Origin of the sequence: Serratia sp. NPDC087055 (genome assembly GCF_044900985.1) — a bacterium.
GTDB lineage: Bacteria > Pseudomonadota > Gammaproteobacteria > Enterobacterales > Enterobacteriaceae > Serratia.
In genome coordinates this window covers 518413-574082 of sequence record NZ_JBJDOG010000001.1, presented here as the reverse complement: position 1 = coordinate 574082, position 55670 = coordinate 518413, and the positions used below count along the sequence as shown (strand labels likewise).

The 55670-nt window shown below is 55.3% G+C and carries 60 protein-coding genes; 23 read left to right on the top strand and 37 right to left on the bottom strand.

The genetic code is table 11. The features are described from left to right. The first annotated feature begins 393 nt into the window (after window positions 1-393). The 14 genes from fliF (at window position 394) to sra (ending at window position 11792) form a co-directional block, all read left to right on the top strand. Window positions 394-2085: a flagellar basal-body MS-ring/collar protein FliF gene (gene fliF, locus ACI2J2_RS02705; RefSeq protein WP_404759357.1), complete on the top strand. Its 1692-nt coding sequence runs from the start codon at window positions 394-396 to the stop codon at window positions 2083-2085. Beyond that, window positions 2082-3074 carry a flagellar motor switch protein FliG gene (fliG, locus tag ACI2J2_RS02700; protein ID WP_037419039.1) on the top strand — a complete coding sequence of 331 codons (993 nt, stop codon included), beginning with the start codon at window positions 2082-2084 and terminating at the stop codon, window positions 3072-3074. The genes fliF and fliG overlap by 4 nt, the downstream gene beginning before the upstream one ends. Next, complete coding sequence (fliH, locus tag ACI2J2_RS02695; protein WP_209635548.1) at window positions 3067-3765, top strand: flagellar assembly protein FliH; 699 nt, start codon at window positions 3067-3069, stop codon at window positions 3763-3765. Before fliG ends, fliH begins: the two co-directional genes overlap by 8 nt. Further along, window positions 3765-5126, top strand: coding sequence for a flagellar protein export ATPase FliI (gene fliI, locus ACI2J2_RS02690; RefSeq protein WP_209635550.1), 1362 nt, complete (start codon window positions 3765-3767; stop codon window positions 5124-5126). Before fliH ends, fliI begins: the two co-directional genes overlap by 1 nt. A 22-nt stretch (window positions 5127-5148) precedes the next feature. Further along, window positions 5149-5595 (top strand): flagellar export protein FliJ, encoded by a 447-nt coding sequence (gene fliJ / locus ACI2J2_RS02685; RefSeq protein WP_209635552.1) that lies wholly within the window; start codon window positions 5149-5151, stop codon window positions 5593-5595. Further along, entirely contained in the window at window positions 5592-6809 is a 1218-nt protein-coding gene (locus ACI2J2_RS02680) for a flagellar hook-length control protein FliK (protein ID WP_404759356.1), read from the top strand. Before fliJ ends, ACI2J2_RS02680 begins: the two co-directional genes overlap by 4 nt. 306 nt (window positions 6810-7115) lie before the next feature. Then, window positions 7116-7598, top strand: coding sequence for a flagellar basal body-associated protein FliL (gene fliL, locus ACI2J2_RS02675; RefSeq protein WP_209635555.1), 483 nt, complete (start codon window positions 7116-7118; stop codon window positions 7596-7598). Window positions 7599-7603: 5 nt separating this feature from the next. After that, window positions 7604-8605 (top strand): flagellar motor switch protein FliM, encoded by a 1002-nt coding sequence (gene fliM, locus ACI2J2_RS02670; RefSeq protein ID WP_037419020.1) that lies wholly within the window; start codon window positions 7604-7606, stop codon window positions 8603-8605. After that, entirely contained in the window at window positions 8602-9015 is a 414-nt protein-coding gene (fliN, locus tag ACI2J2_RS02665) for a flagellar motor switch protein FliN (protein ID WP_037419017.1), read from the top strand. The genes fliM and fliN overlap by 4 nt, the downstream gene beginning before the upstream one ends. Then, window positions 9015-9419 (top strand): flagellar biosynthetic protein FliO, encoded by a 405-nt coding sequence (gene fliO, locus ACI2J2_RS02660; RefSeq protein WP_404759355.1) that lies wholly within the window; start codon window positions 9015-9017, stop codon window positions 9417-9419. Before fliN ends, fliO begins: the two co-directional genes overlap by 1 nt. After that, window positions 9416-10192 (top strand): flagellar type III secretion system pore protein FliP, encoded by a 777-nt coding sequence (fliP, locus tag ACI2J2_RS02655; RefSeq protein WP_245209862.1) that lies wholly within the window; start codon window positions 9416-9418, stop codon window positions 10190-10192. The genes fliO and fliP overlap by 4 nt, the downstream gene beginning before the upstream one ends. Before the next feature lie 33 nt (window positions 10193-10225). Beyond that, window positions 10226-10495, top strand: a complete 270-nt coding sequence (gene fliQ, locus ACI2J2_RS02650; protein WP_037419012.1) for a flagellar biosynthesis protein FliQ — start codon at window positions 10226-10228, stop codon at window positions 10493-10495. Window positions 10496-10497: 2 nt separating this feature from the next. After that, window positions 10498-11280 (top strand): flagellar biosynthetic protein FliR, encoded by a 783-nt coding sequence (gene fliR / locus ACI2J2_RS02645; RefSeq protein WP_404759354.1) that lies wholly within the window; start codon window positions 10498-10500, stop codon window positions 11278-11280. 380 nt (window positions 11281-11660) lie between these two features. Beyond that, a complete protein-coding gene (sra, locus tag ACI2J2_RS02640; RefSeq protein ID WP_265553871.1) occupies window positions 11661-11792 on the top strand; it encodes a stationary-phase-induced ribosome-associated protein in 132 nt (43 codons plus the stop codon). Between the two features lie 431 nt (window positions 11793-12223). Here sra and flgL read toward each other — a convergent pair whose 3' ends face one another. The 11 genes from flgL to flgB all read right to left on the bottom strand — a co-directional run bounded on the left by flgL (window position 12224) and on the right by flgB (window position 22621). After that, the gene (flgL, locus tag ACI2J2_RS02635) at window positions 12224-13183 is read right to left on the bottom strand and encodes a flagellar hook-associated protein FlgL (RefSeq protein WP_209635564.1); all 960 of its coding nucleotides are present in this window, start codon (window positions 13181-13183) and stop codon (window positions 12224-12226) included. A 56-nt stretch (window positions 13184-13239) separates the two neighbouring features. Next, window positions 13240-14886, bottom strand: coding sequence for a flagellar hook-associated protein FlgK (flgK, locus tag ACI2J2_RS02630; RefSeq protein ID WP_209635566.1), 1647 nt, complete (start codon window positions 14884-14886; stop codon window positions 13240-13242). A 294-nt stretch (window positions 14887-15180) separates the two neighbouring features. Then, on the bottom strand, window positions 15181-16122 hold the full coding sequence (gene flgJ / locus ACI2J2_RS02625; RefSeq protein WP_209635568.1) for a flagellar assembly peptidoglycan hydrolase FlgJ: 942 nt from the start codon (window positions 16120-16122) through the stop codon (window positions 15181-15183). Beyond that, window positions 16122-17222, bottom strand: coding sequence for a flagellar basal body P-ring protein FlgI (locus tag ACI2J2_RS02620; RefSeq protein ID WP_209635570.1), 1101 nt, complete (start codon window positions 17220-17222; stop codon window positions 16122-16124). Before ACI2J2_RS02620 ends, flgJ begins: the two co-directional genes overlap by 1 nt. A gap of 145 nt (window positions 17223-17367) precedes the next feature. Beyond that, window positions 17368-18066 (bottom strand): flagellar basal body L-ring protein FlgH, encoded by a 699-nt coding sequence (gene flgH / locus ACI2J2_RS02615; RefSeq protein ID WP_209636127.1) that lies wholly within the window; start codon window positions 18064-18066, stop codon window positions 17368-17370. Window positions 18067-18138: 72 nt separating this feature from the next. Continuing rightward, a complete protein-coding gene (flgG, locus tag ACI2J2_RS02610) occupies window positions 18139-18921 on the bottom strand; it encodes a flagellar basal-body rod protein FlgG (protein ID WP_020827517.1) in 783 nt (260 codons plus the stop codon). 18 nt (window positions 18922-18939) lie between these two features. Then, window positions 18940-19695, bottom strand: a complete 756-nt coding sequence (locus ACI2J2_RS02605) for a flagellar basal body rod protein FlgF (RefSeq protein WP_209635572.1) — start codon at window positions 19693-19695, stop codon at window positions 18940-18942. Between the two features lie 12 nt (window positions 19696-19707). Then, window positions 19708-20931, bottom strand: coding sequence for a flagellar hook protein FlgE (flgE, locus tag ACI2J2_RS02600; RefSeq protein WP_209635574.1), 1224 nt, complete (start codon window positions 20929-20931; stop codon window positions 19708-19710). A gap of 176 nt (window positions 20932-21107) precedes the next feature. After that, a complete protein-coding gene (flgD, locus tag ACI2J2_RS02595) occupies window positions 21108-21785 on the bottom strand; it encodes a flagellar hook assembly protein FlgD (protein ID WP_209635576.1) in 678 nt (225 codons plus the stop codon). Window positions 21786-21797: 12 nt separating this feature from the next. Then, complete coding sequence (gene flgC / locus ACI2J2_RS02590; protein ID WP_037418983.1) at window positions 21798-22202, bottom strand: flagellar basal body rod protein FlgC; 405 nt, start codon at window positions 22200-22202, stop codon at window positions 21798-21800. An 11-nt stretch (window positions 22203-22213) separates the two neighbouring features. Next, on the bottom strand, window positions 22214-22621 hold the full coding sequence (gene flgB, locus ACI2J2_RS02585; RefSeq protein WP_209635578.1) for a flagellar basal body rod protein FlgB: 408 nt from the start codon (window positions 22619-22621) through the stop codon (window positions 22214-22216). Between the two features lie 160 nt (window positions 22622-22781). On the opposite strand from flgB, the gene flgA reads away from it, so the two are divergent. The 5 genes from flgA to ACI2J2_RS02560 all read left to right on the top strand — a co-directional run bounded on the left by flgA (window position 22782) and on the right by ACI2J2_RS02560 (window position 25341). Further along, window positions 22782-23435, top strand: a complete 654-nt coding sequence (flgA, locus tag ACI2J2_RS02580) for a flagellar basal body P-ring formation chaperone FlgA (RefSeq protein WP_209635581.1) — start codon at window positions 22782-22784, stop codon at window positions 23433-23435. Window positions 23436-23625: 190 nt separating this feature from the next. Further along, window positions 23626-23952, top strand: a complete 327-nt coding sequence (gene flgM / locus ACI2J2_RS02575; RefSeq protein WP_265553887.1) for a flagellar biosynthesis anti-sigma factor FlgM — start codon at window positions 23626-23628, stop codon at window positions 23950-23952. A 56-nt stretch (window positions 23953-24008) separates the two neighbouring features. Next, window positions 24009-24443, top strand: a complete 435-nt coding sequence (locus ACI2J2_RS02570; RefSeq protein ID WP_209635585.1) for a flagella synthesis protein FlgN — start codon at window positions 24009-24011, stop codon at window positions 24441-24443. Between the two features lie 227 nt (window positions 24444-24670). Further along, window positions 24671-24916 carry a type II toxin-antitoxin system RelE/ParE family toxin gene (locus ACI2J2_RS02565; RefSeq protein WP_404759353.1) on the top strand — a complete coding sequence of 82 codons (246 nt, stop codon included), beginning with the start codon at window positions 24671-24673 and terminating at the stop codon, window positions 24914-24916. Between the two features lie 122 nt (window positions 24917-25038). Further along, a complete protein-coding gene (locus ACI2J2_RS02560) occupies window positions 25039-25341 on the top strand; it encodes a helix-turn-helix domain-containing protein (RefSeq protein WP_404759352.1) in 303 nt (100 codons plus the stop codon). Window positions 25342-25345: 4 nt separating this feature from the next. On the opposite strand, the gene ACI2J2_RS02555 is transcribed toward ACI2J2_RS02560, so the two are convergent. The 15 genes from ACI2J2_RS02555 to flhD form a co-directional block, all read right to left on the bottom strand. Beyond that, window positions 25346-25750 (bottom strand): flagellar protein FlhE, encoded by a 405-nt coding sequence (locus ACI2J2_RS02555; protein ID WP_209635589.1) that lies wholly within the window; start codon window positions 25748-25750, stop codon window positions 25346-25348. Beyond that, entirely contained in the window at window positions 25750-27828 is a 2079-nt protein-coding gene (gene flhA / locus ACI2J2_RS02550) for a flagellar biosynthesis protein FlhA (RefSeq protein WP_265553892.1), read from the bottom strand. The genes ACI2J2_RS02555 and flhA overlap by 1 nt, the downstream gene beginning before the upstream one ends. Next, complete coding sequence (gene flhB / locus ACI2J2_RS02545; RefSeq protein ID WP_209635593.1) at window positions 27821-28972, bottom strand: flagellar biosynthesis protein FlhB; 1152 nt, start codon at window positions 28970-28972, stop codon at window positions 27821-27823. Before flhB ends, flhA begins: the two co-directional genes overlap by 8 nt. Window positions 28973-29146: 174 nt before the next feature. Beyond that, window positions 29147-29791: a protein phosphatase CheZ gene (gene cheZ / locus ACI2J2_RS02540; RefSeq protein WP_037418947.1), complete on the bottom strand. Its 645-nt coding sequence runs from the start codon at window positions 29789-29791 to the stop codon at window positions 29147-29149. A gap of 10 nt (window positions 29792-29801) precedes the next feature. Continuing rightward, window positions 29802-30191 carry a chemotaxis response regulator CheY gene (gene cheY / locus ACI2J2_RS02535; RefSeq protein WP_012145701.1) on the bottom strand — a complete coding sequence of 130 codons (390 nt, stop codon included), beginning with the start codon at window positions 30189-30191 and terminating at the stop codon, window positions 29802-29804. Between the two features lie 86 nt (window positions 30192-30277). Continuing rightward, entirely contained in the window at window positions 30278-31327 is a 1050-nt protein-coding gene (locus ACI2J2_RS02530; RefSeq protein WP_209635595.1) for a chemotaxis response regulator protein-glutamate methylesterase, read from the bottom strand. After that, window positions 31327-32199, bottom strand: coding sequence for a protein-glutamate O-methyltransferase CheR (gene cheR, locus ACI2J2_RS02525; RefSeq protein ID WP_037418939.1), 873 nt, complete (start codon window positions 32197-32199; stop codon window positions 31327-31329). Before cheR ends, ACI2J2_RS02530 begins: the two co-directional genes overlap by 1 nt. A 28-nt stretch (window positions 32200-32227) precedes the next feature. Beyond that, window positions 32228-33853 carry a methyl-accepting chemotaxis protein gene (locus tag ACI2J2_RS02520; protein WP_209635597.1) on the bottom strand — a complete coding sequence of 542 codons (1626 nt, stop codon included), beginning with the start codon at window positions 33851-33853 and terminating at the stop codon, window positions 32228-32230. Window positions 33854-33938: 85 nt separating this feature from the next. After that, on the bottom strand, window positions 33939-35609 hold the full coding sequence (locus ACI2J2_RS02515; RefSeq protein WP_209635599.1) for a methyl-accepting chemotaxis protein: 1671 nt from the start codon (window positions 35607-35609) through the stop codon (window positions 33939-33941). Between the two features lie 211 nt (window positions 35610-35820). Beyond that, on the bottom strand, window positions 35821-36321 hold the full coding sequence (gene cheW, locus ACI2J2_RS02510) for a chemotaxis protein CheW (RefSeq protein ID WP_012145706.1): 501 nt from the start codon (window positions 36319-36321) through the stop codon (window positions 35821-35823). A gap of 31 nt (window positions 36322-36352) precedes the next feature. Continuing rightward, window positions 36353-38335 (bottom strand): chemotaxis protein CheA, encoded by a 1983-nt coding sequence (gene cheA / locus ACI2J2_RS02505; RefSeq protein ID WP_404759351.1) that lies wholly within the window; start codon window positions 38333-38335, stop codon window positions 36353-36355. A gap of 4 nt (window positions 38336-38339) precedes the next feature. Then, window positions 38340-39305, bottom strand: coding sequence for a flagellar motor protein MotB (gene motB, locus ACI2J2_RS02500; protein ID WP_209635603.1), 966 nt, complete (start codon window positions 39303-39305; stop codon window positions 38340-38342). Next, entirely contained in the window at window positions 39302-40192 is an 891-nt protein-coding gene (gene motA, locus ACI2J2_RS02495; RefSeq protein WP_037418923.1) for a flagellar motor stator protein MotA, read from the bottom strand. The genes motB and motA overlap by 4 nt, the downstream gene beginning before the upstream one ends. A 216-nt stretch (window positions 40193-40408) precedes the next feature. Then, complete coding sequence (gene flhC / locus ACI2J2_RS02490; protein WP_209635605.1) at window positions 40409-40993, bottom strand: flagellar transcriptional regulator FlhC; 585 nt, start codon at window positions 40991-40993, stop codon at window positions 40409-40411. Beyond that, window positions 40993-41343, bottom strand: a complete 351-nt coding sequence (flhD, locus tag ACI2J2_RS02485) for a flagellar transcriptional regulator FlhD (RefSeq protein WP_209635607.1) — start codon at window positions 41341-41343, stop codon at window positions 40993-40995. The genes flhC and flhD overlap by 1 nt, the downstream gene beginning before the upstream one ends. Before the next feature lie 1462 nt (window positions 41344-42805). Between flhD and ydgT the strand changes: the two genes are divergently transcribed. The 3 genes from ydgT to ACI2J2_RS02470 all read left to right on the top strand — a co-directional run bounded on the left by ydgT (window position 42806) and on the right by ACI2J2_RS02470 (window position 44703). Continuing rightward, on the top strand, window positions 42806-43021 hold the full coding sequence (gene ydgT / locus ACI2J2_RS02480; protein WP_012145712.1) for a transcription modulator YdgT: 216 nt from the start codon (window positions 42806-42808) through the stop codon (window positions 43019-43021). 150 nt (window positions 43022-43171) lie between these two features. Further along, window positions 43172-43591 carry a universal stress protein UspC gene (gene uspC, locus ACI2J2_RS02475; protein WP_404759350.1) on the top strand — a complete coding sequence of 140 codons (420 nt, stop codon included), beginning with the start codon at window positions 43172-43174 and terminating at the stop codon, window positions 43589-43591. Window positions 43592-43668: 77 nt separating this feature from the next. After that, window positions 43669-44703 (top strand): NADP-dependent oxidoreductase, encoded by a 1035-nt coding sequence (locus ACI2J2_RS02470; protein ID WP_209635611.1) that lies wholly within the window; start codon window positions 43669-43671, stop codon window positions 44701-44703. 42 nt (window positions 44704-44745) lie between these two features. On the opposite strand, the gene pcp is transcribed toward ACI2J2_RS02470, so the two are convergent. After that, window positions 44746-45393, bottom strand: a complete 648-nt coding sequence (pcp, locus tag ACI2J2_RS02465; RefSeq protein ID WP_209635613.1) for a pyroglutamyl-peptidase I — start codon at window positions 45391-45393, stop codon at window positions 44746-44748. A gap of 98 nt (window positions 45394-45491) precedes the next feature. Here pcp and ACI2J2_RS02460 point away from each other — a divergent pair, with 98 nt between their 5' ends. After that, the gene (locus ACI2J2_RS02460) at window positions 45492-46424 is read left to right on the top strand and encodes a LysR family transcriptional regulator (protein WP_209635615.1); all 933 of its coding nucleotides are present in this window, start codon (window positions 45492-45494) and stop codon (window positions 46422-46424) included. A gap of 23 nt (window positions 46425-46447) precedes the next feature. Here ACI2J2_RS02460 and sbmC read toward each other — a convergent pair whose 3' ends face one another. The 10 genes from sbmC to ACI2J2_RS02410 form a co-directional block, all read right to left on the bottom strand. Beyond that, on the bottom strand, window positions 46448-46918 hold the full coding sequence (sbmC, locus tag ACI2J2_RS02455) for a DNA gyrase inhibitor SbmC (RefSeq protein ID WP_404759349.1): 471 nt from the start codon (window positions 46916-46918) through the stop codon (window positions 46448-46450). A gap of 31 nt (window positions 46919-46949) precedes the next feature. Next, window positions 46950-47792, bottom strand: coding sequence for a tryptophan 2,3-dioxygenase (gene kynA, locus ACI2J2_RS02450; protein ID WP_209635619.1), 843 nt, complete (start codon window positions 47790-47792; stop codon window positions 46950-46952). Between the two features lie 238 nt (window positions 47793-48030). After that, complete coding sequence (locus ACI2J2_RS02445) at window positions 48031-48540, bottom strand: MaoC family dehydratase (protein WP_404759348.1); 510 nt, start codon at window positions 48538-48540, stop codon at window positions 48031-48033. Next, a complete protein-coding gene (locus tag ACI2J2_RS02440; RefSeq protein ID WP_404760267.1) occupies window positions 48534-49484 on the bottom strand; it encodes an ornithine cyclodeaminase family protein in 951 nt (316 codons plus the stop codon). The genes ACI2J2_RS02445 and ACI2J2_RS02440 overlap by 7 nt, the downstream gene beginning before the upstream one ends. 2 nt (window positions 49485-49486) lie before the next feature. Further along, the gene (gene dmpG, locus ACI2J2_RS02435) at window positions 49487-50488 is read right to left on the bottom strand and encodes a 4-hydroxy-2-oxovalerate aldolase (RefSeq protein ID WP_209635625.1); all 1002 of its coding nucleotides are present in this window, start codon (window positions 50486-50488) and stop codon (window positions 49487-49489) included. Next, window positions 50472-51359: an acetylating acetaldehyde dehydrogenase gene (locus ACI2J2_RS02430; protein WP_265553926.1), complete on the bottom strand. Its 888-nt coding sequence runs from the start codon at window positions 51357-51359 to the stop codon at window positions 50472-50474. The genes dmpG and ACI2J2_RS02430 overlap by 17 nt, the downstream gene beginning before the upstream one ends. Further along, entirely contained in the window at window positions 51356-52219 is an 864-nt protein-coding gene (locus tag ACI2J2_RS02425; protein WP_209635629.1) for a CoA ester lyase, read from the bottom strand. Before ACI2J2_RS02425 ends, ACI2J2_RS02430 begins: the two co-directional genes overlap by 4 nt. Further along, window positions 52216-53439 carry an aminotransferase class I/II-fold pyridoxal phosphate-dependent enzyme gene (locus tag ACI2J2_RS02420; protein ID WP_209635631.1) on the bottom strand — a complete coding sequence of 408 codons (1224 nt, stop codon included), beginning with the start codon at window positions 53437-53439 and terminating at the stop codon, window positions 52216-52218. The genes ACI2J2_RS02425 and ACI2J2_RS02420 overlap by 4 nt, the downstream gene beginning before the upstream one ends. Then, window positions 53436-54293 carry a cupin-like domain-containing protein gene (locus tag ACI2J2_RS02415; protein ID WP_265553928.1) on the bottom strand — a complete coding sequence of 286 codons (858 nt, stop codon included), beginning with the start codon at window positions 54291-54293 and terminating at the stop codon, window positions 53436-53438. Before ACI2J2_RS02415 ends, ACI2J2_RS02420 begins: the two co-directional genes overlap by 4 nt. A 42-nt stretch (window positions 54294-54335) precedes the next feature. Continuing rightward, the gene (locus ACI2J2_RS02410; protein ID WP_404759347.1) at window positions 54336-55562 is read right to left on the bottom strand and encodes an MFS transporter; all 1227 of its coding nucleotides are present in this window, start codon (window positions 55560-55562) and stop codon (window positions 54336-54338) included. Between the last annotated feature and the right edge of the window lie 108 nt (window positions 55563-55670).

Sequence of the window (55670 nt, the reverse complement as noted above, 5' to 3'; positions counted from 1 at the left end):
GCCGTTAATTAACTGCAAAAAACCCGGCTTATCGGGCCATCGAAATTCCCCTCAAGAGGAAATAATGGCATGCCCAGAAATGGGAGCGCCGCTATATCCGTCGTCTTTCAAGTTGCAGCGTTGTTATCTGCACGCGCTCACCTCAATGGCTGCTGTAGAGGGCAAATGAATTCGCCCCGATTAACTCAGGTGCAGCATGCTGCGCCCCTACAACACCAGGGAATGAGCGAGCCGGCAGCCTAGCTGTAACTTGAAAGGCATAGGGTATATTTATATGTGTATCAGGGAGTCTGTTTTGTCACACAACGCTAACCACATCGTTCATCAGCCTGGCAGGGAGCTACGCCGTGGCCTGCACCGGATCCTGAGCGTCATTGAAGGACACTGGCTAAAATGAGTGCTTCAATTACCGCCACCGAAAGCCGCGATAATGGCCTGCAAGCCATGTGGAATCGTCTGCGCGCCAACCCAAAAATCCCACTGCTGATCGCCGCTTCCGCTGCCATCGCCATTGTGGTTGCGCTGCTGTTATGGGTGAAAAGCCCAGACTACCGCGTTCTGTACAGCAACATTAACGATCGCGACGGCGGGGCCATCGTGACTCAGCTCACGCAGATGAATATCCCTTACCGCTTCGCCGAGAACGGCGCGGCGCTGCTGATCCCCGCAGAGAAAGTGCATGAAACCCGTTTACGCTTGGCGCAATTGGGCCTGCCTAAAGGGGGAGCCGTCGGCTTCGAACTGCTGGATCAGGAAAAATTCGGCATCAGTCAATTCAGTGAGCAAATCAACTACCAGCGTGCGCTGGAAGGTGAACTGTCACGCACCATCGAATCACTGGGGCCGGTACAAAACGCCCGGGTGCATCTGGCACTGCCAAAGCCTTCCCTGTTCGTTCGCGAGCAAAAATCCCCATCTGCCTCGGTGACACTGACGCTCCAACCCGGTCGCGCATTGGATGACGGCCAGATCAACGCCATCGTTTATATGATCTCAAGCAGCGTGGCCGGTTTGCCGCCAGGCAACGTTACGGTGGTCGATCAATCAGGTCGGCTGCTTACCCAGTCTGACGGCGCAGGTCGCGATCTGAACGCAGCACAGCTGAAATACGCCAACGAAGTGGAAAGCCGCTACCAACGCCGGATAGAAGCCATTTTGGCACCGATGGTCGGCAGCGCCAACGTGCGTGCTCAGGTCACTGCACAGATCGATTTTGCGACCCGCGAGCAAACCGACGAAGAATATCAACCCAACCAGCAGCCGAACAAAGCTGCCGTGCGCTCAAAGCAAATGAGCCAAAGCGATCAAATTGGTGGGCCACAGGTCGGCGGTGTACCGGGCGCGTTGTCAAATCAGCCTAGCACCCCTGCTACCGCACCGATTGAAACTGCCAAACCGGCTGCCGCAAGCAATAACACCAACATGGCCAATACGGCCGCTGCCTCTACCGCGCCGCGCAGCACTGGGCCGCAGAACAGCCGTCACGATGAAACCACCAACTACGAGGTCGATCGCACCATTCGCCATACCCAGCAAAAAGCCGGGACAGTGCAGCGGTTGTCGGTTGCGGTGGTGGTCAACTACAGCGGCACGGATAAAAGCGGCAAGCCATTGCCGATGAGCAAAGAGCAGTTGGCACAGATTGAATCCCTGGTACGTGAATCCATGGGCTTCTCCAGTGCCCGTGGCGATACCCTTAATGTGGTCAACGCACCGTTTACTGATAACGACGTCACGGGTGCCGAGTTGCCGTTCTGGCAAAGCCAGGCCTTTATCGATCGTCTGTTCGACGCAGGTCGTTATCTGCTGGTCCTGCTGGTCGCTTGGCTACTCTGGCGCAAGCTGGTACGCCCGCAACTGCAAAACCGTCAGGCCGTGCAAAAAGCCGCGCTCGCCGCTGCCAATGCGCCAATGGCTAAACCGGCCGACAGCACTAAACCGAGTAATGAGGAGCTGGCGCAGCACCGTAAATCGCAGCAGCGCGTCAGTGCAGAAGTCCAGAGCCAGCGGATCCGCGATCTGGCTGATAAAGACCCGCGTGTGGTCGCTCTGGTAATCCGCCAATGGATGAGTAACGAACTATGAGTCTGACCGGAACCGAAAAAAGCGCCATCCTGCTGATGACGCTAGGTGAAGATCGCGCTGCCGAGGTGTTTAAACACCTCTCCTCGCGTGAAGTCCAGCAGTTGAGTGGCACCATGGCCAGCATGAGCCAGGTGTCCCACAAACAGCTGCACGAAATACTGCGCGAGTTTGAAGACGACGCCGAACAATATGCAGCGCTGAGCGTCAACGCGAGCGACTATCTGCGTTCTGTGTTGGTCAAGGCATTGGGCGAAGAACGTGCCTCTAGCCTGTTGGAGGATATTCTCGAATCGCGCGAAACCACCACCGGCATGGAAACACTGAACTTTATGGAGCCGATGAGCGCCGCCGATCTGATCCGCGACGAGCATCCACAAATCATCGCGACCATTTTGGTCCACCTGAAACGGGGTCAGGCGGCAGATATTCTGGCGCTGTTCGACGAACGCCTGCGCAACGACGTGATGTTGCGTATCGCGACCTTCGGCGGCGTGCAACCGGCCGCGCTGGCAGAACTGACCGAAGTTCTGAACAACCTGCTCGATGGCCAAAACCTCAAGCGCAGCAAAATGGGTGGGGTGCGCACCGCAGCCGAGATCATCAACCTGATGAAAACGCAGCAGGAAGAAGCCGTTATCGACGCCATGCGCGAGTACGATGGCGAACTGGCGCAGAAAATCATCGACGAGATGTTCCTGTTCGAAAATCTGGTGGAAGTCGACGATCGCAGCATCCAACGCCTGTTGCAGGAAGTGGAAGGCGAATCCTTGCTGGTCGCGCTCAAAGGTGCGGAACAGCCGCTGCGCGAGAAGTTCCTCAAGAACATGTCGCAACGCGCCGCCGACATTCTGCGCGACGACCTGGCCAACCGTGGCCCGGTACGTATGTCGCAGGTAGAGAACGAACAGAAAGCCATCCTGTTGGTGGTCCGTCGTTTGGCAGAAACCGGCGAAATGATTATCGGCGGTGGCGAGGACACCTATGTCTGATCGCATCAACACCCTGCCCTGGCAGCCATGGTCGCTTAACGATCTGACCGAACCCAAGCCAGAGATTGCCCCTCTGCCGGTGGCAGAGACTTACGGCATCCCGGTGGACGACACTGTCGTCCAGGAGCAGCAATTGGCCCAGTTGCGCCTGCAGGCCGAGCAACAGGGCCAGCAGATGGGCTATGCGGACGGTCAGCAAAAGGGCTACGACGCAGGATTTCAGGCCGGCATGGAGGACGGTCGCCAGCAGGGCTTGCTGGAGGCGCAACAGCAGCAACAGCCTCTGACTGCCCACTGGCAACAGTTGGTGACCGAATTCCAGCACACGCTGGATGCGCTCGACAGCGTAATAGCCTCGCGCCTTATGCAACTCGCCTTAACCGCCGCCAAGCAAGTGCTCGGCCAGCCCCCGGTGTGTGACGGAACCGCTCTGCTGGCCCAAATCCAGCAGTTGATCCAACAAGAGCCTATGTTCAGCGGCAAACCGCAGCTGCGCGTTCATCCGGATGACTATCAGCGGATAGAGCAGCAATTAGGTGCAACCCTCAGCCTGCACGGCTGGCGGTTGCTGGCGGATGGCCAATTGCACCCGGGAGGCTGCAAGGTCAGTGCCGATGAAGGCGATCTCGACGCCAGCCTGGCAACACGCTGGCACGAACTCTGCCGCCTTGCCGCGCCGGGGGACGTGTAATGACCCTGCGCCTCGGTCGCTGGCTGACGTCCCTGGACCAGCTGGAAAAACGCATTGCCCACACCCCGACGGTACGCCGCTATGGCCGTCTGACACGCGCCACCGGGCTGGTGCTCGAAGCCACCGGGCTACAATTGCCGATTGGCGCCACCTGCCTGATCGAACGTCACGACGCCAGTGAAGTGCAGGAAGTGGAAAGCGAAGTGGTCGGTTTTAACGGTCAGCGGCTGTTTCTGATGCCTCTGGAAGAAGTGGAAGGCATTGTCCCCGGCGCCCGGGTTTACGCCCGCATCTCGCCCGAAGGGCAAAGTGCCGGCAAGCAATTGCCACTTGGCCCGGCATTGCTGGGACGCGTGCTCGACGGCAGTGCCAAACCGCTCGACGGCCTGCCTGCACCGGAAACCGGCTACCGTGCACCTTTGATCACGGCCCCGTTCAACCCACTGCAACGCACGCCGATCGAACAGGTGCTGGACGTCGGCGTACGCACCATCAATGGCCTGCTGACCGTCGGGCGCGGGCAGCGTATGGGCCTGTTTGCCGGTTCTGGCGTGGGGAAAAGCGTCCTGCTGGGCATGATGGCGCGTTATACCCAGGCCGATGTGATTGTCGTCGGCCTCATCGGTGAACGCGGCCGCGAGGTCAAAGACTTTATCGAGAACATCCTTGGCCCTGAAGGCCGGGCACGTTCGGTGGTCATTGCCGCACCGGCAGACGTTTCCCCCTTACTGCGTATGCAAGGGGCCGCCTACGCCACCCGTATCGCCGAGGACTTCCGCGATCGTGGTCAACACGTGCTGCTGATTATGGATTCGCTAACCCGTTATGCCATGGCGCAGCGTGAGATCGCCCTGGCTATTGGCGAACCCCCGGCAACCAAAGGCTACCCACCTTCCGTCTTTGCCAAACTGCCGGCGCTGGTAGAACGTGCCGGTAATGGCATCAGCGGCGGTGGTTCCATTACCGCCTTTTATACCGTCCTGACGGAAGGCGATGACCAGCAGGATCCGATTGCCGACTCGGCGCGCGCCATTCTCGACGGTCACGTCGTGCTATCGCGACGGCTTGCCGAAGCCGGTCACTACCCGGCTATCGACATCGAAGCGTCGATCAGCCGCGCCATGACGTCACTGATTGACGACGAGCATTACCGCCGGGTACGCAACTTCAAACAGATGCTGGCCAGCTATCAACGTAACCGTGACCTGATCAGCGTCGGTGCCTACGTCGCCGGCAGCGATCCACTGCTGGACAAAGCCATGACGCTGTATCCGCAGATGGAGGCCTATCTGCAACAGGGTATTTTCGAGCGCAGCGGTTACGACGACGCCTGCCAACAGCTACAACAGTTGATCGTTTAACGTCACTAAAGGCGCAAATCCGATGAAACCACAGTCACCCCTCATTACCCTGCGCGATCTGGCGCAGGATGCGGTGGAACAGGCAACGCAGCAATTGGGTCAGGTACGCAAGGCACAACAAGCCGCTGAGCAGCAGCTTTCCATGTTGCTCAATTATCAGGATGAGTACCGCCAGAAGCTGAATAACCAACTGAGTGGCGGCATGGAGTCGTCAAATTGGCAGAACTACCAGCAGTTTATCGGCACGCTGGAACAGGCCATTACCCAACATCGCCAACAGCTGACGCAGTGGGGGCAGAAGGTCGACCACGCCATGAAGCACTGGCAAGACAAGCAGCAACGGCTGAATGCCTTCGAAACCCTGCACTCCCGTGCCCAGAGCGCGGAGCAGCAGTTGGAGAACAAACGGGATCAAAAACTGATGGATGAGTTCGCTCAACGCAGTGCACAAAGGAATCTACAACAATGAATCTCAACGCTTTGCCGGGCATATCGTCTCAGAGCGAGACCGGTTTACTGCCGGACGCACAGGCGCCGCTGGACGCGTCAGCGCTCTCCTCCGCCTTTGCCCAACTGCTCGGTGCACGCGTGCTACCTGCCGACAAGTCCGCAGGAAAACTGTCACCGATGGCGCTGGATGCAGAAGGTGAATCAAGCCCGCTCAGCCACAACCAACTGACGCAGCTTCTGGCCGCCTTCGGCGAGCGCGATGGGCTTATTGCGCCCTCGTTATTACGTGGTAATCAGCCGTTAGCCAGCGACGCCGACGAAGAGCTGCCCTCAGATCAGCAGCCTCAAGACGTTGCGCTGCGGCCTGCCGGTGAGATCGACGCAGCCACACTGCAAGCCCTGTTCGCGATGCTGCCCATCGCCACTCCCCCTTCTGTACCAGGCACCGCCAAACTTACCGTTGAAGGTGATCAGGATGCCACTCAACCTGCCGCCCTGCTGACCGCCGCACTGGGTAAACAACCGGACGCCAAGGGCAGCCCGATAGCCGACGTACAGAAAACCCCGGCAACGCTGACCAAAGATCCGTTCAACGTTGAAAGCCGCGCGGACAGCCCGCAACAGACAGCCACAACGCACGACAAGATGGATACCGCCGCGTTGAAATTCAGCGCGGATGCGCAACCCCAGGCAGCGGTTAATCCTCACATGGCTCCACCGGTGTCCAGCCCGATAGCCGCATCGGCACCCGCGACCTCGCTGGTCACTGCGCCGCCAACTCCCCAGTTGAACGCCCAACTTGGCAGCCCAGAATGGCAGCAGGCATTGAACCAACAGGTCCTGATGTTCCATCGCAACGGCCAGCAAAGTGCCGAGCTGCGGTTGCATCCGCAAGAACTGGGGGCGCTGCAAATCACCCTCAAGCTGGATGACAATCAGGCCCACCTGCACATTGCCTCTGCACAGGGCCAGGTACGTGCTGCCGTCGAAGCCGCCATGCCGCAACTGCGTCATGCATTGGCAGAGAGCGGCATCAATCTGGGGCAAAGCAGCGTCGGGGGGGAATCCACACCCCAGTGGCAACAGGCACAGCAACAAAACACTGAGCAGCAGGGCCGACCGGATTACCGCGATCGCCACGGTGACAGCAATCTGACCGGTGAGGCTCTCAGCGCGCCGCTGGAATTGCAGGCGATGGCCCGCGCCGTCAGCGGCGTTGATATTTTCGCCTGAGCCACCGCAAACGTCCAAGCTGGCACGCTTTTCTCTGTCTATTCTGGCTATTGCACGCCGGAATAGACGCGATAATACCGCTACCCGTCATAGTTGAAGCTGCATCATTGTTGGCTGCGTTTGCGCACCCCGGTCACATAGTTATCTATGCGCTTGGGGACTGACAACCAGGCCGTCGCGACGCAACTCCAATTATTTTGGATAAATTATGTCATGCGTGCGGCTTTTACACGCGCTATATACCCGCGAGATCTTAGGTTGCAGCTTGAAAGACGACGGGTATAACAACAGGAATTTGATTTAGCTATGTCTCAAAATACCCTACCGGCAGCCCCTAAACGCTCCCTTCTGGTCATTCTGCTGGTGTTGATCGCCGTCATCGCCAGCGGCGCGGCCGGTTACAGCTGGTGGCAGCTCAAGCAACATCAGAGCGGCGCGCAACCTGCCGCCAAACCACAACCGCCGGCCGCACCGGTATTCATGCCGCTGGACACCTTCACCGTCAATCTGATGACGCCCGATAACAACCCGGATCGCGTGTTGTATATCGGCCTGACATTACGCTTGCCGGACGAAAACACCCGCCGCCAATTGAACGATTTCCTGCCGGAAGTGCGCAGCCGTCTGCTGATGCTGCTGTCACGTCAGGAAGCGGGTCAACTGAGCAGCGAACAAGGGAAGCAGCAACTGGTGGCGCAAATTAAGGACGTGCTTAGCCCACCGCTGGTTAAGGGACAACCGAAGCAGGTGGTCAGCGATGTGCTGTTCACTGCCTTCATATTGCGGTAATCACTATGGGCGACAGCATTCTTTCACAGGCAGAGATCGACGCCTTGCTCAATGGAGACAGCGCGGGTGATGAACCCGAAGCCGTCACCAGCAACGAGAGCGAGGTCAAGCCGTACGATCCGACCACCCAGCGCCGCGTGGTACGCGAGCGTCTGCACGCGCTGGAAATCATCAATGAACGTTTTGCCCGGCAGTTCCGCATGGGATTGTTCAACCTGCTGCGTCGTAGCCCGGACATTACCGTCGGCCCGATCAAGATCCAGCCGTATCACGAATTTGCCCGTAATCTGCCGGTGCCAACCAACCTCAACCTGGTGCACCTGAATCCGCTGCGTGGCACCGCGTTATTCGTGTTCGCACCGAGCCTGGTATTTATCGCCGTCGATAACCTGTTCGGCGGCGACGGCCGCTTTCCAACGAAAGTGGAAGGCCGTGAGTTTACCCCCACTGAGCAGCGGGTGATTAAACGCATGTTACGCCTGGCGCTGGACGCCTACGGCGATGCCTGGAGCGCGATTTACAAGATCAATGTGGAATACGTGCGCGCAGAAATGCAGGTGAAATTCACCAATATCACCACCTCACCGAACGACATTGTGGTGACTACGCCGTTCCAGGTGGAGATCGGTGCGCTGAGCGGTGAATTCAATATCTGTATTCCGTTTGCGATGATTGAGCCGTTACGCGAGCTGCTGACCAACCCGCCGTTGGAAAACTCACGGCAGGAAGACAGCCATTGGCGTGAAACCTTAGTGAAGCAGGTGCAACATTCCGAGCTGGAACTGATTGCCAACTTCGTCGATATCCCAATGCGGCTGTCAAAGATCCTGAAGTTGCAGCCAGGGGACGTATTACCGATTGATAAGCCGGATCGCCTGATTGCCCACGTGGACGGCGTACCCGTTCTGACCAGCCAATACGGCACGTTAAACGGGCAATATGCCCTGCGTGTTGAACATTTGATTAACCCTATTTTGAATGCTCTGAGTGAGGAACAGCCCAAATGAGTGATCCTAAGCAACCGTCTGGCGAAGGAAAGGAATCCGTGGACGATCTGTGGGCTGATGCGTTTAACGAACAGCAAGCTACTGAAAAAACGTCTGCAAGTGACGCCGTGTTCAAATCGCTGGAACCGCAAGATGCAAGCGGCAGCCTGCAAGATATCGATCTGATCCTGGACATCCCGGTCAAATTAACCGTCGAACTGGGCCGTACCAAAATGACCATCAAGGAGCTGTTGCGTCTGTCGCAGGGATCTGTCGTGGCGTTGGACGGGCTGGCGGGTGAACCGCTGGACATCATGATCAACGGTTATCTGATCGCCCAAGGCGAAGTCGTGGTGGTGGCCGACAAGTTTGGCGTGCGCATTACCGACATCATCACCCCTTCCGAGCGCATGCGCCGCCTGAGCCGCTGATGAATCCAAGCACGACCACGCCTAACGCAGGCACTTTGCAATCCTCCGCGCCGGCGCTGCCGGCCGGTTCGGTGCTGACGCAAGTCAGCACCGCGCTTGGCGGTATCCTGCTCTTGATCCTGCTGGCAGGTTGGCTTTTCCGTCGTCTGGGATTTGCCCCACAGGCACGCAACAGCAAACTGCTTAACCTGCGTGCCAGCTGTCAGGTGGGACAACGTGAGCGCGTGGTGGTGATCGAGGTGGAGAACACCTTATTGGTGCTCGGCGTCACTGCACAGCAAATCACGCCGTTACATACCCTGCCCGCACCACCGAAAGACAGCACGGTAGCCGACACGGCGCCGCCGGCAGATTTTCGCCAACTGATGCAAAAAGTTCTGAAACGCCCGGAAAAATCGGCATGAAATTCCTCGTTCCTTATATCGCCTCATTTGCGCGGGGCAAGCAATGCCTTTGCGGTATCACCGCAGCCTTGCTGTTAGTCAGCCCGGCGGCTTTCGCACAGCTGCCTGGGCTGATCAGCCAACCGCTGGCTAACGGCGGCCAAAGTTGGTCATTGCCGGTGCAAACGCTGGTGTTGCTGACGTCGCTCAGTTTCCTGCCCGCCATGTTGCTGATGATGACCAGTTTCACCCGCATCATCATTGTCCTTGGGCTGTTACGCAATGCGCTGGGAACCCCGTCAGCGCCGCCGAACCAGGTGATGCTTGGACTGGCACTTTTCCTGACCTTTTTCATCATGTCACCGGTGTTCGACAAGGTTTATCAGGACGCTTATCTGCCGTTTAGCCAGGATAAAATCAGCCTGGATGTGGCGTTGGATAAAGGCGCGCAACCACTACGCGAGTTTATGCTGCGCCAAACGCGTGAAACCGATCTGGCGCTGTACGCCAAACTCGCTAACCAACCCCCGCTGGCGGGGCCGGAAGCGGTGCCTATGCGCATTCTGTTGCCTGCCTACGTCACCAGCGAGCTAAAAACGGCGTTCCAGATTGGTTTCACCGTGTTTATTCCTTTCCTGATTATCGACCTGGTGGTCGCCAGCGTTTTGATGGCGTTGGGGATGATGATGGTACCGCCGGCGACCATCTCGCTACCGTTCAAACTGATGTTGTTCGTACTGGTAGATGGTTGGCAGTTACTGCTCGGCTCACTGGCGCAGAGTTTTTACTCGTAACCCGGCGCTCACGCCACCTCTGAAGGAAGCATAATGACACCCGAATCGGTCATGGCACTGGGCACCGAAGCGATGAAAGTGGCGCTGGCGCTGGCAGCCCCCATGCTGCTCGCCGCGCTGGTCAGCGGCCTGGTGGTCAGCCTGCTGCAGGCCGCCACCCAGATCAACGAAATGACGCTGTCGTTCATTCCAAAAATTCTGGCGGTGGTCGCCACCATCGTGATCGCCGGGCCATGGATGTTGAACCTGCTGCTGGATTACATGCGTACGCTGTTCACTAATCTGCCAAATCTGATTGGTTAATCATGCTCACATTTGATAGCGCGCAGTTCGGCGTCTGGCTGAGTCAATACTTCTGGCCATTGCTACGCATTCTGGCGCTCATCAGTACTGCTCCGGTCTTCAGCGAAAAGCAAATCAGCAAGAAGGTGAAAATTGGCCTCGGCGGGCTGATCGTGATACTGATTGCGCCCGGATTGCCAATCAGTACTGTCCCCATTTTTTCCGCAGCCGGGTTGTGGCTGGCGGCTCAGCAAATACTGATCGGTGTGGCGCTGGGCCTGACGATGCAATTTGCCTTTGCGGCGATACGCTTGGCTGGCGAAGTGATCGGCATGCAGATGGGCTTGTCATTCGCCACCTTCTTTGACCCCAGTGGCGGGCCGAATACGCCGGTATTGGCACGGCTACTCAATTTGCTGGCCATGCTGCTGTTCCTCAGCTTCAACGGCCACCTGTGGCTGATTTCACTGTTGGTGGACAGTTTCCATACCCTGCCTATCCAGGCAGAACCCTTGAATGGCAATGGTTTTCTGGCGCTCACCCAAGCAGGCTCGTTGATCTTTATCATCGGCATGATGTTGGCGTTACCGCTGATATGCCTGTTGCTCACGCTGAACCTGGCGCTGGGCCTGCTCAATCGCATGACCCCTCAGCTGTCGGTGTTTGTTATCGGTTTCCCGGTCACCATGACGATAGGTATCATGACCATAGGTATGATGATGCCGATGCTGGCACCGTTCTGTGAGCACCTTTTCGGCGAATTCTTCGATCGTCTGGCCAGCGTCATCGGCAACATGACGCCTTAATGTTAGCCAACCCGTGCGGCTTAACGGCCGCCCCTCTCCGAACAAACTGGCAGTAAAACCCCTTTCTCGCTATAAAAAGTTGAAAAAAACAGATAAACACTATTTGGCTTCAATTAATCTTATTGCCTTGAATAATAAAATACCCCCCTTAGAATGGCCTTGTTAAATATAAAACCATCAGTAGAAAACCACCCTACCATCCATTAATTTTCACAGAATAAAATACAGGAGCGCGATTAAAAAAGAACGCATAGGGAAGTAGAAATATAAAACACATTCCATCTCCGCAAGAATAAAACAGCCACTCACCGGGGTCAGCCGGCGGGTCAGGCATATTTATTATCTGCGGCGTTTTTACCTCTATTCTCAGGAGCATAGACATGAAAGCAAAAACCAACCGAAGAGCACGAAGAACCTTGGGCCTGACGCACTGGGCAACCAACCGGATTCAGATTGCCCTCTGCCCGTCGGAAAAAGACGAAAAATGGAAAATGGTTAAAAAGAAAAAATAACGCTGCCGTTATCATTAAATATAGATATATAAGATCTATAATTATTCCTCAGTCCGCAATAAATACCTCTGCGTTTTACGGCGTTAAATAAGGCGGATATGACACATCTATTTTTTGTGTCTGTCGAAAAAAAGGCACGTCACTCAAACCTTAGTGGGGGAAAGAGTGACGTGCCAAACAAGTGCGCCCGGTTTCAAGAATTCTCTACAGAGATAGAGTCTTCTAAGCACACCCAAAGGGTTACCCGCTATGGCTTCACAACGGGTGTTTATTATTGCCGTTCATTCTGAGCGCGCGCTGCCTGCTGCGCCCTCACTAAAGGCGATTTATCATCGCTATGCCTATCGATTTCAGGCTGCAGCCAGAAACAAGGCCCGTGAATGGGCCTTGTCGTGCAGGCAACCACGCTGCGGCTTGAAAGACGGCGGGAATTAGCGGTTCATCTGGAACAGCGACATACCCTGCATATCGCCGAAGGTCTTGTATGACGCCTGCAACGCGGCCTGTTGCATAAAGTAAGCAGAGATCGATTCGGCCAGATCCGCATCCGTCAGCGCACTCATTTGCACCTGGTTGGTCATGTCGCGCTCTTTGCCAATGCTGTCCAACTGATCCATTTCCTGCAGTTGGCTCCCCAATTCGGCGCGCACGCTGAGCACCTTGTTGTAGGAGTTATCCATGCCGCGACTCGCCTTGGCCAAGGCATCAGTCACCTGCTGCTTGGTGGCGTCGTCCGCATCCTGCTGCGGCGTTTTCAGCGCCTTCAGGGCAATGTCTATGCTCTCAAACACGTTGGCAACCGGGGCACTGCCGTCCGGCTCAGGTTTCGGGTTGCTGGTCAGCGCCATAAACACCCCATCACCGGTATGGCCGATGGTCATAGTACGGTTGGCGTCCACCTTCTGTTCGACCGCCTTGTCACCGCCTTTATAGCTTACGGTTCCACCTTCATCGACAAAGGGTGGCTTATCGTTCACGTAACCGCCAAACATGTAGCGGCCATTGCCGTCGGTGCTGTTAGCCAGATTGAGCAGTTGATCTTTCAACCCCTGTAACTGCGTTGCCAACGAGTCGCGGTCGTTATCACTTTTGGTGCCACCCGCGTTGACGATCAACGTTTTGATGTCGGCGATGGTGGACGTTGCACCGGCCAACACGTTTTCTTCCATCGAAACGCTCTGCCGGGCAAAGGTGCGCGCGAGCGTATACTGGTTGTTCTCGGCCTGTGACTGCGACAACATCACCGCCTGCGATGCCGCCAGCGGATCGTCAGAGGGGTTGATCACCCGTTTGCCCGTCGCCAGCTGCTCGGCAGCCTTCATAAACAACGACTGGTTGCCGGTGATACCGGACATGTTTTGTTGGTACATCATGCTGGTGCTCATGCGCATGCTGTAGGTTCCTCACTGTGAGCGACCGGCACCATCAAGGCCGGTCGGCAATTAAATCAACGGATACTCAACAGGGTGTCAAACAGCGAGCTGGCAGTTTCAACCACCTTCGCATTAGCCATGTAATATTGCTGGAAACGCAATAGCTCACCGTACTCTTCATCCAGGTTAACGCCGGAGATCGACTGCTGTTGCTTGGCCAGCTGCGTGACAATGTTGCCCTGCGAGGTCGTCGCCACCTTGGCGGCGGCGGTCTGGTTGCCGATGCTGCTGACCATGCTGGCGTAGGCACCGCTAAACGTGGCTTTGCCGTCCACCAGCTTTTGGGTTTGCAGATCGATCAGTTTTTTGGCGTTTTCATTGTCGCCGCGGCCGCTGTCATCCTTGCCGGCAGCAGCAATTTTCGACGTGTCGCTGATGGCGACTTTCAGGCTACCCGCCACGTCGCTGACCGGCTTCACGGTAAAGCTGTCTTTGGCCTTGGCGCTACCGTCGATGCTGACCTGCAGGCCATCAAAGCTCAGGGTAGGCTTACCGTCGGCACCCGTGCCCGCTGTAGCGTTCACCTTAACGTTGTCCGGCAGGCGGCTCACCTGCCAGTTGCTGCCGTCGAACTCAACGCGGTAGTCGTTGGCTTTCACTTTACTGGTATCGGTATAAGAAACCGACAGTGAGGCGTCACCCGTATTGCGGGTGTTATCCACCACACGGCCTCCACCAAAGCTGAAGAAGTCGGTACCAGCGTCGCCGTTCAGATCGAAACCTGCGCGGTGCTGCTGATTAAAGTTATCTGCCAACGCCAGTGCAATTTGCCCCAGTTGGTTACGTGCGCCGTCCAGCGTTTCGCTGCGGAACTTGAACACGCCGCTCAAACTGCCGCTATTGATCTGGCCCTCAGGCACTTCGCTAGCACCGTGGCCGCGGTCATAGCCCAGGGTCAATCGTGCAGGATCGCTGCTGGAAGGGACTGCCGACACCTGGTAAGTGGTGCTGCCTTGCACCAGCGTCAGGCCGTTAGCGAATGAAACCGTATAGGCATCACCATCCTGTTGGGTCACCTGGACACCAACCACTTTATTCAGATCCGTCACCAGTTGATCGCGCTGATCCAACAACGCATTCGGCTCGCCGCCGCTGCCGCGCAGGCGAGTGATCTCGTCGTTCAGGCGGGCAATCTGCTGGCTGTAACTGTTGATCTGTTGTGCGTTGTCGCTGATCTGCTGGTTGACGCCGCTGTCCATATCACGCAGGTATTTGTCGGTGTTATTGAACTGGTTAACCAAACCGTTGGCTTTGCCCAGCACGGTCTGACGCGCAGAGTCATCGCCAGAATTGCTCACCAGGTTTTGCAGGTTAGTGAAGAAATCCTGCATGTTGGTCGACAACGAGTTGGTTTTGCTCGCCAGCAGGTTATCTATCTGAGAGATTTTCTCGTAGTAGGCACCCTGCGCTTCGGCATTGCCCTGTGCGCTACGCAGTTGGTTGGTAATGAACTGGTTGTATTCGCGATTGACGCTGGTAACGGTTACGCCATTACCGATAAAACCGCTCATGGTACTTAAGCCGCCGTTCTGCGCCAGAATGGCGGTCTGGCGGTTATAGCCGGCCACGTTGTAGTTGGAAATGTTGTTGCTGACGGTACTGAGCGCCACCTGAGCCGCATTCAGTCCGCTCATCGCGGTATTGATTAAGCTATTGGACATAAGAATTCCTTTTGCTGCGGTGCCGGTGGCCCACAGGGTTTTATTAAGCTGCTGAGTTTGTTCACTCAGCCTGTCTCGGTTATCGGCAAAAAACGGGGAAACTTGATAGGGAATTGCTGGCCTTTATTCATGATTCATAACTTTCGCAAATCCCCCAATAATGCGCGTGGCAACAAGGCGGCCTCAAGCGGGGTAACCCACCGGCCTGCACTGGTCCGTCAGGAGTAAGGCCCACGAATGGGCCGAATAGCACCTTCACCCCACACCGTTATCGCGTCAGGAATGAAGGGGGATTTAGAACAGGTCCTTCAAGTCATGGGTATAGGCTTTTATCACCTGCTCACCCGTGTTTTTCATTTGCTGAATCACACTGACCAACTTGTTGGCGTATTGAGGATCGGTGGCATACCCGGCCCGTTGCAATGCATGCGCCGCCTGTTCAGGACTGCGGGCATTGGCCACGTCGGCGTAGCGCGGATTATTCGTCAGCAGTTTGACGTAGTCGGCCATCGCCTCGACGTAAGACCCGTAAACGCGGAATTTCGCCTTAATCTTCTTCGCTGCCCCTTGTTCAAACTCGGTCGTGGTGATTTCGGTCACCGGACCGTCCCAACTCCCGCCTGCCTTGATGCCGAACAGGTTATAACTCGGTGCCCCTTCTGCGGTCGGGATCTCGCGTTGCCCCCAGCCTGATTCCAGCGCGGCCTGCGCGACAATCAGCTGATGCGGAATACCGCTCTGCTGACTGGCGACCCGCGCCGGGATAGACAGTCGAGCAACAAAGTTGCCGTTATTGAGCGTCATTGGTGCCGCCGAGGGGGCCTTCGGCACCGCACGGCGGATCATCTGCTCCAGTGCCTGATTTGGCAGCGCTTGCAGCACCTCGTTGTCCAACGCCATCGGCGACAGGCCTGCGGTTTCACTCGGCACAGCATTGGCATTGCCCATCTGCTTGACCATCATGTCGGCCAGCCCCAGGCCTTTCTGCGACATCTGCTGGGCAATCTGCTGGTCGTACATTGAGGTATACAGCCGCGTTTGATCGCTGCTTAGCGCGCCATCCTGCGGGAGCGCGGCGCGCATGCTCTTTAGCATCATCTGCACGAACATGCCTTCAACCTGCTGCGCCACCTGTTTCAGGTTGCCTTGCGGATCCGCCGCCGCATCACGCTTCAAGCCGTTTAGCGTCTGGGCGTCATAGGCCGCGCCCGACATCGCCATCAAATCCCCAGCCATCAGATGATTTCCAGCTTGGCGCGTAAACAACCGGCACTTTGCATCGCCTGCAGGATCGACATCAAATCGTTCGGTGTCGCACCCAGCGCATTCAGCGCACGGATCACGTTGTTCAAATTAGCGCTGGCATTCACCTTTTGCAGCGAGCCCCCCTGCTGTTGCACGGAGATCTGGGTATTTGGCGTCACTACCGTCTGCCCGCCGCCAAACGGCGTCGTTGGCTGGCTGACGGTATTTTGTCGATCGACCACCACTGACAAGTTGCCCTGCGCGACGGCACAAGAATCCAGGATTACGTCGCGGTTCATTACGACAGAACCGGTTCGTGAGTTGATGATCACCTTGGCGTCAATCGCCCCCACGCTGACGCTAATGTTCTGGATTTCGGCCAGGAAGCGGACTTGTGAGCTGTTGCCCTGCGGCACCAGCACCTGGATAGTACGGGCATCCAGCGGTGAAGCCGTCCCGCCTCCACGCTGGCGGTTGATCGCGTCGCTGATCTGCTGCGCAAGCGTAAAGTCTTCATCATTCAGTTGCAGGTTAATCACGCCACCGGCACCGAAGGTGGTCGGTAGCTCTCGTTCAATGGTCGCGCCATTGCTGATGCGGCCACCCGCCAGTTGGTTGACTTGCACGCTGCTCCCACCGGCCGACGCGCCTGCCCCCCCGACCAGCACGTTGCCCTGCGCCAATGCGTAGACCTGATTATCCACCCCTTTCAGCGGCGTCATCAGTAAGGTGCCGCCACGCAGGCTTTTAGCGTTGCCCATTGAGGACACCACCACGTCAATATTCTGACCCGTACGTGAAAACGGCGGCAGCTTGGCGGTGACCATAACGGCCGCCACATTTTTCAACTGCATATTGGTGCCCGGCGGCACGGTGATACCCAGTTGCGACAGCATGTTGCTCAGGCTTTGGGTCGTGAACGGTGTCTGCATGGTCTGGTCGCCAGATCCGTCCAGCCCTACCACCAACCCGTAACCAATCAGGGCGTTATCACGAACCCCCTGCACCGTAACCAGATCGCGAATGCGCTCCGCCGCGGCCGGCAGGCTCAGCGCGCCCATCACCAGCACCATTAGAAATTTCTTTAACATTGGAACCTCATTCACCTTAGCCACAAGGCGTTATTGTCGCAGGCAGTTTGAGGGCTGACAGCGCGCAGGGAGCGGAGCTTACACGCGGTACGTGACGGCCCCGAGCACTGCCCAACCTCAAAATGGCACGTAAAATAGCCTGTACTCAAAACGGAGAGACATTTAAGAAGAAGCGCTGCAACCAGCCCATGGTCTGCGCCTCGTTGATATAGCCGTTGCCGACGTATTCAATACGTGCGTCCGCCACCTGGGTGGAGGTAACCGAGTTACTGCCGCTGATCGTGCGCGGGTTGACCACCCCGGAAAAACGAATGAACTCGGTGCCCTGATTGATGGCGATCTGTTTTTCCCCTACCACGTGCAGATTGCCGTTGACCAAAACCTGGTTGACCGTCACGGTAATGGTACCGCTGAAGGTATTATTGGCGTTGGCCCCGCCCTTGCCACCAAAGGTGCTGTCGCCGGAAATATCCATATCGGCACGCGCGTTGCCCAGCAGGCCGTCCAGATAACGCGGTGATGTGGCAACGCCGAATTTGCTGGCGCCGTTGCGACTGGCGTTGGCGGAGGAGCTTTTGCTGGCACTGACGTTTTCTTGCAGCACGATGGTCAAGGTATCGCCGATGTTGCGCGGACGACGGTCTTCAAACAGTGGCTGATAACCGTAGTTCATCGGCTGCACCGTCTGGAAAATGGAGCCGTTCGGCACGGGCGCACCCGCCGGTGCTGGCTGCGCCGTGGTAGCACCGTCCACCAGGGGTTTATGTGGAATGTAAGCGCAGCCGCTCAGCGTCAGCATCGCCATTGCCGCCAGCCAGCGTTTTCCTTGCGGCTGCTTTTCCATCAGATATGTGGTTACCACGGGTATCGCCTTTGTTTCACAAAATAGGGTTACGGGCGCAACAGCGCCCGTCAATTACAGTTGCGTCAGTTTTTGCAGCATCTGATCGGAAGTCGATACCGCTTTGCTGTTGATCTCATAGGCACGCTGGGTCTGGATCATATTGACCAATTCTTCCGCCACGTTGACGTTAGAGGTTTCCACGTACCCCTGATACAGCAGACCGGCACCGTTTAATCCGGGCGTGCTCTCGTTCGGCGCACCGGAACTTTCGGTTTCCTGATACAGGTTCTCACCCATGCTTTCCAGGCCGCTGTCATTGATAAAGGTGGTCAGTGTCAGTTGGCCTACCTGCTGGGCGGCGGTTTGCCCCTGCAGGGTGGCGCTGACGATACCGTCACGGCCTACGGTAATACTCAAGGCATTGGCCGGAATGGTGATCGCCGGTTGCACCTGGAAGCCACTGGCCGTCACCAATTGTCCGTTCTGATCTCTCTGGAACGAACCATCACGGGTATAAGCCAGGGTGCCGTCCGGCATCATCACCTGGAAAAAACCCTGCCCCTTGATGGCGATGTCCTTGCTGTTGTTGGTCTGCGACAGGTTGCCCTGGCTGTGCAGACGTTCGGTCGCCACCGGACGAACGCCGGTACCGATCTGCAACCCGGACGGTAACGTCGTCTGCTCGGAGGACTGTGCCCCCGGTTGACGCATGGTCTGGTACAGCAGATCTTCGAACACCGCGCGCTGACGCTTAAAGCCGTTGGTACTGACGTTAGCCAGGTTGTTGGCAATCACGTCCATATTGGTCTGCTGCGCATCCAGACCGGTTTTGGCAATCCATAAAGATGGGATCATGGGTTATTTCCTTGCTTATTAACTCATTGATAACAACGAGTTGGCGCGCTGTTCATTTTCATCCACGCTGTGGATGACCTTCATCTGCATCTCAAAACGACGGGCGTTGGCGATCATATCGACCATGGTTTCCATCGGTTTGACGTTACTGCCTTCCAGCACGCCCGGCATCACCTGCACCAGCGGGTCATTCGGCAACTGATTGCCACGCTGCTGCTGGGTTTCCGGCGTCAAACGAAACAGGCCGTCATCGCCGCGCGTCACTTCACGCGCATCGGCCTTCACCAGTTTCAGTCGGCCGATCTGAGCGATGCTGTTCGGCGGGTCGCCCGCGTTCAGCGCCGAGATAGTGCCGTCTGCGGCGATAGTGATCTCCGCCGATGGCGGTACCTCGATCGGCCCGCCGTCGCCCATCAGGGGCACGCCCTGCACCGTCAGTTGCCCGGTGGGGGAGATCTGAATATTGCCGTTACGGGTGTAGGCTTCACTGCCGTCCGGCAGGCTTACGGCCAAAAAACCGTCCTGCTGCAGCGCAACGTCCAGCGGACGCGCGGTGTAGTTCAGCGCCCCTTGGCTCATGTCAGCACCCGGTGTGGAAGCCGTTACCAATGTACGCGTCGCCAGGCTCGGGCCGTCTACCGGCACCGCGCGCAGCGCCGACAACTGGGCACGAAAACCCGGCGTCGAGGCGTTGGCCAAGTTATTGGCGGTGACCGCCTGCTGGTCCAGCGTCTGCCGTGCCGCACCCATCGCGGTATAAATCGCGTGATCCATAACTCAATCCTATTAGCGCAGGCTAACCAGCGTTTGCAGGATGGAGTCCTGCGTCTTGATGGTCTGAGCATTCGACTGATAGTTGCGCTGGGCAACAATCATATTCACCAGCTCCTGGCTAAGATCGACGTTGGACGACTCCAGCGCACCGCTGGCCAATTTGCCAAGCCCGCCGCCGCCTGCCAGACCCACGCGCGGTTGACCTGACGCGCCGGTTTCTTGCCACACGTTATCGCCCTGAGAAGCCAGGCCTTCCGGGTTGGAGAAGTTAGCCATCACGATCTGCCCCAGTACCTGCGTCTGCTGGTTGGAGTAGATCCCCACGACCGTACCGTCGTTGTTAATCTGGAAGTTGGTGTATTCACCTGCCGCGTAGCCGTCCTGCGAGACTTTGCTCACCGAGTCGCTGCTAACGTTCTGCTGCATACTGCCGGCAAAACTCAGCGTGAAGTTCTGCGCCGGGGCACCGTCTTTGCTGCCCATCGGGATCAACATGCTGAAATCACCCACGGCACCCTGGGTACTGGTAGTGCTGACCAGATTACCGCTGGTGCTGAACTGCATCGTCCCTGCATCCACCGGTTTCTCGCTGCCGTCCTGGGTATAGACCTGCCACTTGTTATCGTCGGTCTTCACAAAGTAAGCATTGATGTTGTGTGCATTGCCGAGTGAATCATAAGCGGTGATGGTGTTGACGTAGTTGTAGGAGTCCTGCTTGGTCGGATCGAACGTTTTGTTTTCCGGCACTTTATGCGTGGACTTCAGGTTAGCCACCATAGAACCAGAGGAAGAAGCCTTGGCGTTCATCATGCCTTCAGGAATGCTCAGCGGCACCGGGTTAGCGCCCTGCTGAATGGTCGGTGGCGTACCGGCTGCCGGGTAGCCCGTCAGTTGCAGACCTTGCATGTTGGTCAGGTTACGGTTTTCATCCAGTTTGAACTGGCCGTTGCGGGTGTAGAAGATACCGCCATCCTTGTCCTGCATGCGGAAGAAACCGTTGCCGGTGATGGCCACGTCCAGCGCACGGCTCGTACCGGTGGTGGTGCCACCCTTAAAGTTCTGGGTGATACCGGACACCTTAACGCCCAGCCCAACCTGCGACCCAGCAAACATGTCGGCAAAAGAAACGCTGCCAGATTTAAAGCCGGAAGTGGCAGAGTTGGCGATGTTGTTACCAATCACGTCCAGGTTGGTTGCTGCCGCGTTTAAGCCGCTTACTGCCTGAGAAAAGGCCATGTTATTCTCCGAATAGTGTTTAGGCATCCATACCCGTCATACTTCAAGCTGCAGGTGTGCAGACCGCCTTGACTCACCCGAATCGGCTACCTGAGGAAGCGCATCGGGAATCGTTCAGTGGCCGCCCCTGCGACCCGAATTATTTTGGGTATAACCGAGTGAAATACATTGTTGTGCTATAAGATCTGTCGAACATCTTCCAGTGTGGCGCTACCCGCCAGACCAAGATCCAGCTTGGCACCGTTGCCATCGCGGATTACGCCGTTGACCATGCCAAAATGCAGGCTGCGGGCCACCAGCTGTTCGCCATTGCCCTTGGCGTTGATCGCCACTTTGTAGGCACCGTCGGGCGCGGCACTGCCGTCATCCAACGAGCCATCCCATGTGAACGAATGCACGCCGGCGGTCAGACCGCCGATCTCAATGGTACGTACCACTTGTCCGTTAGCATTGGTGATGGTCGCGGTGACCTGGTCTGCGGCACGTTCCAACTCAACGCCAAATGGCGTGGTGCTGACCTTGCCCTCTTTGCTGCCGGCCAGAATGTTGCTGCCGGGGACCATCACGCCATGGCCGATCAACGCAGTGGCCTGCAGAGACTGATTGCTGTTGATCTGCCCGGAGATCGACCCCAGTGTGGTGTTAAGTTTCTCGATGCCCTGAACGGTATTGATCTGTGCCAACTGGCTGGTCAGTTCATTGTTCTGCATCGGGTTGGTGGGATCCTGGTTCTTCAGCTGCGCCACCAGCAGTGTCAAGAAGCTGTTGTTCAGATCCTGGCTGTTGGTGGTTTTGCTGTTAGCCCCGATAACGGTGTTATCCAGCGTTTCATTCGTCGTTGCGGCAATAGCCATGGTGGTCTCCGGTTATTGACCCAACGTCAGGGTTTTCATCATCATCGACTTGGTGGTGTTAAGCACCTCGACGTTGGCCTGATAGCTCCGGGAGGCAGAAATGGTGTTGACCATCTCGCCTACCACGTCGACGTTCGGCATACGTACGTAACCCTTGGCATCGGCCAGCGGATTACCGGGCTGATACACCATGCGCTCCGGTGCGGGGTCATCCACCACTTGTGCCACTCGCACACCGCCCGTTGGCTGCCCAGGTGCGGCCGCCACTTCGAACACGACCTGTTTGGCACGGTAGGGTTGACCGTCCGGGCCGGTCACACTGTCGGCGTTGGCCATGTTGCTGGCACTGACGTTCATGCGCTGCGACTGTGCGGACAGCGCAGAGCCTGAGATATCAAATATATTCAGTAATGACATGAACCTTATCCTTATTGCAGCACCGACATCATCCCTTTGATCTGACCGTTAATTAACGTCAGATCGGTCTGATATTTCAGGCTGTTATCGGCGAAATTGGTGCGCTCACGATCCATGTCCACCGTATTGCCGTCCATCGACGGTTGATCCGGTACGCGGAACAGCAGATCGAGTTGCGGTGGCTGCATGTTCTGCGCCGGGATGTGGCGTGCGGACGTCATATTCAGCGCAATACCACTGCCGCTGACGCGGCCCTGTTCCAGCACCTTATTCAGTTGGCTGGCGAAATCGATATCCCGCGCCTGATAGCCCGGTGTGTCTGCGTTGGCGATGTTGGCGGCCAGAATTTCCTGCCGCTGGGCGCGCAGGTTCAGCGCCTCTTGACCAAAGCGCAGAGCAGCGTCCAGTTTGTCGATCATGCTCCCTCCGCGAGGTTAGAATTTGGAGCCGACAGCATAAACGTCCCTTCCGCCAGCCTATCGTGGGAATAAGAGCAAAATGCGTCGCTATTTATCTGCTTAGCCTGCGCGCAGTCCGGGTACACTTACGCGCACCCTGATGGCTATTGAGGAAGCGATGATGAAAGGTAAAATGCGGCTGTTTACCCTGCTGATGTTCAGCATGAACGCGCACGCCGACGATCTGGCGGTGCAGATCGATCGCTTCATCAGCAGCCAGTTCAGTGGCAGTCCGGTGCAGGTCAAGGTGTTGGTGCGCACGCCACCATCCCAGTGGCCACAGTGCGAATTTCCGCAGCTTTCTCTGCCGCAGAGTGCGCGCCGATGGGGTAATATCAGCGTCTCGGCGCGCTGTGGGCAGGAACGGCGTTTTATCCAGACGCAGGTTCAGGTGATCGGGAAATACCTGGTGTCGGCGCGCGGCATCAGTGCAGGTCGCCAGCTCACGGCAGCGGACATCACGCTGAAAAGTGGGCGGCTCGACACACTGCCCCCACGGACATTGAGCGAACCCGGCAAGGCCCTCGGGGCCATCAGCCTGCGGAATATCAGCCCTGGCCAACCGCTGACCTTCGCGATGTTACGCCGGGCCTGGGTGATCAAGGCCGGTCAGTCAGTTCAGGTGACGGCACAAGGAAGCGGATTTAATATCACGGGTTCGGGCAAAGCGATGAACAATGCTGCCGCTGAAGACAGCATCCGCGTTCGCATGGCTTCCGGGCAAATTGTCAGTGGTATTGCCGGTGACGACGGCACTATCCGCATCACATTATAAAAATGTCTCCCCAAGATCATGGGCGTTGTCTCAATGCAGTCAACAAAGATGCAACTTCAAGCATGACGGGTATAAAGGTTTCTTAAAACCTGCCGATAAGAAAAACATAAGCAGTATTTTATTGGCCGCCAGGGCCGCAAAAAAATATCAGCCATTGCCTGCGCGGCGACGGCAACGATGGAGATTGACCATGAGTATCGATCGCACCCAACGGCTGCACCCCGTTCCGGCGGTGCAACCGCGTGAAACGCCAGCTGAAAATCCACTTCAGCCGCGCAAGGCCGCACAGACAGAAAGCACCGTCAGCGGCACCCAGGTTAAATTGAGCGACGCGCAAGCGCGGTTAATGCAACCGGGCACGCAAGATATTGATATGAACCGAGTGGATGCCATTAAACAGGCGATCCGTAACGGCGAGCTGAAAATGGATGCGGGCAAAATTGCCGATGCGCTGCTGCAAGACGTGCAAAACGACGCGCAGTGGATGCCAAACGGCAGCCCAACGCCAGAGGCTTAATCGGGCATTGCCGCCAGATTAAGACTCAGGGACTCTTTGAAAGGTGACTATTTGCAATGGATAATCTGGCGCAATTGATCAATAAGCTGCTGGAAACCCTGAATGCGCTGGATACAGTGCTGACGGAAGAACATGATTTGCTCTGCTCAGGCCAATTACCGGGTGTGGCGTTGCAACGCGCGACCGACGCGAAGAGCCAGTTATTGGCCACGGTAAACTATTTGGAACAGCAACGACTACGCCAGGAAAGTGCACAAGGGCAGCAGGCCCCTTATTCTGCACATCCGCCCCTGGCAGAGGCATGGCAACACGTACAGAGGCTCAGCCAACAGCTGCGCGATAAAAACCAGCATAACGGCATGTTGCTCAATCAGCAGATCGACCACAACACCCAGGCGTTGGCGATCCTCGGCAAGCAAAATAAATCGCTTTACGGCCCGGATGGCCAGTCACGCAACACCAGCCTGCTAGGCCGAAAAATCGGCGTTTGACCTACGAGATGCCACCCGGTTGCCCTTCAACCGGGTGCTCTGCGTCTATTGCGATCGCACTGGCACTCTTATTATCACCCTATCTTATTAGCCGCTTTTTATTTGCAGAGTGCTGCGCAATGCCGGCATTTGGACTTTTACCTTCTCAACGCCTTCCCTCACCCTGTGTTGGTTTTCAAATTACTTTATCTATACCCTTAAAGGGTATAATTTCACAGGGAGGATGGATGGCCGATATTTATCTCACCAAAACGTTTCAGGCATTCGCCGCTCATGAACGTATCAGCGACGCTACGGTGATTAAGGCCGCTCGTGAAATACAAAACAAACTGTACGATGCCAACTTGGGCAGTTGCGTGTATACAAAACGCGTTGCCAGAGCCGGGGGGGGAAACGCGGCGGTTACCGAGTGCTTATCGCTTTTCGGGAGGAAGATCGCCTGTTTTTCATGCGGGGGTTTGCCAAAAAAATGAAAAGAACAATATCGTTAATGATGAGCTCGCCGGGTTGCAGTGTCTGGCTGCACTCTATCTGGATTTCTCGCCCTTCAGGCTTTATCCGTTGGTTAATGACAAGAAGTTGAGGAGACTGACCTATGAGCAAAATCCTTGCTGAGATCCACCAAGAGGTTCAGGAACTGCATCAGTCGGGTTTTGTTGACGATGTCACTATGCGAACCTTCAACATGCTGTGTTTACGCTCGGTAAAACAGTACACCGCTGCCGACATCCGCGCCCTGCGCGAGCGCGAAAACGTCAGTCAACCGGTGTTTGCCTTGCACCTGAACGTCAGCAAAAAAGCGGTGCAAAAATGGGAGCGCGGTGAAGCTGTTCCAAATTCCGCCGCAATGAAGCTACTTTCGCTGGTCGAACACAACGGGCTGGCAATCCTTGCCTAATCCGTCATTCGTAATTAACAATCACCTGATTGCTAATCACGCGCAGTGGCGGGTTTAGGCTACCGCGCGCCTGCACGTAATAAACAAAGCGCAGCTCGGCGTTGGCCGGTTCGCCCTGTAACCCGCTGCTGCTACCGCTGCCGCCGCCCAGCACAATACAGCGGGTTAAGGTGCAGAGCTGTGCTTGCATACCCGCCGGTTCGCCAGCCAGCAGTTGGTAGCGCCAACTGACGCTGGTGATACGCGCATTCCCGTCCGGTAACGCATTAGGCGCACGTAGCCCTGGCGATTCCCCCCGCTCACCCCCGTACTCCAGCGTGGCACCGACACTGTCGGCCACCCAGGAACCGGATATCGCCTGTACGCTCATCGGCGCCAGCAGGCAAATCAGCGCCAAAAGCCGTTTCATTAAGCTGCCCCTATCGTGGACGTCATACGGATTTGTCGATCGTCATTAATTTCCAGGTTTGACAGCACCACAATCTGCGGCAGACTGCGGCGCAGGAAGCGTGCCAGCAGCGCCCGCAGTGCGTGGTTCACCAACAGTACCGGCGGGGCACTGAGCATTTCCTGTCGCTGGAGCGCCTGCCTGGCCTGTTCCAGTAAACGATCTGCCAGCCCCGGCTCGAGCCCTCCACCGCCCTGCAGCGCCTGCAATAACAAGCGCTCAAGTTGAGTATCCAAACCAATAACCTGAATTTCACCGTTGCCCGGGAACCACTGCTGGGTTATCGCCCGTCCCAATGCAACGCGTACCACGGTCGTCAACTCATAAGGATCGGTTTGCGACGGCGCATGCTCCGCCAGGGTTTCAATAATGGTACGCATATCGCGGATCGAAACCCGTTCAGCCAGCAGGTTCTGCAACACCTTATGCAACGTGGTCAGCGACACCACACCGGGCACAAAATCTTCGGTCAGTTTAGGGATATCCTGGGCGACACGATCCAACAGTTGCTGCGTTTCCTGTCGACCAAACAGCTCGCTGGCGAACTGACCAATCAAATGATTAAGGTGGGTGGCTACCACGGTACTGGCCTCAACCACGGTAAAGCCCTGGATCTGCGCCTGTTCGCGCAGCGCACTGTCAATCCATACGGCTTCCAGGCCAAAGGCAGGATCGGTGGTTTTGTCTCCGGCCAGCTCACCCACGGCGTTGCCCGGGTTGATGGCCAACCAACGTCCCGGCTGCGCTTCACCACTGCCTATTTCGACCCCTTTCATCAGGATACGGTAGCTCGCAGGGGGCAATTCCAGGTTATCGCGTATATGCACGACCGGCGGCAGGTACCCCATTTCCTGGGCAAACTTTTTACGGATACCGCGGATACGGCCGAGCAGCTCGCCGTTCTGCTGGAAATCCACCATCGGGATCAGGCGGTAACCGACCTCCATACCCAAAGGATCTTCCAACTGTACGTCTGACCAACTGGCTTCCACCGCCTGCGGATTGTCCTGCGCTACCGGCACTTCTTGCACCTTCGGCGCTTGCTGATCGCGCCCGCGCAGCCACCAGGCTAGCCCTAACAGGCCTGCGGTGAACAGCAGGAAGACCAGGTTCGGCATTCCCGGGACCAGCCCCAGCAAACCCAGCACAGCCGCACTGAGTAACATGACGCGTGGGTTGTTGAACAGTTGGCCAACCATCTGCTCGCCAACGTCCTGATCGGTGGCCACACGGGTGACGATAACACCCGCGGCAGTGGAGATAACCAATGCGGGGATCTGCGCAACCAGGCCGTCACCGATAGTCAGCAAGGTGTAAGTTTCTGCTGCAGTGCCCAGCTCCATCCCGTGCTGAAGTACGCCGACCAACAGGCCGCCGACCACGTTCAACACCATGATCATTAAACCGGCTACCGCGTCGCCACGCACAAATTTACTGGCACCGTCCATCGAGCCGTAGAAATCAGCTTCCTGTGTGACTTCAGAACGCCGTTTTTTCGCATCCTCTTCACCGATCAACCCCGCGTTGAGATCGGCGTCGATCGCCATTTGCTTACCCGGCATGCCGTCCAGCACAAAGCGGGCGCCCACTTCGGCAATACGCCCGGCACCCTTGGTGATAACCATAAAGTTGATTAACACCAAAATGATAAACACCACAATACCGATGGCGAAGTTACCGCCGACCAGGAAGTGACCAAAGGCCTCCACCACGCGACCGGCAGCGGCTGAGCCGGTGTGCCCTTCCATCAGGATGATTCGTGTCGAGGCGACGTTCAGCGACAGGCGCAATAAGGTCGAGAACAGCAATATGGTGGGGAATGCAGCGAATTCCAGCGTACGCTGGGTGAACATCGCCACCAGCAGCACCATGATCGACAAGGCAATATTGAAGGTGAACAGCAGATCGAGGATAAATGCCGGCAACGGCAACACCATCATCGACAGGATCATCAGAATCAGTATTGGGCCAGCCAGCACCTGCCACTGCGTATCTTTAAAACTGCCCGGCAAACGAAGCAAGGCGGCTAAATTAGCCATCAGAGTTACTTTCTCCAGCAAAATCCAGTGCTTCCGGCACCGGTAAACGTTCAGGTTTTTTCGGGATCAATCCCCCTTCACGCCGCCAGCGTCTTAGCTGGTAAACCCAGGCCAGAACTTCGGCCACGGCGGCATACAAGGTAGCGGGAATGTGTTGTCCAATCTCGCTGTGCCGATACAATGCACGTGCTAACGGCGGCGCTTCCAGCATAGGGATGCGGTGCTCCGCACCCAGTTCGCGGATGCGCAGTGCAATCTCGCCGGCCCCCTTGGCCAGCACTTTCGGCGCGCTCATCTTTTTGTCGTTGTACTGCAATGCGACAGCGTAATGCGTCGGGTTGGTGACGATGACGTCAGCCTTGGGCACGTCCGCCATCATGCGGCGGCGAGCGATGGCACGCTGCTGCTGACGGATGCGCCCTTTGACGTGCGGATCACCCTCTTGTTCCTTGAACTCGTCACGGATGTCCTGCTTGGTCATCTTCAGCTTTTTGAAGTGGCTCCACAGCTGATAAAACACATCGAACGCCACCATTGGCGTCAGCCCAAGCACAACCAGCAAGCCGCAAAAAATGATCATGTGCAGCGCGTTACCCAATGCATCGAGCGGTTGTTGCGTCACCAGATGCAGCATCGCTGCCCAGTTGTGCCACAAGAATAAACCGGTGATCCACCCGACCAACGTCGCCTTCAGGATGCCCTTCAGCAGCTCCGCCAGCACCTGGCTGGAAAAGATCCGTTTCAACCCCGACAGCGGGTTCATGCGCTTTAAATCAAATTTGAGTGATTTACCGCTTAGCAGCACGCCGCCCAGCAGCATAGGAGCCGTGAGCGCCACCAGCGTCAGCCCCGCCATGATCGGTAATAGCGCCCACACCGCCTGCCGCAATAGCATGCCCAATTGGTGCAACATCTGCCTGTCGTTGCTGACCATGCCGTGATCGAAATTCAGGCCCTGCGTCAACATTGCCGCCAGCTGTTGCGCCATGTTGCCGCCGGAGACCCAGATGATCGACAGCCCTGCCACCAGCATCAGAACGGATGTCAGTTCACGTGAGCGTGGGATCTGGCCATCTTCGCGCGCCTTCTCCACCCTGTGGGGCGTGGGGGCCTCGCTCTTTTCCAGATCGCTGTCTTCGGCCACGGGCGCGCTTCCTGTGCGGGGGGAATAAAATTGCGGTCAGCATGCCAAAAAAATGCCGATTTCATTGGCGGAACAGCGGGGAAAAAGACGGGTTATTTGAGGGATGAAGGTAAGTGGGCCATATCCTGTCGCTGAAAACATCAGGGACGCAGCCAGGCCGCGTCCCTGAGCGCATTAGAAACCGAGGCTATCGAGCAGATCGTCGACTTGCGCCTGGTTGGCAATGACGCCGGCACCGTTTTGGTCGAGCTGCGGGCCATTGAGCAGGCTATCGTTCGGCTTTTTCTCTTTCGCCGGCTGTTCTGGAATATTTTCCATCAGCACCATCAACAGCTGCTTTTCAATCTCCTGCACCACGTCCATCATGCGTTTGATCACCTGACCGGTCAGATCCTGGAAATCCTGCGCCATCATGATTTCCAGCAACTGGGCGTTAGTGAACGCCGTATGCTCTGGCACCTGTTCCAGGTACTGACGGGTGTCGGTCACCAACTCGCGTGCGTCGTCCAACTCAATGGGATCGGCAAACCAGTCGTCCCAGCGGCCCTTTAAGGCTTTAGCCTCTGACTCCAGCTCCGCCTGACGCGGCTGAGCCGCCTCAACGCAGTTCAACGCCCGTTCCGCCGCCTGCGCCGTCATGGTGACCACGTAATCAAGACGATCGCGTGCATCCGGGATTGCCTCTGCCGCCTGGGCGATCGCCTGATCGAGCCCCAGTTCGCGCATGCTGTCACGCAACATGCGTGTCAGTTGGCCAATGCGGGAGATTATCTCCCCCGCGGTTGCCGCATCGCTGGCAGGCATTGGAATGTCTCTCATCGCCCTCTCCTTACATGCCCAGTTTTTCAAAGATCTTATTGAGCTTTTCTTCCAGCGTTGCCGCCGTAAAAGGTTTCACCACGTAACCGCTGGCGCCAGCCTGAGCCGCCGCGATAATGTTTTCTTTTTTGGCTTCTGCCGTCACCATCAGCACCGGCATACTCGCCAACGCACCGTCAGCACGAATAGTTTGCAGTAATTCCAGACCGTCCATGTTGGGCATGTTCCAGTCGGAAACCACAAAATCGAAATCGCCGGCACGCAGTTTGTTCAGCGCATCCGCACCGTCTTCGGCTTCTTCTACATTGTTGAATCCTAACTCCTTCAACAAGTTTCTGACGATACGACGCATAGTGGAAAAGTCATCCACCACCAGAAACTTGAGGCTCTTGTCTGCCATTTTTATTCCTAACCTTTTAAATTATTCCAAACAATAGCCACCTCACGGCAGCCATTAGCGATAGCCCTATCAATAAGGGCATAAAATCAAATACGCAGCGCTTGGCCACCGGCAATTTGCGCCAGCATGCGCTGACTCATGCGATCCAGTTCCACCACTTCATTAACCCCGCCCGAGGCAATTGCCTCACGCGGCATTCCGAAGACCACGCAACTGGCTTCGTTCTGTGCCAGCGTATAGGCACCGGCACGGTGCATTTCCAGCATCCCTGCCGCACCGTCATTACCCATACCGGTCAGGATCACCCCCACCGCATTGCGCCCTGCATACTGCGCCACCGAGCGGAATAGCACGTCCACCGATGGCCGATGGCGATTCACCGCCGGGCCGTCGTGCAGCTTCACCTGGTAGTTGGCCCCGCTGCGCGATAGCTCCATATGCCGGTCACCCGGCGCGATATAAGCATGACCCGGCAGCACGCGTTCGCCGTCTTCGGCTTCTTTCACCGTGATCTGACAAAGCTTGTTCAACCGTTCGGCAAATGAACGGGTAAAGCCCGGTGGCATATGCTGAGTGATCAGCAACGCAGGGCTGGTCGCCGGCAGCGGTTGCAGTACCTGACGGATGGCTTCCGTTCCCCCGGTAGAAGCCCCAATGGCGATTAACTTTTCGCTGCTGAGCAAGGGGGCATGGCTGAGGATCGCCGGTGCCGGGCTGTTAGAGCGCTGTGGTAACCGCGCCTTGGCCGCTGTGCGGATTTTTTCAGCAATCAGTTCGCTGTACGCCAGCATGCCTTCGCGAATACCCAGCTGCGGTTTCGTCACGAAATCAACCGCCCCCAGCTCCAGCGCCCGCAAGGTAATTTCCGAACCTTTACCGGTCAACGATGACACCATCACCACCGGCATCGGGCGCAGCCGCATCAGTTTTTCAAGGAAATCGAGCCCATCCATACGCGGCATTTCGACGTCCAACGTCAGCACCTGTGGATTAAACTTTTTGATCAGATCGCGAGCAACCAGTGGATCGGGAGCACTGGCTACCATCTCCATGTCGGAATGACCGTTGACAATCTCGGTCATCAACTGCCGCATAAGTGCCGAATCGTCTACGCACAATACTCTGATTTTATTCATTACCTCTCCTTGGTCAGGCCATACACGGTCTGCCCACGCAAGTAGAAATCCCGGCTGATCTGGCTAAAGTTCTCGGAGTGACCGGCAAACATCAGGCCCCCCGGTTTAAGCAAGGGTACAAAGCGGCGCAGAATGCGCTCTTGTGTCGCCTTATCGAAATAGATCATCACGTTGCGGCAGAAAATAGCGTCAAACTGGCCCGGCAGCGCCCACTCGGGGGCCAACAGGTTGAGTGACTGGAAGTTCACGCGCCCCGCCAGTTCAGGTCGTACCCGTACCAGCCCCTGATGCGGGCCGGTGCCGCGCAAAAAGTAACGCTGCATCTGCGTCGGCGTCAGGGTGCGCAAATCTTCCTGTCGATATACCCCCGCTTCGGCCTTTTCCAATACCTGGGTATCAATGTCACTGGCCCATACCTGGCAGCCAGTGGCACGTTGCCCCAGCACATCACTCAGGGTGATCGCAATCGAATAGGGCTCTTCCCCCGTCGATGCCGCAGTACTCCACACGCTATAACCGTTTGGCCGCTGACGCGCATGCTCCGCCAGAATGGGGAAGTGGTGCGCTTCGCGGAAAAAGGCCGTCAGGTTGGTGGTCAACGCATTGATAAATGCCTGCCATTCGGCACTGTTTGGATCGCTTTCCAGCAATGCCAGATAGTCGCCAAAGTCATTCAGGCCCAATAAACGCAGGCGACGCACCAAACGGTTGTAAACCATCTCTCGTTTGTGCTCCGCCAACACAATGCCGGCACGCTGATAAATCAGCTGGCTGATACGCCGAAAATGCACGTCCAGCAACGGCAAACGTTGCACCATCTGCGTCAGTAATGTCGCAGGGTCACGATGAGGAATCGACGGTGCCGGTTTCATACCATCTCACTTAGAAAAAACGGGCTGCTTATGCGGTTTGACAATCTGAGGCTTCCTTTACCACGGGTGAAACGGCGTCTTTCGCGTTAACAGGGGCAGCGAAGTTATCGTCCGCCAAGCGGAATACCGATACTGCGTCAGCCAGAGTTATTGCCTGATCTTCCAGTGCAGTCGCCGCTGAAGCCGCTTCCTCCACCAACGCGGCGTTCTGTTGAGTTACCTGATCCATCTGGGTCACCGCCTGAGTCACCTGTTCGATGCCGCGGCTTTGTTCGTCTGACGCGGAAGCGATCTCGCCCATGATGTCAGTAACCCGGGTGACCGAACGCACGATGTCCTGCATGGTCGCACCGGAATTTTCCACCAGTACTGAGCCTTGCTTGACGCGGCTGACTGACTCGTCGATCAGGCCTTTAATTTCTTTCGCCGCCTGTGCACTACGCTGCGCCAGGTTGCGCACTTCTCCGGCGACCACGGCAAAACCACGGCCCTGCTCACCGGCACGTGCTGCCTCGACCGCTGCATTCAACGCCAGAATATTGGTCTGGAAGGCAATGCCGTCGATAACGCTGGTAATGGCGCCAATCTTCTGAGAACTGTTGGCGATGTCATGCATCGTGGTCACCACATCGCCCGCCAGTTCACCGCCCTTGGCTGCGGTCGTTGACGCATCCCGTGCCAACTGTGAGGCCTGACGTGCGTTATCGGCGTTTTGTTTCACCGTGGCGGTCAGCTGCTCCATGCTGGCAGCGGTTTCTTCCAGCGAAGCGGCTTGCTGTTCAGTGCGTGAAGAGAGATCGTTGTTCCCCTCAGAGATTTCCTGCAAGCCAATCAGGATCGACTCGGCACCGTCACGCACCGCGCCCACAGTGCCAATCAGCGATTGTTGCATCCGTTGCAGGCTGGCGAATAATTGGCTGATCTCATTACGCCCATACACCTGGATCGGCGTGGCCAAGTCACCGGCGGCAATGCGATCAAAATGGCTGCGCATAATATTCAGCGGCTGCACCAGCATGTTACGTAACCACCACATGGCGCTGCCGGTAACCACGACCAACATCAGCACGGCACCCGCCACAAACCAGCCCGACAGGGTGAACGAGCGTTGATTCGACGCATTGGCTTCGCTGACATTCGCGTTCACCAGCTGCAGATACTGAACAAAGTCAGCTTCAAACAGATCCTGGGTTTTCTGCGTCGGCTGATCCATAAACGCCTGCAGATTATCGTTCTCCAGGAAGGTGATCAGCTCCCGCAGCGCGCTGCGCAGCCGGTCATAGCTTGCCTTGGTGGTTTCTGTCAGTTGTTGTTCCTGTTCGCTATTACGCGGCACCGCCAGGAACTGGTTAAAATAGAGGTCTGCTTTCTGCAACGAACTGCGCGCATTGCCCATCAGTGAATTCACCTGATCTTGCGGCAACTTGAGCGCTGAACGGGTACCGGCGCGGTTCAGCGTGTTGCGCGCCTGCAGTAACGACACCCAGCTTAAGCTAAGGGCGTCGCGCTGCTGGCTACCGAGGGTGATCAGGTTTAGATTATGGTTATCGGAACGGAAAGCGGTATACGACAAGCCGCTGGTGGCCAACTGCATAACACAAAAAGTCATCAACAACAGAAACAGACTGGTAGAGACGCGGATTCGGTTAAACACTGTGAACCTCCTTGCAGCCGGCCGATGGCCAGCTTACGACGGGGAATAGGCCTCCCCCAGAGACGGAAGGAGGCCCAAATGCCGGTTAGAACGTTTCCCAGTTATCCTGCGGATCGCTGGCGTTCATTTTTTTATGATTGAGTACCGGTGCTACTGCTGCCTTGCTCGTGACGGGCATTTTGAACTCGTCCTGGCCTGCCGCTTTAAGGCGGAATACCGCCACTGACTGCGTCAACATGCTGGCCTGTTCTTCCAGTGCCGCGGCTGCCGAGGCGGACTCTTCCACCAACGAGGCGTTCTGTTGTGTGACGCGATCCATTTCAGCCACGGCCTGGCCCACCTGATCGATACCACGGCTTTGTTCATCGGATGCCGATGCAATCTCACCCATGATGTCGGTAACACGAGTGACCGCATTCACGATGTCGCCCATGGTTTCACCGGCGCTTTCCACCAGTACCGATCCCATATCAACACGGTTGACAGAGTCTTCAATCAGGCCTTTGATTTCCTTCGCCGCCTGTGCGCTGCGCTGCGCCAGATTGCGCACTTCGCCAGCCACGACCGCAAAACCACGGCCCTGCTCACCGGCACGTGCCGCTTCTACCGCGGCGTTCAATGCCAGAATGTTGGTTTGGAAGGCAATGCCGTCGATCACGCCTGTAATATCAGCGATTTTCTGCGAACTACCGGCGATGTCATGCATGGTCTGCACCACATTGGCGACCACTTTTCCGCCTTTCTGCGCGGTTTCGGACGCGCTCAATGCCAGTTGGCTGGCCTGACGGGCGTTCTCGGCGTTCTGTTTCACCGTCGCGGTCAACTGCTCCATGCTGGCAGCGGTTTCTTCCAGTGAGGCGGCCTGCTGTTCGGTGCGTGAAGAGAGATCGTTGTTGCCGGCGGCAATTTCGGATGCGCCACTATAAATAGCGTCGGCCCCCTGGCGTACACCGCTGACGGTCTCGATCAGTTCGCTTTGCATGTGCTTGAGGCTGGCGGCCAACACGCCCATTTCATTGCGGCTGGTCACGGCGATCTGCTGGGTCAAATCGCCGGCGGCGATCATCTTGATGTGTTCGATCATGCGGTTCAGCGGGCGTACCAGAATGTGGTGAATACCGCTCCACACCAGCACAATGACCGCCAACACGACCGCCAGCACAACCACCAATGTCCAGATGGCGAAACTGAAGGAGTTATTGCTGTCTTCCACTGCGCTCTGGTAAAGCTTGTCGTTTTGAGCCAGATAGGTGTTGTAGATATCCTCAAAGGCGTCCTGATAGCTTTGCGTCGGCTGGTCAAAGAAGGCGTTGATCTTGCCCTCACCCAGCAATACGGTCAGTTCGGTGAGTGCACCGTGCAAAATGCCGTATTGCTGCTTGAGTTTTTCGGCTGCTTGCGCGTCCTGGCGGGCGTTGAGAGGAATTTTGTCATAGGCGGCATAGTGTTGCTCCGCGACGACCAGGTTACTCTTGGCCCGTGCCAGTAACTCGGCAACGGTGGCACCGCTGCCAATGTTATTGGTATCCATCATGTGGCGGATACCGGCACGGTTCAGGGTGTTACGGGCCTGCAGCAGGTTGACCCAACTTTCGTTCAGCTCTGACTGTTGCTGACGAATGGTCTGCAATACGGTGAAGTTTTCTTTATCATTCTTCAGTGAGGAGAAAAATAGCCCGCCTGAAACCAGCTGCAAGGCGCCAAATAACACCAGCACCAGTAACAGGCTGGTGACCACCTTCATACGATTAAACATGTTTTCCCTTGTTGAACGCCCGCGCGGACAGGCCCTGATTACGTTGATTGACAGAGTTATCGGCGCGGAAAGGAATAACTTTATGCAGGGGGGTAACTATTTTTGGTAGGGTTCAGAGCGTGGTATGCAACGTTTGTATGTGGAACCATTATCGAGCGTCGAAATTCAGGGCGCAGCATGCGGCGCCCCTACGGGTATAATCATCCGCGAGTCAGGCGCTTTTCGCGACGCTGTCGACCAAGGACATCTCTTCGCTGCTCAGCAGCTTTTCGATATCCACCAGAATCAGCATACGATCGCCCAATGAGCCCAGGCCAGTCAGGTATTCGGTAGCCAGCGTAACGGCGAACTCAGGAGCTGGGCGGATCTGTTCGGTCGTTAACGACAGCACGTCAGACACACCGTCAACCACAATGCCCACCACGCGCTGACCAAAGTTCAGTACGATCACGACGGTGTTTTCATCATAGGACACGTCCTGCTGAGCAAACTTCACGCGCAGATCGATAATCGGCACAATCACGCCACGCAAATTGGTCACGCCTTTGATAAACGCCGGCGTATTGGCAATACGCGTAACCTGATCGTAACCGCGGATTTCCTGCACCTTGAGGATATCAATGCCATATTCCTCATTGCCCAAGGTAAAAATCAGGAACTCTTGCCCTACCGTTTCGCCAGCCAGTTTGCTGACGGTTGCCAGTCCTGCCATGTCATTCACCTTTAAATCAATAGATTAATTATTATGCAGCTGCGTCCGTCTGACGCTGTTCGCGGTTCAGCGTTTGCAACGCCGAGACATCGACGATCAACGCCACACTGCCGTCACCGAGAATAGTGGCGGCGGAAATCCCCGGCACTTTGCGATAGTTGCTTTCCAGATTCTTGACCACGACCTGGTGCTGGCCGATCAGTTGATCCACCAACAGCGCATAGCGACGGCCAGCGCTTTGCAGAATAACGACAATGCCTTGGGTCGCGTCGGTTTTGGCGCCCTCAACCTCAAACACCCGGAAGAGTTCTACCAACGGCAGGTATTCGCCACGTACCTGCAACACCCGCTCTCCGCCGGCCAACGGATGCAGATCTTCGGCCTGTGGCTGCAGTGATTCCATCACGGCATTGAGAGGCAGAATGAACACTTCATTGTTTACCTTGACCGACATCCCATCGAGGATAGCCAGCGTCAGCGGCAGCAAAATACGGATAGCCGTGCCCTTGCCTGCCTGAGAGTGGATTTCTACATGGCCACCCATTTCCTGAATATTTCGCTTAACCACGTCCATGCCGACACCACGACCGGACACGTCAGTCACTTGTTCAGCGGTGGAGAAGCCTGGCGCGAAGATCAGCATACCGACGTCTTCATCGCTCATGCTGTCGCTGACCGCAATACCTTGCGATGTCGCTTTGGCGAGAATTTTCTCACGATTCAGGCCCGCGCCGTCATCAGTGACTTCAATGCAGATATTGCCGCCCTGATGTTCTGCCGACAGGATCAAATTACCCACTGCCGACTTACCCGCCGCAACACGCGTTTCCGGGTCTTCAATACCGTGATCCAAACTGTTGCGAACCAGGTGCGTTAACGGATCGATAATGCGTTCGATCAGGCTTTTGTCCAGTTCGGTAGAACTGCCCTGCAATTGCAGCTCTACCTGCTTGTTCAGCTTGCTGGCCAAATCGCGAACCAAGCGAGGGAAACGGCTAAACACGTACTCCATCGGCATCATGCGGATCGACATTACCGACTCTTGCAGATCGCGCGCATTGCGCTCCAACTGGCTCATGCTGTTCAGCAGATCGCCGTGATTCACCGGGTCCAGGCTGCCAGAACGCTGCGCCAGCATGGACTGGGTGATCACCAGTTCGCCCACCAGGTTGATCAACTGATCCACTTTTTCTACCGCGACGCGGATACTGGTCGATTCGCTGGCCTTGGCGCGCGATTTAGGCGCATCAGCCATCGCCGGGGCCGGTTTGGCGGCAGGCACTGGCGGGGCTGCTGCGACGACAGGCTCCGGCTGCGGCGAGACAACGGGCGACGGTTCGGCCTGCGGCGGCGTGGAGAAGCTGATTTGCTCCGGTTCCAGCACAAAACACAGCACCGCACTGATGTCGTCTTCACTGGCGGAAGTCAGTAACGTGACTTCCAGGCTGTTGTCTGTTTGGTGCGGGTTCTTCACCTCGCCCAGATTCCCCAGCTCTTCGAGCATCAGCGGGACTTCGTTCGGCTTCAGGCCGCACAAGCAAACGCGCATCCCGCCTTCGATCGCCTCAGGCGCAGCAACGGCATGTTCTGTGACAGGTTGTGCAGCGGGAGCATCCTGCTGCTGTGCGTCTAATGCAAGCTGCCGCAGTGCCTGGCAAATATATTCAAAGCTGTCGGCATCCGGCTTTTGCGACGTTTTGTAGGCGTCCAGTTGCTCCTGCATAATGTCTTTGGTTTCCAGAAACAGGTTGATAATTTCGGTACTCAGGCTCATTTCCTGACGCCGCGCACCGTCCAGCAAGTTCTCCAGCAGGTGAGTCGTTTCCTGCAGCACCGAGAAACCAAAGGTGGCTGCGCCGCCCTTGATCGAATGTGCCGCACGGAAAATGGCATTCAGCGGCTCAATGTCCGGAGCCAAGGGATCGAGCTCCAGCAGATGTTGCTCCATGTCGGCCAGCAACTCGTCTGCTTCATCAAAAAAAGTCTGATAAAACGCACTAATATCCATGCTCACGGGGTCACCTCTGCTGTGAGTCGCTGTTAGTTGGTGAAGGGAGAGCCGCCGGTGCTTCCGGAACAATGAGGGTTGCCGGGGCCGTTGCCGACGGCGCCAATGATTTCAGCTCGACCGGTTGGGCAATGTCCATCGCCGTGCTTTCGCCATTTTCGTGTTCGATGCCTTGCTGAGTTTGCTTGTTCAACACCAACACGGTGATTCGGCGGTTAATCGCATCGTCTGCGCCGTGTTGCTTGAGGCTCATGGTGGCGGCCATACCCACGACGCGCAGCACCTTGCCTTCCGAAAGCCCACCGGCGATCAGCTCACGCCGTGACGCATTGGCCCGATCGGCTGACAATTCCCAGTTGCTGTAACCCCGTTCACCCGTGGCATACGGAATGTCATCGGTATGGCCAGACAAACTGATTTTATTCGGCAAATCGTTCAGGATAGGCGCAATGGCACGCAGAATATCGCGCATGTAGCTTTCCACTTGCGCACTGCCGGTTTTGAACATCGGGCGGTTCTGGCTATCAATGATCTGAATGCGTAGCCCTTCATCCATCATGTTGATCAGTAGATGCGGGCGCAGCGCCTTCAAGCGCGGATCGGATTCAATCAGCTCATCAAGCTTTTCACGCAGTTTGTTCAGTCGCAGTTCTTCGTCACGCTTTTCCAAGGTGTCAATTTGCTTTTTCACCAACCCGTCCTGTTGGGTAGGGTCATCCCCACCGCCAGGGATCGGGCTGCTTTCCGAACTGCTCTTATCGCCCGCGGTCAACGCCACTTTCAGCGGTGTGCGGAAGTATTCGGCGATTTGTGTCAGCTCTTGCGGGCTGGCGATTGCCAGCAGCCACATCACCAGGAAAAATGCCATCATCGCCGTCATAAAGTCGGCATAGGCAATTTTCCATGAGCCGCCGTGATGGCTGGCATGATGCGACTTGCGCTTTCTGACCAAAACAACCGGGTGATTCTGCTTCATGCCTGTTCTTCTTCCGTCGCCTGCTGTGCCGGCGCTTTCACCCGACGCACATGTTCTTCCAGTTCAACGAAGGACGGGCGTTCAGTGGTGTACAACGTTTTACGGCCGAATTCGACCGCGATCTGCGGGGCGTAACCATTCAGGCTAGACAACAACGTGACCTTGATGCATTGCATCATTTTCACGTTTTCGGCACTTTTTTGTCGCAGCAACGTCGCCAACGGAGAGATAAAGCCGTAAGCCAGCAAAATACCGAGGAAGGTACCGACCATCGCGTTGGCGATCAACGCGCCCAGTTCCGCTGCCGGACGATCGGCTGAGGCGAGTGCGTGCACCACCCCCATGACCGCCGCAACAATACCAAAGGCCGGCAATGAGTCGCCGACCATCGCCAGGCTGCCTGCCGGCACCTCGCTTTCCTGCTCAAAGGTTTCGATCTCTTCGTCCATCAACGCTTCGATCTCAAACGCATTCATGTTGCCGCTCACCATCAGCCGTAAGTAATCGGTAATAAACTCTACGAGGGTGTTATCGGCAAGAATGCGCGGATAATTAGAGAAAATTTCACTTTCCTGCGGATTATCAATATCAAACTCGAGGGACAACATGCCCTGCTGGCGGGATTTGGCCAATAGCCGGTACAGCAGCGCCATCAGATCCATGTACAAATCTTTGCTGTATTTCGAACGACGCATCAGTTTGGGAATGGCGCGCAGGGTAGACTTTATCGCCTTACCGTTGTTGCCCACGATAAAAGCGCCGATGCCCGCACCGCCGATGATCAAGAACTCTGCCGGCTGATAAAGTGCACCCAGATGCCCCCCCACAATCAGGTAGCCCCCAAAGACCGCACCCAATACCACGAGATAACCCAAAATAACTAACACACGCATTCCTTAAATTAACAATGTGGATGGAAGGTGGGATAAGCGCGCTGTTGAGCCGTATCGGCGCAGCCGGCTGGGCTGCGCCTATGGGTTCGTTCTGCCGAACCCGGTGTTTAACAACTCTGTTTATGCCCGTCATCTTCAGGTTGCAGTGGTGTTGACTGCAACCTGAACCATTGAGGGTATAGGTCTGGATAAACCGGCGCTGTCGCCGGCTCAAATCGCGCGTTTAACCTGCTCGTCCAGCAGTTGAGGAATAATATCGGCCAGTTGCGGCGAAAGTTTACGTCTTTTTACTGCGCGGGATGGGGGTTGGCATAAACTGCAAACAAAACTGTTCAACGGCTGGTGTGCATGAGTAATAAAAGTACCGCCACAGCAGTTACATGCGGAAAGCTGCAGCATGCCACTGTCGACGAAACGTACCAATGTCCAGGCACGGGTCAGTGCCAACAACGGCGCCTCACCCGGTTGATAAGGACACTGTTCCAGGTAAAGACGGTAGGCTTTAATCACAGCCTCGACGCCGGTACAGTGCCCACTCTTCATCAAGAAGCTATAAGCGTTATAAAACATCGATGAATGGATGTTCTGTTCCCAGGTCATAAACCAGTCAGTCGAGAACGGCAACATACCTTTTGGCGGCGGGCTGCCGCGCAATTCTTTATAGAGCTTGATCAAACGCCCGCGGCTGAGCTGTGTTTCACTTTCCAGCATCTGCAAGCGGGCGCCCAGCGTAATCAGCTCCATAGCAAGCTGAATGTCCTTGGCTTCCTGAACGATACTTTTCTCTGCCATCATCAAGCTCTTTTCTTCGTTACACTACCGTCTTTACTCGATAGTTCTTGCAGTAAATGGCTTGATAGCAAAATGCCCGTATGGATTTGCTGCAGATCGTCCACGCGTGACTCTTTCGTCAGGCGTTCAATCGTATTGTGATCGTTAAAACGGAAGTGACAGACCAACTGGTTAGTCTCAGCCAGTTTGACCATTTGCGGTAACGTGAGTTGAGCAAGCGCGTCAGCCATAGTTTCATCAATACCCAGACGGAACATCGCCGAGGCTTTTTCATCATTAATCAGACGCTGTGCTAAAAGTAAATATGACAGGTTGATGTCATAAATATGCTTAAGTAATTCAGACGTACCCATATTCCCCATCCCGACAGACTATGTTTAAAAACATACGCTGGGTGATAATTTTTATCGCCCGTGACCTGGGTTTGTTCCCGAAGTTGGCAAATGAATCTCTGAATAACAGTCGTTATAAATTTTTCCACATCACTAAATTCGGACCATCATTCAGTATTTGATACGTGCGTAAACCAACGTGTATGGATGTACAGCATTTTGCTTCAGCAGTGTTTAGCCACCGTGAAACTATTTTTACAAAATTAATAAGATTATTCCTAATGCAGCGCAACTCTACCCCCGAACCATTAGCACACACAATGTAAGTAAGCGGCAATTTTAAATACAATGTGATCTAGATCACAAAAATAAAAAATATTTAAGCCAAATATCACGTAGTCAGTACGTTTTTTAACCTTGTTTTTGCTCAAAAAACAACCATAAGTAAAAAAACGTCTTAAAAACAATGTATATAAGCCAAAAAAATATCTTTTTTAGATCAATTCGAACAAAAGCATTACCAAACTAAAATAACAGAACAAAAATCTGTTCGTAGGCGATAAAGACAGTATAAATAACCGTTTAATAAACAATAAACTATCCGCATTGAAAAATAACGCATGTAAACTATAAGGTTATTAGGTTTCGGATTTGACTTAAACTTTGCCGTATTCGCTGTTTTAATTTTCAACGAATGCTCACGTTCGGTTAACAAGGTCTCACCTACGTTGTGAACAAGAAAACAGACGTAACGATATGTTTCTGGACAAACTGAGTAAAAACGGCAGGTTCTTGAAGATTTTTGACTGAAGTATCCCACAACGATTTATCGACAGGGTTAATTAAAACTTTAATAATTTATCGTTACTGCTTAAAAATAGTTAAATCTCATCAAATACCGACATTCCAATTAAAACCGCCCTGCTTGATTCACCGCCCTTATAAAATAAAACATAGTTTCGTTTTATTTTATGTACTGGTTTCATTATACCTCACGGATTTCACATCACGGACAGCAGAGCATACGCTCATCCCCAGGTAGGGTTGAGTATCATATTCATTGTGGAAATTTATTCGCCACCTGCCATTGCTGAAAGAGCGGATCTTCCGACAAGCCGAATGTACCCAGCGGACCAAGACAAGGCTCCGGCGCCCACATAAACCCGCGCCGTCGCCCTCAAGCCCTTAGCCGACGACGCTGCAGGTAGGTGCTGGCAGCGCCATCCAGCCCTGCGATCCGGATTCATGTGCCTGAGACTTTCCTTATTTAGCAGTTTGATCAGCAGGATGGCATTGCCGATAGCGCACAGGCATATTATTATTCTGAGGCAGGATCGCCTGCGCACAGCCAATTATTACCGTATTGCAATTTATTTATTTGAAATTAATTTTTCAGGTCGCACATCACATTTTTGCTGCTGTCATGATGACAGGGTGATGTTTCTTCGTCCGGCTACAACTATTAACAGGCTATATTTTAATCATGACTGATACCCTGGATTACCTGATGACATTCCGTAAATGCACCAGCTTGGACAGCGTAGAAAAAGTGTACGATAAGCTTAACTATTCTATTGATAATGATATTGAAATCAGCAATATGTATCGTGCTGCGGATCACCGTCGCGCCGAGCTGGTTGCGGGTAAACTGTTCGATTTGGGTAAGGTGCCAAAAACGCTGTGGGCGCAAGTGCTATAATTGCCCTTAATTACTCACGCGTGCCCTTTATCTTTTATTGCTAAATAACGGCAATAACCCGGGATTTATTGACGCGCGTGATACAAAACACATTTATTAACGTCACCAGGCTCTACCCTTTGCCCTAAGAACAGGAAACAGGAGTGGAAGATGGGATATCAAAACGTTTTGGTTACCGTCGCGGTGGCGGCAGACAGCCACCGCCTGGTTGAAAAAGCCGTCTCTATCGTGCGGCCCTACAACGGTAAAATCACCCTGCTTAGCATGATCGCCAATCCAGAAATCTACAATAACTTCGCAGGGCCGATGCTGGGGGATTTGCGTGCATTGATGGAGGAAGAAACGCTGCTGTTTATGGAGGAATTGCGCCTGCGGGCCGATTATCCGATTGCCGATACGTTAATCGTACACGGTGAGTTGGGTGACAGCCTGAACTACGCCAGTCGACAACAGGCGTTTGATCTGGTGGTATGCGGCAATCACAGTGACAGCATGATGAACAAAGTCTCTTGTTCTGCGGCGCGCTTTATCAATACCAGCCACATAGACGTACTGATCATCCCTCTTTAACGCTGAGCACATTAGGCTATTCGCCCTTCATGATGATTGGCTAGACTTAGGTTCCCTGTCCGCATAAGGAGCTTCTGATGTCTCAGTCTATGCACCAAAACCGCCGTTTTTTGTTGGCCTCACGCCCACACGGTGAACCTACCGCTGACAATTTCCGTCTGGAAACCGTCCCCACGCCGCAGCCCGCTGCGGGCCAGGTACTGTTACGCACCGTTTATCTGTCACTTGATCCCTATATGCGCGGTCGCATGAGCGATGCCCCCTCTTATGCTCCCCCCGTGCAGATCGGTGAAGCCATGGTCGGCGGCACGGTATCACGCGTTGTCACGTCACAACACCCCGACTTCAAACCCGGCGACTGGGTATTAGGCTATGACGGTTGGCAGGATTACGCGCTGTCCGACGGCAGCGACTTGCGCAACCTCGGCCCCCACCTAGCTCACCCGACACGTCTGCTAGGCGTATTGGGCATGCCTGGCTTTACGGCTTATATGGGGTTGACAGAGATTGGCCAACCGAAACCCGGTGAAACCCTGGTGGTCGCAGCGGCCAGCGGCGCCGTGGGATCGGTGGTCGGGCAAGTCGCAAAACTGAAAGGGTGCCGCGTCGTCGGCGTCGCTGGCGGTAAAGAGAAATGTCGGTATGTCGTGGAAGAGCTGGGCTTCGATGCCTGTATCGATCACCGGGCACCTGACTTTGCTGCACAGTTGGCCGCCGCTTGCCCACAGGGCATCGATATTTACTATGAGAACGTCGGTGGCGCCGTGTTCGATGCCGTGATTCCGCTGCTGAACACCCAGGCACGTATTCCTGTCTGCGGCATTATCGCCCACTATAACGCAACCAACTTGCCTGCCGGGCCCGATCGCCTGCCGATGTTGCAAGGGCTGATTTTGCGTAAGCGCATCCGCATGCAAGGTTTTATTATTTTTGATGACTTTGCAGAAGGTTTTGACGAATTCCTGCGGCAAATGAGCGAGTGGATTGAGCAAGGGAAAATCAAATTCCGCGAAGACCTGGTTGACGGACTTGAGAATGCACCACAGGCATTTATCGGTCTGTTACAAGGCAAGAACTTCGGCAAGTTAGTGATCCGCGTAGGCGAGGACTAACCTCAGACAGGGCGCAGTCTTAGGCTGCGCCCTCATATTGCCTTAATGCACTGCACCGCCAGTCATCGATAAGTCCTCTCCGACGGTCAATGTGGTATGCACAATACTGCGCACCGCCTCGATCATGGTCGCTAATGCCATACTCGGTTTGCCGGGGTGATTCACCGCCAGCTCATGGCTATAAGGGATGTGGATAAACCCTCCTTTTATTGCCAGATTCTGCTGAGCGATGTGGTGACTCAAACCATAAAAGAGCTGATTGCAGTTATAGGTACCCGCTGTCTGTGACACCCCTGCCGGAATCCCCCGTTGGCGCAGATGATGCACGATCGCTTTTACCGGCAGCGTGGAGAAATAGCCCACCGGCCCGCCGTCCACTATGGGTATATCTATGGGTTGGTTGCCGGCATTATCAGGAATACGGGCGTCGATCAGGTTGACGGCTACCCGCTCAACGGATATTTCGGCTCGTCCGCCGGCCAGCCCAAGACAGATCACCGCCTTTGGGCGCACCCTGTCGATAGCCGACATCAACTGCTGATTGGACAGCCCCAACACGCACGCCAATTGGCAGACGACCACCTCAGCACCGGCGATCCGTTCCCCCGCCAAAGCCTGTGCAACCTGCCATGACGGATTAATCAGATCCCCATCAAACGGCTCAATGCCGGTCACCAATACCCTCTCCATCATCACACCTTATGTTGTTATTGAATCAGCGTGCTCTCAGCCTAAACAACGCGGTATGATTCTGGAAATGGATTATCGGTATATAGAGTATTCATAAAATGAATTTATCAAGCGTCGATCTCAATCTTCTGGTGGTGTTTGAAGCGTTGTACCAAACGCGTAATGTCACCGCGGCAGGCCGCACGCTGAACCGCGCCCAGCCTTCCGTCAGCAATGCCCTGACCCGGCTGCGGACCCTGTTTGGCGACCCGCTATTCGTCCGCAGTGGCGGCAGCATGATGCCAACCGCACGTGCCCACCAGTTGATGCCGCAAATACGCCCCGTACTGGAACAAATACGTCATGCGTTGACGCCGCCGACCCACTTCGATCCCGCCACGGCAAACCAGCGCCGCTTTAGGTTAGCCGCCGGCGACTATGCCGATATCACGCTGTTGCCGCTCATCATAAGCCGACTGCGCCAGGACGCCCCCGGCATTGATATTCGCGTTTCGCGGCTGGATCGCCGCACGATAGTGCAGCAACTTGAGCGCGGAGAAATAGACGTAGCCCTGGGTGGGCATCTCAACGCGGAGGAAGGCATGCTGGTGCAACCGTTGTTTAACGAGAGCTTCGTCTGTATTGCCAACCAACAGCACCCGCAGTTGGCCGCCGGGCACTGGGGCTTGCGAGAGTACCTCACCTTACCCCACGCACTTTACGCGCCGTCGGATGACGGATCTGCACGTGGGATCATAGACCGGCGGCTGGCTGACATGGGGTTGGAGCGGCGGGTTGCAGCGACGTTCTCTCATATTATCGCGTTGCCTGCGGTCGTCGCCGGCAGCGATCTGATCGCCACCCTTGCGTGCAGCGTCGCCAGACGCTTTTCCGATCCTGAAAAGGTCTGTTTCTTGCCACTGCCCTCGGAACTGGCAGTGGCTGAATTTTCTATCGATTTGATCGCGGGCCGGCAGGCCAAGCGAGATCCTGCGCTGGCCTGGCTCTGTAATACCATCGCCCAGTTAAACGTGGGTGATATCCTGATTTAACCCCAGTACACCGGGGTTAGGCCCTACATTTTCTGCACCGTCTGATAAATATCAAGATCACAATAGCCATCGGCCTCACAGTCGTTGAGGTAATGCTCGTAACACACGCCTGCGGTGGGCTTGTAGCCACTGGCCGGCAGTTCTCGCTGATAGAAATCTGCCCAGGCTTTGCCAAAATCGCCATCGGTGATCTGCACGTGATAGATCCCGTATAACCCGGCAGGCAGCGTTTGCAGTGCGAATCCGTCATGAATCGGCGTTGGTAGCACAAAGTCATCCGGCACGGTAAACACCACGTCGGCCCGCAGTTGTTCAGGCGCGACCATCGACGGATCGTCCCAATACAACACCAGCCATTTGCCTATCGGGCCCCCATGTTGCCGTTGCCAGGCCACCAGCTGTTTGACGCCCTGGGGAACGGTTTCCGGGTAAGGCCCAACGACCCGCACGCCAGCCACTTTTTCTGCCCGTTTATCTTCAATTCTTAACGTCATTACCCGCTCCTGACACCCTGTTGAGCTCAACCTACGCGCCAATTTCGGTGCGCACATCCAGTAACTCAGGGAAGAAAGTCAATTCCAACGCCTTTTTCAGGAAGCTGACGCCGCTTGAGCCGCCGGTGCCCATTTTGAAACCGATGATACGTTCCACCGTCTTCATATGTCGGAAACGCCACAGGTGGAAGCTTTCTTCTATATCTACCAGCTTCTCCGCCATTTCATAGGCTTCCCAATACTTTTGCGGATTGTCATAGATCTCTTTAAACGCAGGCAGCAGATTTGGATTGCGTTGATAAGGTTGTGTCCAGTCACGTTCGATACACGCTTGCGGAATAGGCAGGCCATGACGTGACAGATAGAGCAAATATTCATCGTACAGGCTTGGCGCCTCGAGGATCGCCTTCAGCGCAGCGTGTTTTTCCGCGTCGTTACTGAACACTGCCAGCATTGCCGCATTCTTATTGCCCAGTAAAAACTCGATGGACCGGTATTGGTGAGACTGGAAACCGGAAGAGTTGCCCAGCACATCGCGGAACTCAACGTATTCCGACGGCGTCAGGGTTTCCAACACCGCCCACTGCTCAAACAACAGACGCTGGATCTGCTTAACCCGCGCCAGGATCTTGAAGCAATGGCTGAGCTTGTCCTGCTGCACCAAAGTTCGTGCCGCTTGCAGCTCGTGCAGCATCAATTTCATCCACAGTTCAGAGGTCTGGTGCTGCACCACAAAGAGCATCTCATCATGATGCTGCGGGTTGGACAGCGGGTGCTGACAGTCCAGCAGTTGGTCCAGGCACAGGTAGTCGCCGTAACTCATGCGTTTGGAAAAGTCGGTGACAATCGCGCTTTCTAATTCCCGTTTGTTCATCTGTTCTCTCCGCTGCGCCCACGACCGGAAGCGGTGTGTAGCGTGCTGCAACCAGAAAACAATAGTACATCCCCCCTCGCTCCGAATGACTATAAACGAGAGTTGCCTCGCAGTTTTTAACCTTGGGGAGACGGCTTTCATCCCTGCGAGGGCTTTCTGTTTATCCGCTGAGCAAATTGCCCCCGCACGGCTTATCGGCGGGGTTTCATCAGTGAATCATGCACATGAAAATCCTTTTTTAGTCCCGTCCCGATGACGGTTGAATAGCCTCCCGACGCCGTACCATGAAAGACCTTTCGAAGGTGATCACCGTTTCGCCTGTTGATTTGATCCCCCGCGTTTCCACCGTGATGATGCCGTTATTGGGCTGAGACTTTGAGGGACGTTTCGCCAGGATTTTGCTGGTTGCATAGAGTGTGTCGCCGACAAAAAGCGGATCTTTTAACCGTACTTTATCCCACCCGAGGTTGGCGACTGCCCGGGCAGACAATGCCTGTACCGTCATACCGCTGACCAGAGCCAACGTAATGCTGCTGTTCACCAGAACGCGGCCATATTCGGCCTGGGCGCTGTAAACCTGATCGAAATGCAAGGGGTGCTGGTTCATCGTCAGTAGGGTCAACCAGGTGTTATCAGCCTCGCTGAGAGTACGGCCAGGCCAATGTTTGATCGTCATGCCAGGATCGAAATCCTCGTAATCGCCACCCTGTTCTTCCACATATTCATTGTCGCCAATCCGTTTTAACATGCCGTTTTCTCCCTGGATTCGTAAAGCGCGATCGCCGCCGCCGTGTCTTCAATAGCCAGCCCCACACTGCGAAATAGCGTGGTCTGCCCTTTATTAGCCGCAACCTCGCCAAGAATCAGCGCGCCAAGTTCATGAAGCTGCTCCGGTTGGATATACCTTTGCGTGAGCGCTGTGCGCACTTCCCCCGCGTCCTCCTGCGCGGCAGAGGCGGTTTCCACCACCACCAACGCCGTTTTCAGCAACGCGGGATCCACTTCCATCGCCTCTTCGTGGGTACCACCGATAATATTCAGATGAGCGCCTGGCGCGACCCAATCGGCGGCAATCAACGGCTCGCAAGAAGACGTGGACGTGGTCGTGCAGATAATCTCGGCGCCCTGCACTGTGTCGAACAAGGTCTGACAGATGACAACCTCCGCCGTCGTTACCGTTCTGGCCCACTGTGCGAACGCCTCGGTTCTGGCCTTTGTGCGGGAATAAATCCGCACTCGGGTAATCGGACGCACGGCAAGCATCGCCAGCAGGGTTGCCCGAGCCTGCACACCTGCCCCCAAAATGGCCAGATCAGCGGCCCGCGCAGGCGCACACAACTGGGTTGCCAAACCTGCAACCGCGCTGGTTCTCACGGCGGTTAAGGCGGCGCCGTCGAGTAACGCCAGCATCTGACCGGTATTGATGTCCGTCAGCACCACCACGCCGTGAATGAGCGGAAGCCCCTGCATGGAATTGCCGGGCGTCAGCGTGGTTATCTTGACACTGGCAACACCGCGTTTAATCCAGCCCGCGGGGCTGATTAACATTTCGGAGGGGCCATGGTTCAATAACGTTCGCGACGGCGATTGCGCTTTCCCGCCGCGTAAATCCTGGAAGACCTCGCTCAGGTTGGCCATCACATGCCGAAGTGGGGTATTTCCAGACATGTCGTCTTCGTTGATGATTTGCATCGTCACATGGCCACCCGCTTCAATTCGGCCACCACCTCAACGATAAGGTCTTCTTGTCCGGCAACGGCTTGGCGTTTCCCCAGTTCGAAGAAAACATCTCGCGGATCGACCCCTGCGCTACCTGCATGGTTGATGACCGGGTTTTTGAACCCCGAGAACACGCCCGCCAGGCCGCTGACGATGCCCAGGGAGTCGATCATCGGCGGGGTCACCATTAACTCGCGGGCAGCCAGTTCGGCAGCATCAAGGAAGCGATAAAGATCTATGCCTGTTTTAAACGCCAGACGCTCTAACACCGGCACCAAAACTTCAAGTTGGGTATTCCCCGCTCCAGCGCCGAATCCCCGTGCGCAACCATCAATAAGGGTGGCGCCAGCTTGTGCAGCAGCCACCGAGTTAGCCACCGCCATCCCCAAATTGTTGTGCCCGTGGAAAATCAGCGGCACATCGACCTGCATTCGCATCGCCGTGATGCGCGCAGTCACATCCTGTGGCAAAAGACTGCCAGCCGAATCCATGATGCCGACAGCCTGAGCGCCGTACCTCACTAACTGCTCGGCCTGCGCAGCCAGTTCCTCAGGCGTTGCCATGTGACTCATCATCAACACTGCGTGTGCCTCCGCCCCTTGCTCACGCAACCATCCCACATGGCGTTCGGCAAGAGTCGCTTCCGTACAATGGGTGCCGATGCGGACCACGTCTGTGCCAAGGGTAAGGGCTTTTGACAAGTCAGCGATGGTTCCCCAACCGGGCAGCATAAACACCCCCATCCTGGTGTTCGTCAATGACTCACGCACGATAGCCAGCATCGCATCATCACTCAATGCGGCACGCCCCACCTGATAGGAAGAAGCGCCAAGCCCATTACCGTGGCCAACCTCGACAATCGAAACACCCGTTTTATTGACCGCGGTCGCGTAGTCTCGCAGCTGATCCGCCGTGAGTTGGTGTTTGACCGCATGCTGTCCATCGCGCAGGGTTGAATCGTTAATTAGGATAGCCATTTGCACCCTCCGTTTTGTTTCGATAAGCGGCGTACTGTTCTGCAACCAAAATGGCGGCTGAATTGATCAGATCCAGATTCCCTGCGTATTCGGGCATCACACGGCTACTGGCGACCACCTCCAGAGAAATCGACACGCGCCCTTCGGTGACCTTGCACGCTGTCAACGTATAGCCCACGGAGAATTCACGCACCGCCGCAGCCGCAGCGGTGACGACAGGCGTGATCTGTTCCGTTGTCGCGCCCGGGATATCGGCAAAAATCGTGACTCTGAACATGGCAGGCGGTGCCGCTGGGCTGATGTTGAGGATTGCCTTGGTGTTTGCCACGCCGGTGAAGGCGCTGAGTGCAATCTGCGTTGTTTCCACATACTCATCGATGTTGATTCGGGTTGCTCGCCCGAGAATGTCACTGGCAACCGTCGCAACCACTTCAATATCGTTCATGACGAAGTGCTGGCTCAGCGCATGCAAGATAGGTATCGATGCCTGCCCACCACAGCTGATTAAGCTGACATTGCGATCGGTCAGTGCGTCTGTTCCCGTCACTGTCGGTACGATCATTTTCCCTACATGGCTGGGTGTTAAGTCGATCAGTAACGTGCCTAGCGGGCGTAACAGTTCCCAATGTTTTACATGTGACATCGCGTTAGTCGCGTCGAACACCACATCGAAGGGTTTTGGCGCGGCCAAAATGGCGTCAATGCCGCCAGCGCTGGTCGGGCAGCCCAAGCGGGCCGCAATGTCAAGACCGGCTGAATCCTTGTTACGCCCTGCGAGCAGTTGGCAAGTAAGCAAGGGTGAACGGTGAATCTTATTGACCAGATCCATGCCGATGGCGCCGGTCCCGATAACGGCAACGGAAAGCGTCATGGGTTGCTCCTGTCGAAACGCGCAGCCCACGCCTTGCCTAATCCCAGCGTTGTCCGGGCCATACGGGCAAAAGGTGGCCCCACCATGTGTCCATCCAGCAGGGCAATTCCCCCTTCGGCTGCCTGGACGGCATCGGTGATACGACGTGCGATCAATAACGCTTCTTCATTAGGCCGCAGCGCAGTATTGATCAACTCAAGTTCGCTAGGATGCACGGTGGCTTTGCCGTGGAAACCCAGATCTTTGGCGCTTTGAATTTCCTGAGCCAATACCTGGGGTTCAGAAAGACGATAATTGGCGGTATCAATACAACCAATGCCATGTCTGGCGCTCGCCAACACCATCGCCTGGCGAGCCGCCAACATCCCGGACCAGGTAATCTGAACGCCAAGGGTGGCGGCCAAATCTGCTGAACCAAAAATCAATCCGTCAGCCACCGAGGCCACGTTATCAAGATCGGTAATGGCTTCTACGGTCTCTATGGTCAGATAAATTTCTGGGTACTTGCCCGCGGAAGCGAACGTCTCACGTAGAAAAATGACTTCGGCAGGCGACCTGACCATGGACATGACGATAAAACCCGGTGTCGTGCTGCCGCTGCAAAGCATGACCATGTCATGCAACGCATCAATCGTACCCAGTGCGTTGATGCGCACGGCAATATTTGCAGATGCGGGGGCATTATCGAGGGCGGTACGGCAGATCACCCGTCCTTCGGCTTTGGCTGGGCCGGGAACGGAATCCTCCAAATCGATCAAATGAACATCGGCATCATAAGACAGCGCCTTAACGACACGGTTAAGTGATAAGGCCGGCGTGTACAGAATGCTGCGGGGAATAGCGCGTGCGGTATCCGTCATTGAGGTGCCCTCACATCAGCCAGAATCTTGCACAAACGGCGAATTTGATCTTCTGTTTGCCCGGCACGCATCATGACCCGCAAACCCGCGGTGCCTTTAGCGACAATAGGGAAAAATACCGGTGAGACGTAAAAACCGGCCTCTATTACGCGACGCCCTTCGCTGATCACCGTCTCATCACTCATCGGCACCAAACGGATCGGGTAAGTATTACCGCTTTGCTCTGTCGGTATCAGTGAGTCAAAAAGCGCAATGTTGTCGTACAGTTTCTTCTGCAACATTGGCAATTCAGCCGTTCGGTGAATGTCTGCCGAGGCCAGGCTGGCACCGATCGCTGCCGTATTGAGATTTTGTGAATAGTTGAGCCCACCGCCAAAACGTTCAACCAGGCGTAGCATCTTCTGGGAATAACCGTTGAGCAGTATGGCCGCACCGCTGGTGCCAAAAGCTTTGTTGAGCGTGACCACCATAATGGTGTTCTCATTCAGCGCCGGGCTGTGCGAACGAACATAGCCAATTCCGCGCTCACCATAGGCCGAGATAGAGTGGGAATCATCGTAAAACACCATCAGGCCATATTTATCTTGCAGCTCGGCCAGCGCTTTGACCGGCGCATATCCCCCCAGGCTATCGCTGCCGTCAACCACGTAGCAGACCCGTTCGTATTTCTTGCAGCAGTCCTTGATAAAGTCGAGATCATGGTAATTGCAGGTGACAACCTCGGTTTCATCGGCACAGGCAGGTTTAGCCGCCGCTAACGACACATGAGCATGCTTATCGAAGATCATTAAAGGCCGCACACCGTTACCCAAATGCCCTGACGCAATCAAAGGGAGTAAACCACCGCTGATGCTGCTCGCTGAGACACCGCTGAGAACATCGGCCTTGAACAACTCACCCAGGGATTCTTCCAACGCCTTCAAGACAGGAAGCTGGACTCGGCTACGCGCGATACAGTGATCCAGCACGCCATAACGACGAATAGCATCGATAGCCCCCTCGATGACCTTCGGGTGGGAGTCCAGATTCAGGTAAGAACAACAGCTAAAGTTAATAAACTGATGGCCACTTTGGGTCGACAGAAGGTCATTGTCGAGCCCGGCGATGATCCCCGCGAGCCCATTGTTCTCTGACATATCCCAGAAAGGGTTACCAATACCGATAGCTTTGTCATTGTTGCGAAACTGGTTAGTTGGGACAATTCTCTTACGGCTGGTCATCGAGTACCTTCCTTCTTGGTAGGTTCGGGTTGATAGTTGTAGATGCCTTTGAACTTGCGATAGGCGGCGGTGTAGAGTGCGGAATACAAGACATAGGGCCGGCGCAGGATTTTTAGATCCCACAGCCAAAAATTTACGTTGATGTTTAGATCGTCTAACGATTCGGCCTGGTGCCACCATCCCAGCGGCAAATAAAGCATCTCGCCGGGTTCTAAAATGAAATCACGCTTTTGTGAGCTTTTCGCCGCCAAACGGGGAAAACGTTGAGGGTCAATATTATTGAAATCAAAAACCTGGGACTTATCGCCAAACCCCTTGAGAATTGAGCGCGGGTAGTAATCGCGGCGACCAGGCGGAAAAAGAACGAATCTTTTTCTTCCCTGTAGAGAAATATTGAAATTCTCCAGCTCATCAAAGTGGCTCTGTGTGAAAACACCATGATAACTGATCCACAAATTAGCCGCATTCAAACCGCGCCGAGAAGCCAACAACGAAAATGCGTCGAATCCGAGGATGGCATTAATATCTTCCGGTCGGTGCATAATATTGGAAACCACGCGATACCACGTATTATGGTCTTTCTGATATTCCTCATTCCCCAAAAAACCACGCAGCTGTATTTTCATGGTTTTCCAACGCTCGGTATTTTCCTTATTGCTGGCCTCCCGGAACAAGGTGACATTATCATCACCTAACCGCTGTGCAATAAGGTCATTTGCGCTATGGCTGACATCCAGCGGTAAATCCGTGATAATCACCGGAACATCGGCTCTAAATATAGCCTCAACACCCATAGCAACGAATTCATTAAAGGTAATACGGGGAACGGGAATACCCGTTGTTAACTGGTTCACGATTGCCGTTTTCCTGTCTCGTAATAATATTGAGATAGCCCGTTAAACTGGGCTTGGCGTTGACTTCTCACTGAGTAATGACTGGCTGAACAGACTGGCTAACAAGGCGAGTACACCGGCAGCAACGGCGATCCAGGCAACGTGAGCGGCGCCTGCCTGATCGGAAAGCTGCCCGCCTAGCGATACCCCTAAGGAAAACCCCAACCATCCGGCACTGGACAACCAGGAAAACCCCTCGGACAGGCAGCCTTTCGGGGTTAAGGATTCCAATAGGTTACTGCAGGTGATTAATAAGGGAGCCACCGATATACCTGCAACAAATGCAGAGATCCCCATAATGATGGGGGCATTGGTGAACACCAGAGGCAGCGTCCCCGCACACAGCGTTGCGGACGTGATCAGCAGCAACCGTGGCTGCGGTACAGACCAGTTCATCGCACCATAACAGATACCGCCAACCAAGCTGCCCGCCGCACAAAGCGACAATAGCACGCCAGCCAGAGTCGGATTGCCCGCCTCTTTTGCAAAGGCGATCATCATGACGTCGATAGCACCGAGAAAGATGCCCACTGCGGCATAGGAGATCATCAGCCGACGAACCCATGCCATGCTAATGGCTTTGCGGGTATCTTTATCGGCCCGCTGCACAATCACGGGCTCCGAACGTCGATGCAGCACCAGAGCCATAGAACCACTGAACGTGAGCATGGCGCACAACACCAAACCTGCGGCAGGGTGCAATACAGTGGCTAAAACAATGGCGATTAACGGCCCCAATAAGAAAATAATCTCATCGAGAACCGTCTCTAATGCATACGCCGTTCGCAGTGCCTCATCGGTAACCATTGACGCCCAGCGCGTCCGAATAAAACCGTCAACCGGTACCGATGAACAACCAATAGCAATAGCCGCAGCCATAATCGCCCATAAATGTGCATTAAATAACACCAAGACGATAAGCAGCGTTATTGCCATGACATGACAGCAGCTGGTGGTAATAAGTACCTTTCGCTGACTCATTTGGTCAGCAAATCGACCCAGCACAGGACTGGCCAAGGCCTGTGTAATCATTAACGCCCCAGCAACGGTACCCGCCATCCACAGTGAGTTAGTGGTTGCAGATATTAACATGATGCAGCTAATAGACCGCATCGCCACAGGAAAGCGAACGAGTAGCCCAAATAATGAAAGCGTAGCATGCCCAGGCCCGGACAGTAATCGGGTATAGGAAGCAAAACTGAATTTAGACTCAATGTCATTTGTTTCCATAAAGGACTCTCGTTAATAAAATCACGTATACCCAGGCAAATAAATATATCTATTGAGATATATCCATCCGCTTATAAGAAGATGCGCACAATGCGGCCAGTCTTTAAT

Excerpts from the sequence above, each read along its gene's own strand:
- ACI2J2_RS02620 (WP_209635570.1), bottom strand. The coding sequence starts at position 17,222 with ATGTTAAAGAAATTTCTAATGGTGCTGGTGATGGGCGCGCTGAGCCTG.
- sbmC (WP_404759349.1), bottom strand. The coding sequence starts at position 46,918 with ATGACGTTAAGAATTGAAGATAAACGGGCAGAAAAAGTGGCTGGCGTG.
- flgB (WP_209635578.1), bottom strand. The coding sequence starts at position 22,621 with ATGATCGACAAACTGGACGCTGCTCTGCGCTTTGGTCAAGAGGCGCTG.
- ACI2J2_RS02530 (WP_209635595.1), bottom strand. The coding sequence starts at position 31,327 with ATGAATAAAATCAGAGTATTGTGCGTAGACGATTCGGCACTTATGCGG.
- cheW (WP_012145706.1), bottom strand. The coding sequence starts at position 36,321 with ATGGCAGGACTGGCAACCGTCAGCAAACTGGCTGGCGAAACGGTAGGG.
- fliF (WP_404759357.1), top strand. The coding sequence starts at position 394 with ATGAGTGCTTCAATTACCGCCACCGAAAGCCGCGATAATGGCCTGCAA.
- flhD (WP_209635607.1), bottom strand. The coding sequence starts at position 41,343 with ATGGGTACGTCTGAATTACTTAAGCATATTTATGACATCAACCTGTCA.
- ACI2J2_RS02470 (WP_209635611.1), top strand. The coding sequence starts at position 43,669 with ATGTCTCAGTCTATGCACCAAAACCGCCGTTTTTTGTTGGCCTCACGC.
- cheR (WP_037418939.1), bottom strand. The coding sequence starts at position 32,199 with ATGAAACCGGCACCGTCGATTCCTCATCGTGACCCTGCGACATTACTG.
- flgC (WP_037418983.1), bottom strand. The coding sequence starts at position 22,202 with ATGTCATTACTGAATATATTTGATATCTCAGGCTCTGCGCTGTCCGCA.
- ACI2J2_RS02560 (WP_404759352.1), top strand. The coding sequence starts at position 25,039 with ATGAGCAAAATCCTTGCTGAGATCCACCAAGAGGTTCAGGAACTGCAT.
- fliP (WP_245209862.1), top strand. The coding sequence starts at position 9,416 with ATGAAATTCCTCGTTCCTTATATCGCCTCATTTGCGCGGGGCAAGCAA.
- ACI2J2_RS02605 (WP_209635572.1), bottom strand. The coding sequence starts at position 19,695 with ATGGATCACGCGATTTATACCGCGATGGGTGCGGCACGGCAGACGCTG.
- flgE (WP_209635574.1), bottom strand. The coding sequence starts at position 20,931 with ATGGCCTTTTCTCAGGCAGTAAGCGGCTTAAACGCGGCAGCAACCAAC.
- ACI2J2_RS02445 (WP_404759348.1), bottom strand. The coding sequence starts at position 48,540 with ATGTTAAAACGGATTGGCGACAATGAATATGTGGAAGAACAGGGTGGC.
- flgK (WP_209635566.1), bottom strand. The coding sequence starts at position 14,886 with ATGTCCAATAGCTTAATCAATACCGCGATGAGCGGACTGAATGCGGCT.
- ACI2J2_RS02460 (WP_209635615.1), top strand. The coding sequence starts at position 45,492 with ATGAATTTATCAAGCGTCGATCTCAATCTTCTGGTGGTGTTTGAAGCG.
- fliH (WP_209635548.1), top strand. The coding sequence starts at position 3,067 with ATGTCTGATCGCATCAACACCCTGCCCTGGCAGCCATGGTCGCTTAAC.
- sra (WP_265553871.1), top strand. The coding sequence starts at position 11,661 with ATGAAAGCAAAAACCAACCGAAGAGCACGAAGAACCTTGGGCCTGACG.
- fliL (WP_209635555.1), top strand. The coding sequence starts at position 7,116 with ATGTCTCAAAATACCCTACCGGCAGCCCCTAAACGCTCCCTTCTGGTC.
- flgA (WP_209635581.1), top strand. The coding sequence starts at position 22,782 with ATGAAAGGTAAAATGCGGCTGTTTACCCTGCTGATGTTCAGCATGAAC.
- uspC (WP_404759350.1), top strand. The coding sequence starts at position 43,172 with ATGGGATATCAAAACGTTTTGGTTACCGTCGCGGTGGCGGCAGACAGC.
- fliI (WP_209635550.1), top strand. The coding sequence starts at position 3,765 with ATGACCCTGCGCCTCGGTCGCTGGCTGACGTCCCTGGACCAGCTGGAA.
- flgG (WP_020827517.1), bottom strand. The coding sequence starts at position 18,921 with ATGATCCCATCTTTATGGATTGCCAAAACCGGTCTGGATGCGCAGCAG.
- flhC (WP_209635605.1), bottom strand. The coding sequence starts at position 40,993 with ATGATGGCAGAGAAAAGTATCGTTCAGGAAGCCAAGGACATTCAGCTT.
- ACI2J2_RS02565 (WP_404759353.1), top strand. The coding sequence starts at position 24,671 with ATGGCCGATATTTATCTCACCAAAACGTTTCAGGCATTCGCCGCTCAT.
- ACI2J2_RS02555 (WP_209635589.1), bottom strand. The coding sequence starts at position 25,750 with ATGAAACGGCTTTTGGCGCTGATTTGCCTGCTGGCGCCGATGAGCGTA.
- ydgT (WP_012145712.1), top strand. The coding sequence starts at position 42,806 with ATGACTGATACCCTGGATTACCTGATGACATTCCGTAAATGCACCAGC.
- ACI2J2_RS02680 (WP_404759356.1), top strand. The coding sequence starts at position 5,592 with ATGAATCTCAACGCTTTGCCGGGCATATCGTCTCAGAGCGAGACCGGT.
- ACI2J2_RS02430 (WP_265553926.1), bottom strand. The coding sequence starts at position 51,359 with ATGACGCTTTCCGTTGCCGTTATCGGGACCGGCGCCATCGGCATGGAT.
- fliR (WP_404759354.1), top strand. The coding sequence starts at position 10,498 with ATGCTCACATTTGATAGCGCGCAGTTCGGCGTCTGGCTGAGTCAATAC.
- fliG (WP_037419039.1), top strand. The coding sequence starts at position 2,082 with ATGAGTCTGACCGGAACCGAAAAAAGCGCCATCCTGCTGATGACGCTA.
- cheZ (WP_037418947.1), bottom strand. The coding sequence starts at position 29,791 with ATGAGAGACATTCCAATGCCTGCCAGCGATGCGGCAACCGCGGGGGAG.
- ACI2J2_RS02570 (WP_209635585.1), top strand. The coding sequence starts at position 24,009 with ATGGATAATCTGGCGCAATTGATCAATAAGCTGCTGGAAACCCTGAAT.
- flgJ (WP_209635568.1), bottom strand. The coding sequence starts at position 16,122 with ATGGCTGGGGATTTGATGGCGATGTCGGGCGCGGCCTATGACGCCCAG.
- fliJ (WP_209635552.1), top strand. The coding sequence starts at position 5,149 with ATGAAACCACAGTCACCCCTCATTACCCTGCGCGATCTGGCGCAGGAT.
- ACI2J2_RS02420 (WP_209635631.1), bottom strand. The coding sequence starts at position 53,439 with ATGACCAGCCGTAAGAGAATTGTCCCAACTAACCAGTTTCGCAACAAT.
- cheY (WP_012145701.1), bottom strand. The coding sequence starts at position 30,191 with ATGGCAGACAAGAGCCTCAAGTTTCTGGTGGTGGATGACTTTTCCACT.
- ACI2J2_RS02410 (WP_404759347.1), bottom strand. The coding sequence starts at position 55,562 with ATGGAAACAAATGACATTGAGTCTAAATTCAGTTTTGCTTCCTATACC.
- motB (WP_209635603.1), bottom strand. The coding sequence starts at position 39,305 with ATGAAGCAGAATCACCCGGTTGTTTTGGTCAGAAAGCGCAAGTCGCAT.
- ACI2J2_RS02425 (WP_209635629.1), bottom strand. The coding sequence starts at position 52,219 with ATGACGGATACCGCACGCGCTATTCCCCGCAGCATTCTGTACACGCCG.
- fliO (WP_404759355.1), top strand. The coding sequence starts at position 9,015 with ATGAATCCAAGCACGACCACGCCTAACGCAGGCACTTTGCAATCCTCC.
- flgD (WP_209635576.1), bottom strand. The coding sequence starts at position 21,785 with ATGGCTATTGCCGCAACGACGAATGAAACGCTGGATAACACCGTTATC.
- kynA (WP_209635619.1), bottom strand. The coding sequence starts at position 47,792 with ATGAACAAACGGGAATTAGAAAGCGCGATTGTCACCGACTTTTCCAAA.
- pcp (WP_209635613.1), bottom strand. The coding sequence starts at position 45,393 with ATGGAGAGGGTATTGGTGACCGGCATTGAGCCGTTTGATGGGGATCTG.
- fliM (WP_037419020.1), top strand. The coding sequence starts at position 7,604 with ATGGGCGACAGCATTCTTTCACAGGCAGAGATCGACGCCTTGCTCAAT.
- fliN (WP_037419017.1), top strand. The coding sequence starts at position 8,602 with ATGAGTGATCCTAAGCAACCGTCTGGCGAAGGAAAGGAATCCGTGGAC.
- ACI2J2_RS02440 (WP_404760267.1), bottom strand. The coding sequence starts at position 49,484 with ATGCAAATCATCAACGAAGACGACATGTCTGGAAATACCCCACTTCGG.
- fliQ (WP_037419012.1), top strand. The coding sequence starts at position 10,226 with ATGACACCCGAATCGGTCATGGCACTGGGCACCGAAGCGATGAAAGTG.
- flgM (WP_265553887.1), top strand. The coding sequence starts at position 23,626 with ATGAGTATCGATCGCACCCAACGGCTGCACCCCGTTCCGGCGGTGCAA.
- flgL (WP_209635564.1), bottom strand. The coding sequence starts at position 13,183 with ATGCGCATGAGCACCAGCATGATGTACCAACAAAACATGTCCGGTATC.
- flgH (WP_209636127.1), bottom strand. The coding sequence starts at position 18,066 with ATGGAAAAGCAGCCGCAAGGAAAACGCTGGCTGGCGGCAATGGCGATG.
- flhA (WP_265553892.1), bottom strand. The coding sequence starts at position 27,828 with ATGGCTAATTTAGCCGCCTTGCTTCGTTTGCCGGGCAGTTTTAAAGAT.
- dmpG (WP_209635625.1), bottom strand. The coding sequence starts at position 50,488 with ATGGCTATCCTAATTAACGATTCAACCCTGCGCGATGGACAGCATGCG.
- ACI2J2_RS02515 (WP_209635599.1), bottom strand. The coding sequence starts at position 35,609 with ATGTTTAATCGTATGAAGGTGGTCACCAGCCTGTTACTGGTGCTGGTG.